Origin of the sequence: Marinobacter mangrovi, assembly GCF_016798325.1 — a bacterium.
Classification (GTDB): domain Bacteria; phylum Pseudomonadota; class Gammaproteobacteria; order Pseudomonadales; family Oleiphilaceae; genus Marinobacter_A; species Marinobacter_A mangrovi.
Genome location: NZ_JAERVO010000004.1, coordinates 344,426 through 385,978, shown reverse-complemented (window position 1 = coordinate 385,978; position 41,553 = coordinate 344,426). Strand labels below are relative to the sequence as shown.

The 41,553-nt window shown below is 55.7% G+C and carries 53 protein-coding genes (1 of these 53 running past the window's edge); 10 read left to right on the top strand and 43 right to left on the bottom strand.

Translation table 11 applies throughout. The annotated features are described in order from the left end of the window. From JL474_RS14855 to JL474_RS14820, 8 genes are all read right to left on the bottom strand, one after another. The coding region (locus tag JL474_RS14855) for a hypothetical protein (protein WP_203142665.1) at positions 1–817 on the bottom strand (817 nt) is incomplete at its 3' end. Between the two features lie 106 nt (positions 818–923). Beyond that, positions 924–1,169 carry a major capsid protein gene (locus JL474_RS14850; protein WP_203142664.1) on the bottom strand — a complete coding sequence of 82 codons (246 nt, stop codon included), beginning with the start codon at positions 1,167–1,169 and terminating at the stop codon, positions 924–926. A gap of 2 nt (positions 1,170–1,171) precedes the next feature. Then, a complete protein-coding gene (locus JL474_RS14845) occupies positions 1,172–1,402 on the bottom strand; it encodes a hypothetical protein (RefSeq protein ID WP_203142663.1) in 231 nt (76 codons plus the stop codon). Beyond that, positions 1,399–1,551 carry a hypothetical protein gene (locus tag JL474_RS14840; RefSeq protein ID WP_203142662.1) on the bottom strand — a complete coding sequence of 51 codons (153 nt, stop codon included), beginning with the start codon at positions 1,549–1,551 and terminating at the stop codon, positions 1,399–1,401. Before JL474_RS14840 ends, JL474_RS14845 begins: the two co-directional genes overlap by 4 nt. 13 nt (positions 1,552–1,564) lie before the next feature. Further along, positions 1,565–1,861 carry a hypothetical protein gene (locus tag JL474_RS14835; protein WP_203142661.1) on the bottom strand — a complete coding sequence of 99 codons (297 nt, stop codon included), beginning with the start codon at positions 1,859–1,861 and terminating at the stop codon, positions 1,565–1,567. Between the two features lie 338 nt (positions 1,862–2,199). Next, a complete protein-coding gene (locus JL474_RS14830) occupies positions 2,200–2,466 on the bottom strand; it encodes a hypothetical protein (RefSeq protein ID WP_203142660.1) in 267 nt (88 codons plus the stop codon). After that, the gene (locus JL474_RS14825) at positions 2,463–3,212 is read right to left on the bottom strand and encodes a hypothetical protein (RefSeq protein ID WP_203142659.1); all 750 of its coding nucleotides are present in this window, start codon (positions 3,210–3,212) and stop codon (positions 2,463–2,465) included. Before JL474_RS14825 ends, JL474_RS14830 begins: the two co-directional genes overlap by 4 nt. Beyond that, the gene (locus JL474_RS14820; protein ID WP_203142658.1) at positions 3,212–3,427 is read right to left on the bottom strand and encodes a hypothetical protein; all 216 of its coding nucleotides are present in this window, start codon (positions 3,425–3,427) and stop codon (positions 3,212–3,214) included. The genes JL474_RS14825 and JL474_RS14820 overlap by 1 nt, the downstream gene beginning before the upstream one ends. A gap of 493 nt (positions 3,428–3,920) precedes the next feature. Here JL474_RS14820 and JL474_RS14815 point away from each other — a divergent pair, with 493 nt between their 5' ends. Together JL474_RS14815 and JL474_RS14810 are read left to right on the top strand one after the other, a co-directional pair. Beyond that, a complete protein-coding gene (locus JL474_RS14815; RefSeq protein ID WP_203142657.1) occupies positions 3,921–5,204 on the top strand; it encodes a hypothetical protein in 1,284 nt (427 codons plus the stop codon). A gap of 326 nt (positions 5,205–5,530) precedes the next feature. Further along, complete coding sequence (locus tag JL474_RS14810; protein WP_203142656.1) at positions 5,531–6,373, top strand: hypothetical protein; 843 nt, start codon at positions 5,531–5,533, stop codon at positions 6,371–6,373. An 18-nt stretch (positions 6,374–6,391) separates the two neighbouring features. Here JL474_RS14810 and JL474_RS14805 read toward each other — a convergent pair whose 3' ends face one another. Together JL474_RS14805 and JL474_RS14800 are read right to left on the bottom strand one after the other, a co-directional pair. After that, the gene (locus JL474_RS14805) at positions 6,392–6,817 is read right to left on the bottom strand and encodes a hypothetical protein (protein ID WP_203142655.1); all 426 of its coding nucleotides are present in this window, start codon (positions 6,815–6,817) and stop codon (positions 6,392–6,394) included. Between the two features lie 160 nt (positions 6,818–6,977). Further along, positions 6,978–7,139, bottom strand: a complete 162-nt coding sequence (locus JL474_RS14800) for a YegP family protein (protein WP_203142654.1) — start codon at positions 7,137–7,139, stop codon at positions 6,978–6,980. Between the two features lie 880 nt (positions 7,140–8,019). On the opposite strand from JL474_RS14800, the gene JL474_RS14795 reads away from it, so the two are divergent. The 3 genes from JL474_RS14795 to JL474_RS14785 are packed head-to-tail and all read left to right on the top strand — an operon-like array spanning position 8,020 to position 8,802. Beyond that, positions 8,020–8,310 (top strand): type II toxin-antitoxin system Phd/YefM family antitoxin, encoded by a 291-nt coding sequence (locus tag JL474_RS14795; RefSeq protein WP_203142653.1) that lies wholly within the window; start codon positions 8,020–8,022, stop codon positions 8,308–8,310. Next, on the top strand, positions 8,255–8,515 hold the full coding sequence (locus JL474_RS14790) for a type II toxin-antitoxin system RelE family toxin (protein WP_203142652.1): 261 nt from the start codon (positions 8,255–8,257) through the stop codon (positions 8,513–8,515). Before JL474_RS14795 ends, JL474_RS14790 begins: the two co-directional genes overlap by 56 nt. 17 nt (positions 8,516–8,532) lie before the next feature. After that, positions 8,533–8,802 (top strand): hypothetical protein, encoded by a 270-nt coding sequence (locus tag JL474_RS14785; RefSeq protein ID WP_203142651.1) that lies wholly within the window; start codon positions 8,533–8,535, stop codon positions 8,800–8,802. Between the two features lie 508 nt (positions 8,803–9,310). Here JL474_RS14785 and JL474_RS14780 read toward each other — a convergent pair. From JL474_RS14780 to JL474_RS14725, 12 genes are all read right to left on the bottom strand, one after another. Then, positions 9,311–9,496: a hypothetical protein gene (locus JL474_RS14780; protein ID WP_203142650.1), complete on the bottom strand. Its 186-nt coding sequence runs from the start codon at positions 9,494–9,496 to the stop codon at positions 9,311–9,313. 218 nt (positions 9,497–9,714) lie between these two features. Next, entirely contained in the window at positions 9,715–9,957 is a 243-nt protein-coding gene (locus tag JL474_RS14775; RefSeq protein ID WP_123634355.1) for a hypothetical protein, read from the bottom strand. 369 nt (positions 9,958–10,326) lie between these two features. Then, complete coding sequence (locus JL474_RS14770; protein ID WP_123636692.1) at positions 10,327–10,566, bottom strand: hypothetical protein; 240 nt, start codon at positions 10,564–10,566, stop codon at positions 10,327–10,329. Between the two features lie 203 nt (positions 10,567–10,769). Next, complete coding sequence (locus tag JL474_RS14765) at positions 10,770–11,594, bottom strand: hypothetical protein (protein ID WP_328797829.1); 825 nt, start codon at positions 11,592–11,594, stop codon at positions 10,770–10,772. 241 nt (positions 11,595–11,835) lie between these two features. Next, a complete protein-coding gene (locus JL474_RS14760; protein ID WP_203142648.1) occupies positions 11,836–12,030 on the bottom strand; it encodes a hypothetical protein in 195 nt (64 codons plus the stop codon). Position 12,031: 1 nt separating this feature from the next. Next, on the bottom strand, positions 12,032–12,538 hold the full coding sequence (locus tag JL474_RS14755; RefSeq protein ID WP_203142647.1) for a Cif family virulence factor: 507 nt from the start codon (positions 12,536–12,538) through the stop codon (positions 12,032–12,034). 37 nt (positions 12,539–12,575) lie between these two features. Continuing rightward, a complete protein-coding gene (locus tag JL474_RS14750) occupies positions 12,576–13,211 on the bottom strand; it encodes a glutathione S-transferase family protein (RefSeq protein ID WP_203142646.1) in 636 nt (211 codons plus the stop codon). Positions 13,212–13,363: 152 nt separating this feature from the next. Further along, the gene (locus JL474_RS14745; RefSeq protein WP_203142645.1) at positions 13,364–14,224 is read right to left on the bottom strand and encodes a PhzF family phenazine biosynthesis protein; all 861 of its coding nucleotides are present in this window, start codon (positions 14,222–14,224) and stop codon (positions 13,364–13,366) included. A 190-nt stretch (positions 14,225–14,414) separates the two neighbouring features. Then, complete coding sequence (locus JL474_RS14740; protein WP_203142644.1) at positions 14,415–15,545, bottom strand: fatty acid desaturase; 1,131 nt, start codon at positions 15,543–15,545, stop codon at positions 14,415–14,417. Between the two features lie 502 nt (positions 15,546–16,047). Further along, the gene (locus tag JL474_RS14735) at positions 16,048–16,191 is read right to left on the bottom strand and encodes a DUF3096 domain-containing protein (RefSeq protein WP_123636685.1); all 144 of its coding nucleotides are present in this window, start codon (positions 16,189–16,191) and stop codon (positions 16,048–16,050) included. Positions 16,192–16,350: 159 nt separating this feature from the next. After that, positions 16,351–17,226, bottom strand: coding sequence for a carbon-nitrogen hydrolase family protein (locus tag JL474_RS14730; protein ID WP_203142643.1), 876 nt, complete (start codon positions 17,224–17,226; stop codon positions 16,351–16,353). 18 nt (positions 17,227–17,244) lie between these two features. Continuing rightward, positions 17,245–18,618 carry an APC family permease gene (locus JL474_RS14725; protein WP_123636684.1) on the bottom strand — a complete coding sequence of 458 codons (1,374 nt, stop codon included), beginning with the start codon at positions 18,616–18,618 and terminating at the stop codon, positions 17,245–17,247. 270 nt (positions 18,619–18,888) lie between these two features. Between JL474_RS14725 and JL474_RS14720 the strand changes: the two genes are divergently transcribed. Beyond that, positions 18,889–19,695, top strand: coding sequence for a helix-turn-helix transcriptional regulator (locus JL474_RS14720; protein ID WP_123636683.1), 807 nt, complete (start codon positions 18,889–18,891; stop codon positions 19,693–19,695). Here the strand turns inward: JL474_RS14720 and JL474_RS14715 are convergent, their stop codons facing one another. Next, complete coding sequence (locus tag JL474_RS14715; protein ID WP_236012270.1) at positions 19,696–20,607, bottom strand: alpha/beta hydrolase; 912 nt, start codon at positions 20,605–20,607, stop codon at positions 19,696–19,698. It lies immediately after the preceding gene. A 168-nt stretch (positions 20,608–20,775) separates the two neighbouring features. Here JL474_RS14715 and JL474_RS14710 point away from each other — a divergent pair, with 168 nt between their 5' ends. Further along, positions 20,776–21,123, top strand: a complete 348-nt coding sequence (locus JL474_RS14710; protein ID WP_203142642.1) for a hypothetical protein — start codon at positions 20,776–20,778, stop codon at positions 21,121–21,123. Positions 21,124–21,157: 34 nt separating this feature from the next. Here the strand turns inward: JL474_RS14710 and JL474_RS14705 are convergent, their stop codons facing one another. The 11 genes from JL474_RS14705 to JL474_RS14655 all read right to left on the bottom strand — a co-directional run bounded on the left by JL474_RS14705 (position 21,158) and on the right by JL474_RS14655 (position 32,230). Further along, entirely contained in the window at positions 21,158–22,489 is a 1,332-nt protein-coding gene (locus tag JL474_RS14705; protein ID WP_203142641.1) for a diguanylate cyclase domain-containing protein, read from the bottom strand. A gap of 241 nt (positions 22,490–22,730) precedes the next feature. After that, the gene (locus JL474_RS14700; protein WP_123636679.1) at positions 22,731–23,594 is read right to left on the bottom strand and encodes an isocitrate lyase/PEP mutase family protein; all 864 of its coding nucleotides are present in this window, start codon (positions 23,592–23,594) and stop codon (positions 22,731–22,733) included. Positions 23,595–23,918: 324 nt separating this feature from the next. Beyond that, positions 23,919–24,314 carry a VOC family protein gene (locus JL474_RS14695; RefSeq protein ID WP_203142640.1) on the bottom strand — a complete coding sequence of 132 codons (396 nt, stop codon included), beginning with the start codon at positions 24,312–24,314 and terminating at the stop codon, positions 23,919–23,921. A 12-nt stretch (positions 24,315–24,326) separates the two neighbouring features. Then, the gene (locus JL474_RS14690) at positions 24,327–25,295 is read right to left on the bottom strand and encodes a hypothetical protein (protein WP_203142639.1); all 969 of its coding nucleotides are present in this window, start codon (positions 25,293–25,295) and stop codon (positions 24,327–24,329) included. A gap of 142 nt (positions 25,296–25,437) precedes the next feature. Beyond that, on the bottom strand, positions 25,438–25,998 hold the full coding sequence (locus JL474_RS14685; RefSeq protein WP_203142638.1) for a VOC family protein: 561 nt from the start codon (positions 25,996–25,998) through the stop codon (positions 25,438–25,440). 96 nt (positions 25,999–26,094) lie between these two features. After that, positions 26,095–26,688, bottom strand: a complete 594-nt coding sequence (locus JL474_RS14680) for a DUF2931 family protein (protein WP_203142637.1) — start codon at positions 26,686–26,688, stop codon at positions 26,095–26,097. Between the two features lie 194 nt (positions 26,689–26,882). Next, positions 26,883–27,482, bottom strand: coding sequence for a DUF2931 family protein (locus JL474_RS14675; RefSeq protein WP_203142636.1), 600 nt, complete (start codon positions 27,480–27,482; stop codon positions 26,883–26,885). A gap of 206 nt (positions 27,483–27,688) precedes the next feature. Continuing rightward, positions 27,689–28,291: a DUF2931 family protein gene (locus JL474_RS14670; protein ID WP_203142635.1), complete on the bottom strand. Its 603-nt coding sequence runs from the start codon at positions 28,289–28,291 to the stop codon at positions 27,689–27,691. Next, entirely contained in the window at positions 28,288–30,321 is a 2,034-nt protein-coding gene (locus tag JL474_RS14665; RefSeq protein ID WP_203142634.1) for a T6SS phospholipase effector Tle1-like catalytic domain-containing protein, read from the bottom strand. Before JL474_RS14665 ends, JL474_RS14670 begins: the two co-directional genes overlap by 4 nt. Positions 30,322–30,501: 180 nt before the next feature. Next, positions 30,502–31,731: an APC family permease gene (locus JL474_RS14660; protein WP_203142633.1), complete on the bottom strand. Its 1,230-nt coding sequence runs from the start codon at positions 31,729–31,731 to the stop codon at positions 30,502–30,504. Between the two features lie 28 nt (positions 31,732–31,759). Continuing rightward, positions 31,760–32,230, bottom strand: coding sequence for a P-loop NTPase family protein (locus tag JL474_RS14655; protein ID WP_203142632.1), 471 nt, complete (start codon positions 32,228–32,230; stop codon positions 31,760–31,762). 679 nt (positions 32,231–32,909) lie between these two features. Between JL474_RS14655 and JL474_RS14650 the strand changes: the two genes are divergently transcribed. Next, on the top strand, positions 32,910–33,242 hold the full coding sequence (locus JL474_RS14650) for a DUF3135 domain-containing protein (RefSeq protein ID WP_203142631.1): 333 nt from the start codon (positions 32,910–32,912) through the stop codon (positions 33,240–33,242). A gap of 43 nt (positions 33,243–33,285) precedes the next feature. On the opposite strand, the gene JL474_RS14645 is transcribed toward JL474_RS14650, so the two are convergent. After that, the gene (locus JL474_RS14645; protein ID WP_203142630.1) at positions 33,286–33,576 is read right to left on the bottom strand and encodes a hypothetical protein; all 291 of its coding nucleotides are present in this window, start codon (positions 33,574–33,576) and stop codon (positions 33,286–33,288) included. 42 nt (positions 33,577–33,618) lie between these two features. Here JL474_RS14645 and JL474_RS14640 point away from each other — a divergent pair, with 42 nt between their 5' ends. Then, a complete protein-coding gene (locus JL474_RS14640; protein ID WP_203142629.1) occupies positions 33,619–33,777 on the top strand; it encodes a hypothetical protein in 159 nt (52 codons plus the stop codon). 217 nt (positions 33,778–33,994) lie between these two features. Here JL474_RS14640 and JL474_RS14635 read toward each other — a convergent pair whose 3' ends face one another. From JL474_RS14635 to JL474_RS14610, 6 genes are all read right to left on the bottom strand, one after another. Beyond that, complete coding sequence (locus tag JL474_RS14635; protein ID WP_203142628.1) at positions 33,995–34,897, bottom strand: hypothetical protein; 903 nt, start codon at positions 34,895–34,897, stop codon at positions 33,995–33,997. Continuing rightward, on the bottom strand, positions 34,887–35,465 hold the full coding sequence (locus JL474_RS14630) for a hypothetical protein (protein ID WP_203142627.1): 579 nt from the start codon (positions 35,463–35,465) through the stop codon (positions 34,887–34,889). Before JL474_RS14630 ends, JL474_RS14635 begins: the two co-directional genes overlap by 11 nt. Further along, a complete protein-coding gene (locus JL474_RS14625) occupies positions 35,458–36,318 on the bottom strand; it encodes a hypothetical protein (RefSeq protein WP_203142626.1) in 861 nt (286 codons plus the stop codon). The genes JL474_RS14630 and JL474_RS14625 overlap by 8 nt, the downstream gene beginning before the upstream one ends. Before the next feature lie 135 nt (positions 36,319–36,453). Further along, positions 36,454–37,095 (bottom strand): GIY-YIG nuclease family protein, encoded by a 642-nt coding sequence (locus JL474_RS14620; protein ID WP_203142625.1) that lies wholly within the window; start codon positions 37,093–37,095, stop codon positions 36,454–36,456. 418 nt (positions 37,096–37,513) lie between these two features. After that, complete coding sequence (locus tag JL474_RS14615) at positions 37,514–38,449, bottom strand: carbohydrate kinase family protein (protein ID WP_203142624.1); 936 nt, start codon at positions 38,447–38,449, stop codon at positions 37,514–37,516. A gap of 278 nt (positions 38,450–38,727) precedes the next feature. Next, a complete protein-coding gene (locus tag JL474_RS14610; RefSeq protein ID WP_328797828.1) occupies positions 38,728–39,546 on the bottom strand; it encodes a hypothetical protein in 819 nt (272 codons plus the stop codon). 229 nt (positions 39,547–39,775) lie between these two features. On the opposite strand from JL474_RS14610, the gene JL474_RS14605 reads away from it, so the two are divergent. Further along, positions 39,776–40,894: a hypothetical protein gene (locus JL474_RS14605; protein ID WP_203142623.1), complete on the top strand. Its 1,119-nt coding sequence runs from the start codon at positions 39,776–39,778 to the stop codon at positions 40,892–40,894. A 21-nt stretch (positions 40,895–40,915) separates the two neighbouring features. On the opposite strand, the gene JL474_RS14600 is transcribed toward JL474_RS14605, so the two are convergent. Both JL474_RS14600 and JL474_RS14595 read right to left on the bottom strand, forming a co-directional pair. Further along, positions 40,916–41,320: a lysozyme inhibitor LprI family protein gene (locus JL474_RS14600; protein WP_203142622.1), complete on the bottom strand. Its 405-nt coding sequence runs from the start codon at positions 41,318–41,320 to the stop codon at positions 40,916–40,918. Between the two features lie 75 nt (positions 41,321–41,395). Next, positions 41,396–41,553, bottom strand: the 3' end of a protein-coding gene (locus JL474_RS14595) for a helix-turn-helix domain-containing protein (protein ID WP_203142621.1). The gene runs 610 nt beyond the window's last position; 158 of the gene's 768 nt are visible here — the last part of the coding sequence; its start codon lies beyond the right edge, outside the window; it ends in the stop codon at positions 41,396–41,398.

Genomic DNA, 41,553 nt, shown 5'->3' with positions numbered 1-41,553 from the left:
TCTGGTCGCTTTTGTAGCAGTACAGGCTGTCTTCGGTGCAGGGCTCTCCGGTCTGGGAGTCGATGCCGGGATAGGTGGTGGTGACGGTGACTTCGCCGGTGTTCTTGTCGGTGGTTTTGGTTGTGACGGCACCGGTCTTGCTGTTGACGGTGCGTTCGATCTTTTGGTCGTCGTCTTCGATGACGCTGGTGGTTTCGGTGTCTTCGTCCTGGGCGTCGTCGGGGGATTCGGGCATGGCGGCGCAGGCGAAGCCGTAGGAGCCATTACCGTTGTCGACAATGTGAGAGGTGCCTTCTTTGCAGGTCGGCGCTTCCGGCAGGTTGGAATTGCAGTAGTACTTGCCGTTGAAGACGCCTTTGTAGTCGTCGCTGTCGGTCGTGCAGTTGTTGCCAGTGTTCGGGTCGCGGGACTCGTTGGGTTCGTCGGGTTCGGTGACGTCGGTCAGGCAGGTGTAGCTGCCGGTCCCGTCCCCGAAGGCGCCGTTGGGGCATTCTTCCAGATCGATGCAGGCATAGGCGTGTCCGTCGTAAGCCAAGCCCAGTTCGTCGCATTCTTCGGGCGTCGCGGGGTCTTCAACGACCCAGACTTGGTAGGTCTTTATGGAAGCCCCACCGCCACAGTTCGCAGGTCCCCGGTTCACAATCGTCGTGGTGCATGAACGTCCACCCGCCAAGCACTCGTGGTATTTGTCTTTCATGATGTCGAGCACGGTGGTTTCGCCGGGTTCCGCGCACTGGTCAGAGGCATCCCAATACAGTCTGTCGGCGTTACAGCAGGAGGCGTACAAAGCCGCGATCACGATGAGGAGGCGTTTCATGATTTCTTCCATTAAAAAGGGGCCGGACGGCCCCTTCAGGTGTTTCCCAGCCTGATACCGGTCAGGAAGCACCAGGCGAGGAGGCCGCCAAAGAGCAGCGACCAGATCAAATTTTCCGCACCATCATGATGATGACGCCCACCACCGCGAAGGCGGCCACAGCGGCGACGACGTAGCCGCCGACGGTGAGGCCCTGACCTTTGGCGGCGTTGATGGAGGTTTCGACGGCGGTGGTGTCGATGCCTCCGGCGTCCTGGGCGGCGGCTTGCAGGCTGATCAGGCCGGTGCCGATGGCGGTGCTGGCTTTGACGAATACGCCTTTGGCGTTTTTGGTCATGTCGATAACGTTCATGGTTACAGTCTCCGTATGAATTTAAGTGCGAAGCCGATTCCGAGTCCGGCGGCGAACAGTAGGAGTGCGCCACCGAAGCCGATTCCCGCGGCTTCCGGCGAGAATCCCCCGGTCAGGAACAGCTGGGCTGCGCCTGACTGGTCGGAGGGAATCAGGTAGGCCGATACCCATTGCTCGGCCTGACAAACGCCGTTGGCGTCGAGGCTGGTGCAGATGAGAACCGGCGTGTTCATGCGTCACTCCGTAGAAACGGGTTGGTGACGTTGGTTATCGGGTCCACCGGTTCAATGCGCCGATCGTCATGGCTGTTTATGCCGATCCAGGCGGTAAGGCCGCTCAGGATCAGGACCAGCAGGACGATGTCGCGGGGTTCCGGTGTCATGGCGCCCTACTCCTCAGGCGCTTTTCTTGAGGGCGTCCTGGGGCTTGAGGTCCAGGGCCTTGAAGGTGATCTTGCCGCCGGCACCGGCTTTCATCTGGGCGTTGACGGTGAACATGGCCGGGAGTTTGTCGGCGTGGTTACGCAGCTGGTCGATGTGTTTCCAGTCGCAGGCGATTTTCATGACTTCGTTGCCGACGCGGTTGTCGTCGTCGGCTTCAGCAGGCGCATAGGCCCAGAGGGAGCCGCCGCGGTTGCCGTCGATGTCGTAGCGGGTGGCGCCGATGACCATGAGGTTCAGGTAGTTTTCCATGGGTGTAGTCCTTTCGATTTTTGGGTTTACCGTTGCTTGGGATGGCATTCGCTGATCGGTTAGGAGTCAGGAAGCCGGTTGGGTTCGGTGGTGTGCGACCCCTTCGGGGCGGGCTCTACTCGCTTCGCTCCTGGCCACTAAGGTGGCCACCCTTACGGGTCACGATCCCTGTCGCCTGCCGCGCTCCGCTTGCCTCTTGTGCTCATGGTTCGGAATCAAGGGGCGGGCGTCCTCCCCCGTCATCCTCACCACTCCTAATGCGCACCGTGGAGCAGTCAGTGACCGCCACAAGGCCAGGGGGCCTGCGGCCCTGGCGCGGGGCGCCAGCCTTGCAGCGCTCACTGCCCACTCCTCTCTTCGTGCGCGAGTGGTGACGATGACGGGGGCGGACTCGGGGACTTGTCAGGGGTTGGGCCCTGGAAGCCAATATCCGGGCAGCCAGCGTCCAGCCACGCGCAGAGGACGGCACCTGAGAGGGTCCAGAGGTCGGTGCCGCGTTGGATGGCTTCCTGCTGCAATTCGAGGTAGCGGGAGGACGGGGCCACGACGTAGAAGCGGCGGTCTTTGTCCTCGATCTTGGTCTGTCTCGGGGGAATGCGGGTCATGCGTGTTGCTCCTTAACGGTGGGAACGTCCAGTTGGCCGGTGTCCCAGGCGTCGCGCAGGGTGATCAGGCGGTCGAAGGCCGGGCTGTGGTAGTGCTGGCGTTCCAGTTCGGTCAGTAAGGCGTCGGTGAAGCTGGCTTTGCTGCGGGCGAGATAGTCGTCCGGCAGGTCGGTCCGCACCTGGGTTAACTGGTCCAGGCGTTGGCTCAGGGTTGTAAAAAGACCTTCCAGGGCCAAAAGCGGCGTAGGGGTTGGGCGGGGGCCCTGGAAGGGGACAGAAACGGGTTTCGGGGTCCGGCGCAGGCGTTCAAGCAGGTCGGCGTGAGCGGCTTCGGCGGACTGGTAAAGGTCGTCGTTGAGGTCGCGGTAGGCGTCGCGCAGGCCTTCGAGCTTGCAGAGGCTATCGAAGGCGGCGTCGGTCTCGCCGTGGGCCAACAGGGTCAGAGCGACGTTGTGGGCGTTGTCGATGGCGGCCTGCTTTGGATTGGCTGGGGTGGCGTCGGCATCCAGTCCTTTAAAGACGCGGCAGGCGACGGCCATGGCGTAAGCGGCGAACGGTATAACTTTGTCGGTGAAGCAGACGTAGCTGACCAGCAGGTTGTGCAGCCGGAAGGCGACGCGCCCTACTCTGGCGTTCGCTTTCATGTTCAGCAGCAGAATGCGATGCGTGCGGTAGGCCGTGAAGTCATGTTCTTCCCAGGCGCTGACCGCAGCCCAGAAAGTGGCCTTAACAGTGGCTTGGTCCATCACAGGTCCTCCGCGTCGATCTGTTCCAGCAGGCGGACGATGTTGACCATGCGGTGACGACCAATCTTGATGGTCGGGATGTAGGCGCGCTTTACCCAACCTTCTACAGCGCCCTGCTCTACCCGGACCCAGTCGGCGAACTCGCGCCATTCCATAATGGGGGGCCAGTTGAGGTCTTTGATGCGCTGGCTTAGCTCGTCGTCTATCATGGGCATAGGTCAAAAACGTCCAAAACCGGTCAAAAAGGTACATTGTGGTAGTACAATAATTTAACTTGAGACCACGATAGCAAACCTTTCGCCTTCGGTAAATAATTTACCCATCGCTCACGCGCGTGTTTTTATACCAATATGGAATCAATTGAAGATCGAGCTAAGCAGTTAATTTCTAAGGCAGGCTTTGATCGTCTTATCAGAGAGAGCGACATCGGCCACGCACGGTGGAAGAGCGTTCGCTACAGAAACATCCGGATAAGCACGAACGAGCTAGAAGTGCTAGAGAAGGTATTTCCTCAGTATGGCTACTGGCTCATTAGCGGAAAGATAGCCCCAGAGATCGGGCAGACCAGCCCTGACTACGACGAAGTGAACTCAAAGTTAGACAGTCGCGCCGAGGGATAGCAGTAACCAGGGAAGTTTTGGAAAGATGGTTCCACGGAAGGCACGATTAGAAAACTAGGAAAGGATACAGAGGATATTAAGGGGTATTATGTTTGTCGACGAAGTATTTGGAATATCGCCAGATCTACGAGAATCCTCCTATATCGATAGAGGCGATCTAGATTCACGATTGAAAAAATCCTTGCGCAGAACGAATCACGTAGCTCTAAGAGGGCCCTCAAAATCCGGTAAATCATGGTTACGACAAAAAGTAATTGATAATCCCATTGTCGTACAGTGCAGGTTAAACAAGTCCTTCATTGATATTTATGTCGATGCTTTGTCACAGCTTGGAATCAAGTTAACGATTAAATCAAGCGAGGAAGGTAAGCTCAAGGGTGCAGTCAAAGCATCTGGGACATTAGGTTCGGCACTTCTTCAAAAGGTCGGATTGGCAGTAGAACTATCAGGAACGAAAGCAGACTCCGCCGAGCATGAGCCAGTAGGTCAAGATATCGATGATCTTAGGTATATCGCAGACATATTAAAAGCATCAGGAAGAAGGCTTGTCATTGAAGACTTTCACTATATGTCAACCGAGGATAGAAGAAACTTTGCCTTTGACCTAAAGGCCCTTTGGGATTATCAGTACTATGTTGTCATAATTGGTGTCTGGTCAGAAACAAATTTACTGCTTCATTTAAATACTGACTTATCTGGGCGTGTACGTGAAATCTCTGTACATTGGTCAGAAAGAGACTTAGAAAGAATCATAGAAAAAGGTTCCAAAAAGCTAAACATCGAAATACAAAGCAACGTAAAAAAATCACTAGTTGAGTTAGCATATACAAATGCAGGCGTTCTTCAAAGCCTCATAGTGTACACATTAGATGAAGCAAATATTGAAGAAAGAAAGATAAAAAAACAATACCTCAAAGACATCCAATTTGTCGAAAGCGCAGCAATGTTCTATGCGGAACAACTAAATCCAATCTATCAACAGTTCTCTAAGCTTGTTTCTAGCGGAATAAGATCTCGCCCAAAATCAACGGGAATCTATGCCTATGCCATGGAAACGATCATGTCAGCATCAGATGAAACACTAATTAGAGGATACAAAGCCAAAGATATTTATGAAGTAGCGCACAGAAAACAGAACAGAATTCAGCTTGGCAACTTAAAGACTATACTTGAAAAAATTCCGAGCCTTCAGGTTGACAAAGATGGAAGGGGATTGATTTTAACTTACAACACGGCCACCGAAGAAGTAAGCGTTGTAGACCGCCAACTTCTACTTTACCGCCGGTTCTTAACAATCAGTTGGCCGTGGGAAGAAATAATCAAAAACGACGAAAACATAGAAGAAGAGCTTGAAGGTGACAGTCAAGAATAAGGGGAATTCAAACCACTTAAAGTTGTTCTATATATGAAGTAAAATTTCATATGATCAAAATTATAAACAGATAACCTAGTGCAAATTTAAACTACTTTTATCTAAATGCAAATTCCTCCAAGAAAGACTCGGACAAATTTATTTGTTGGTAGCTAATGAATACTGAGATCACTTTACAAATTAGGAAGAGGCGTATAGCTCACAGTGACGCAAACTCAAAATTAAATGCCCATACTCTGTGGACAAAAGAGGGACTGGGATGACCAAATTAGGAAAAATATGGCTAATATCAAACAAAATAACTACGCAGCCTAGGAATAAACCAAGTGACCCCCAACATAGAGTTCCTTATCAAAATAGCATCAACTGTATTTTCCACCAAAGCAGTCATCGGCCTACTGAGCCTAGCAACCGGCGTTTTCCTATCCTGGACTGAAATCTACCCCTTTTTAAAAGATAGTATCCCAAAAAATGTAAGCGAATTTATTACAACCACTTTAGGGCTAGCAATTGGCATAACCTTATCGCTATTGATAAATTTTATTATAGAAAAAGGTGAAAAAAAATTCGGCGAGATAAAAAAAGAAAAGGAAGCTAAAGAAGAAAAAATTAAAAATGAAAGAAAGCTCAAGAACGAACGACTAAAGACTAAGGAGCGATTTGAATCAGTATTCGCTCATCTTAGACTTGAACAGAAAGATATACTCCGCCACCTATCGGTTGAACATCAGGTGCTTGACTCAGGCAATGCAGCGGTACATGCTCTTGAAAAGAACAAATACATCATAAAATCCGAACTTATAAAATCCACATACTATGTATACAAAATAAATAGCGTAATCTCCCATTTGGTAGAACAAAACTGGGATAAGGAAAGACAAGAAGAATTGAAAAATTTTCGCATAAAATACGGCACAGATGCTGATTATTTGTTAATGCTATTCAGTATCGAAAATGACTTTGATGAGCCTAAAACTATAGCCAGAGAACTACTAGAGAGAATACCTGAATGTAGGTACAGCTTCGGTTCTCAGATCTGCCGAACATCTTTAGAAGAAGACCCTGTCAAAATAATAATAAACGACAAGCTTTACGATTCAATTAGCCATTTCAAAGGGGATAACTATATAAACGCAATAGAAATATCAAAAGAAGGAATCATCCAATAAAGATAGAAATAGATTTAGTTATTTCGCAGAATTGAGAAACTTCCCCCAACGCATACAGGCGTTATCCATATAGGCTTCGCTCTTAGAGCTATTGTCCTTCCGAAACTCCCCCGCCCAGTACTCACACATTTTCTTCGCTTCCTGGACTAGATGGTTGTGCTCCGATCGCTCCCGACGATCTGCCGCTGCCGCCTGGGAGCTTTGCTGGGCATTCGCCTTGAACTGTTCCAGGGGCTTTCTGAGCGTTTCTGTCACTTGCCGCTCGATGCGGCCACGGGATTCATCCAGGGAATCATGCACGGTTTGGTCGAACCGACCGGAATCGACAAATTCAGCAAAGCTTTTGCCCAGGGCGATCAGGAACAGGATGCCCAGGACCATGAAGGTGACAATCGTCAGAAGGTTGGCGAGGTAAACGGCAAAAACCATTTTCCAGAAACTCACAGTCAGCTCCTTTGACTGGGTACAGATAGGACGGTGACTAGATAGTAGACAATCTATGCAGGGAGCGGCGAGAGGGGAATTGTAAAACTGAGTGAAGAATCCAACTGGGACGAACCCAACACCTCACCCAGAGTTTATGCAGACGAACTAGAAAACGAAATTAGCCCCGGTAGCCGTGGGCTTTTGCATTCGATACACAATCAGCTTTGTTTACGTATCCTTGAGTTGAAGCACCAATGATGTTGCCATTACCTGCTGTTCGGCGCCAACGCCAGAGATCCGCTTTATCTTTATAAATTTCCCATTTCTCGCGACTTGCCATTAGCTTCTCTCCATGAACTGTTATTTTGAGATGTACAGCACGTATACAGGTTAGGCAGAGAAAAGCTACTAAGCAAAGCTCAGAAGATGAAATCAAGACGCCAGATAAAGGAGTGGTGTCAGTCCTCTCCCTGACAAGTCACACCACTGAGCAGGTGTCGCGAAGGACGCCAGCATCCATGCTAGCCACTTATCGCAAGGAACGCAGATAAGTGACGCATATCTTACTGATTCATCAGTCCATTTTTAGGCGCATTCTCTTAGTGGCCTGTAAGACATCGATTACGCGGGCGTGATCGATTCCTAGCGCAGCTTTCCCCGCTGGGGCGGTGGGATCAACACGTCCCTGGCGACGACCCGGAAGTCCCCCTGGTACAGAACCGCGTAGACACCCCCATTAAACAGACAGCCGACCAACGCTTCATCCTTATGCAGTTGCAGCCAACGATGGGCCAAGCCCTTACCGGTTGCGTAAGACGTGCAATAGATCTTCACTGGCTTCGCATCCGGGGTTCGTCGTGCGACTTCTGAATCGATGCCACCCAGCCAGTTGAATGTCCTCAAGGTTCCGTCTTTAAGAAAAATGTATACGAAGCCACCCGGTATGGCCGTGCGCAGGGTCGTTGTCTCCCTGCCGTAGTGGAAATTGAACATCCGCATAAAGACACCAAATTACTGTACATATATACAGTATCAGAGAAACCATTTGCTGCCCACACCCATTCTATAAGCCCGATATTTAGACCTATTTTTAGATCTTTTAATAAGCTATAATCCGTTCAGTGCCGTATTGGATAGAGAGCAAGCCCTGAGTGATAGGTCTGATTGGTGACTAGTGGCAGGGGCAGATGACGAGACTGTGGGCACGGGAGAGAGTAGAGATGAATAGCCTTTTTGCGAGGCTTGCGGCCACGATTTCGGAGCTGAAGGCAAATCCGAATGAAGTGCTCCGGCAGTCCAATGGAGAGCCCATTGTGATCTTGAGTCACAACAAGCCCAAAGCGTATATGGTGCCTGTTGAGACCTACGAACAAATGCAGGAGCAGCTTGAGGATTACCGACTCTTACAGGAGGCTCGCAAGCGTTTGGATGACGAGTCAGTACCGGTGACCATCGATGAGCTACGCGCTGCGATTCAACAAGAAAGCCATGAAGGAATGGAAAAAGCTTAACTCTACCGTCAAGGCGGAGTTTCTGAATATTCTGGAACGCCGCCTGGAGAATCCCCGCATTCCCAAGCATCGCCTTCGAGGCGATCCCGACCTGTATAAAATCAAACTGAGATCAGCAGGATTCCGCTTGGTCTATCATGTAGACGATGGCGTCGTCACAGTGACTGTAATCACTGTCGGACGGCGGGATACCGTCTACAAGTAACGACATAGGGAATCGTCATGGCTCTGGATAGCTACGAAGAAATGGCCGCCTATCGCGAAGGCAAGGAAGCCTATCGGGAGAATCCTAAATCTCCTAACAGCCCTTATGAGAAGGGATCGAAGGAAAACGAGGCTTTCTTGCGCGGTTGGGTCCAGGGGCTTAAAGCGAGTGGACCAGCCCACTCATTTTCAGCGGATGGAAGCTTTAGGTCCGGCGAAAGAACCTTTGCGGAGAGGTATCGAAATATGCCGGACTGGACGAAATACTATGACGATGATGACGACTGAAAGCTGACAAAGCTACAGAAAGCTCGACACCACCGTCGACAACCTACACCTATGTTGTGTGGCACGCATTCGCACACCAAAAACAACCATTTATGCGTTTCCCAGGCCACTTACCACGGGCAAGGTCAACAGCAGTGTGACAAGTCATGTGGTAGCCAAGGTCTATTTGATTTTCGGGATAAGGCATGTTCTGACACGGATAATCAAGATTGTGGACTTCGTGGTCGCCGTTATCCTGCTCATTTCTGTTAATTACAAAGCGCGGCATTCCATGCTCCTTCAACGTTCTTCGCCCTAGTAAAACCTAGTTCTTCAGAAAACATGTCGCAAGAATACGCGGTTGTCCCCTTGCCTACCGCACCGTACTTTTTTGCCTGTTTTCGGACTTTTCGGTTTTGCTAAATGCCGGTTTTGACGGGCTTTGTTCGGTTATGGACCCCACATCTGGGTTTTCGTAATGCTCAGGTCGCAGGTTCGACTCCTGTTCCCGGCACCACTCATTACGCGCTTAAGCCGCCGGCTCGGTCAGCAGCGGATGCAGCAGCATGTCCATGTAGTGCGCGGCCGCATGGAGGCTGTCGAAGCTGTAGAGCGTGCCCTCACCGTCCAGCTCGATCCGGTAGATGGTGTGCTTCGGTGAAAGCTGCTCTTTGACGAGTCTGACGAACGTGTGATCTTGCAGTATGTCCTGCATGGCGCACCTTAATTGACTGAAAAAATCGTACCGTCCATGGCCGTCCAGTGAGGTGCCATCCGGCACCGAATGCAACACGCCCTGACCCACAGGAGGATCGCCAGAGCAGGTGTATTGAATCGCGGTCAGATGACAGCCGTGTGAAAGCCCGTCTTTCTGGTCAGAAAAAGGCAGCGGGCGCGGCGGTGGGCCGCCACGCCGGAGGGTTGCATGGGGCGTCAGAGAATGATGGTTTTGCGATCGACCAGTGAATTATCGCTGTCGTACTGCAGGAAACCGAAAAAGTCGTCCTCGACCTGCCACGCCTTGTAGCTGGTGACGAGGTTGTCGTCTTCGTCTAGGAGCTGGAAGGTTTCCTTGAGACAGGAGGGCGTTCGTTCAGGATCGAGTTCTTCCTGAAGGCGCCTTAGGTGGCAACCATGGGGGATGCTGATGCACTCGCGCAGATGCTGTTCGATCATCTTTGCCTCCGGACATTGAGATGTTTCGTCTGGCGAATCGATTGCTGAGAATAATCCTTTCCGTGTTTTGTGAAAACAGGTAACAACCTGTAACAAGCCGTGTCTACCCGGCACCGACGATGCCACACGCCGGATGAAGCCTGTGTTTTCGCCTGTTGGGCGCCGACAAACCGCTCTTAAATTTTTAATTCATAAAAAAGCCAGGCTGAGCCTGGCTGAAGAATATGGAGTCTCATCCAACGTAGGTTTCCCCAATGCACGTTTTCAGAGTAGTGCCGGCAAAAGTCAGTTTGATGACAGCCGCCCCGCCATCGCGCCCTGAATGGAAACGGGTTAAAAGGGAATCGCGCCGGGCCAATCCGCGCCCGGCTATGCGACGATCCGCGGCATGGCGCGGAGGGGTTCCGAGGAGACTATCCGGTCTCGGCGGGACCGTTGAACGTCCAGGGGATGCAACAGCATGTTGAGGTATTGTACGGCGGTGTGCTGGCTGTCGAAGCTGTACAGCGTGCCCTCACCTTCGACTTCGATGCGGTAAACCGTGTGTTGCGGGGTAATCTCTTCTCTGACCAGCCTGACAAAATCGTGATCTTGCAGTACGTCTTGCATGGGGCACCTTGTTGTTGATGACTGAAAAACCGCACCCTCCGTGGTCTTTCAGTTCGGTGCTGTCCAGCACCAGACCACAGCTTACGGATGGATCAGCGGCAAAACCAGAGGATGAATATTCAGGCCGCTTTTGGCGACACGTCCGGGAGAAAACCGGGAAGCCATGGACGCTCCGCGATCACGCGCACGCGTCCCGACCGACCTCATACCTGCCCCAAGTCACGGTACGTCGACACCCGGTTTAACCAGCCGGCCAGCCATTTCTTGCGCTCGTCCGCATTGGGCGCGTTGTTGGCCCGCTGCTTGAGCACGTCGGCGGCGGCCACGCGGAAACGTTCCAGCGCAGTGCCCTGATCGATGTCGTCCATCCGCAGGAGCACCTGCCGCAAGCCCCAGCCCTGGCCATGATAGGCCTCCCGATCGGACAGCCCTTCGCCCTTGAAGTTGACGTAGTCGATCAGCGCGTAGATGCCACCCAGGGTGCTGCGCAGCTCATCCATGCGCTCGCGCATGGCCGGCCGGTCTTCTTTGGGCGTGGCGTCGAGGATTTCGTCCAGGGAATCCTGGGTGCGCTCGTACATGAAGCGAGCCTGGATGTGCCGGGTTTCGTCCAGGAACCAGCGCAGGAATTCCACCTGGGGGCCGTGCTGGTGCAGCAGGAAGGTCTCCCGGTCCGGCCAGGGCGCATCAATCGGGTTCATATCGGCGAGCCACTCGGGCATGCCGACGGACTCTGACGCCATGTACTGCACCAGTTCCGGAAAGCTCTCGGCGTAGGGCGCTTCGACGCCTTTCGGGTACCATTTGAAATGGCCGATACCGAGGGTCGGGAAATCCTCCTCCTCACTCCAGTGCACCAGGCAATCCACCTTGCCGGCGCATTCGTTCTGGTAGATTTTGCCGGCAATCCAGGACAGCTGCTGGTCAGACAGCTTCAGTTCCACGTCGGGTTTGGTCAGGGCGGCGCCACACACGGTCAAGGCAACCGTTAGCAATAGCAGTGCGATTAGAGAGCGGAAACGTCTCACGATAAGGGTCCACAAGCGCTGATTGAATGGCGCCCAGAATACCCGAGAGACGGTCCGGATTCGGCTTATCGATTTGTCATTATGGGCCGCCGCCGTAGGTCATTGTGCGATCAGAGAAAGCCTTTACCATGACCTGTCCCTGAATGCCGGAACCCTTTGATTCCGGCGAGCCCGGCGGCTTTGGAGACGTGTTTTATTGCGTACGGTTAACAATGGCAGGTCATCGGCGTCGCGGGGATCACTACAGCGATTCCCGCTCCCGCTCGTACTCGTCATAGCTTTTCTCGTAGCGGGCCATGCAACGCTCATAGGCTTCCGGCGGCAGCGTGCCGCACTCCCGCTCACCGCTGCTCTGGATGGACTCGTACATACCTCGGCTGGAGCAGCCGGATAATGCCAGTACCAGTATCGCGGCCAGTGCCGCAAAGCGTGTCATGTCATCGCACCTCATGCAGGTCCGCGTCTTCCAGATGCCAGTGCAATTGGGCCTGGGAGGCGCCGGGCACGTCGTTGATCCGGCGCACCACATAGTGCCCGTCAAACTGCCGGGTTCGGCCGTCCGTGCGCTGGGCGTGGATGCTGACCGGCACCGTGGCGTAGACGGAACCGGCCGCGCCCTCGGGACGCACCGTGCCCGTGACGTCCACCGTCACCCGGGCCGTCTGTGCAAAACCGCTCACGAAATCGTCGTAGGTCTGACCCGGTGGGCCGGATTCGCCCCACTGGGCATAGGCGGTGTCGTAATCGCCGGCGTTTATCGCGGCGTAGTAACGCCGAACGACGTTGATGGCGCCGTTCACACTGCGATCGATCGGCGCCGCGGACATCGCCCCGGACGGCGATTCGCCCGTCGTGCCGTTGCCCGACGTAGCGGGCTCGGTCGGCTGACCGCTGCAGGCCGTCAATGCCATCACGGCCAGTATGCAACATCCCCTTATCAGCATGACGCTTCTCCGATGATTCCGGTGGAACGACGATGCCTCAGGCGGACTCGCCCAGTTTCTCATCGATGGCCGTGGCCGATTTCAACGCCGGCCGGTCGGCCAGACGTGCGCCGTAGGCCTCGAATTCCGGCCGCTTCGGCAACGACCCGAACTGCATGCCCCACATCACCTGGGCGCCGACGTACACATCGGCCGCCGTAAACCGCTCGCCGGCAATGTACGATGACCGGGCCAGCGCCTTCGCCAGGGTGTCGACGGCCAGGTCATAGTCCCCATAGCCGACCATGCGGCGCTGCTCATCGCTGATGGACACCCCCAATACCCGGTTGATCACTGCCGATTCCAGCGGCCCGGCGGCGAAAAACAGCCAGCGATAATAGGCCGCCCGCTCCGCCGGCTGCGGCGCCAGTCCGGCGTCCGGAAACGCCTCGGCCAGGTAGGCGCAGATCGCCGCACACTCGGTCACGACCTGCCCCTGGTGAACGATGGCCGGCACCTTCCCCATCGGATTGATGGCCAGGTACTCGGGCGATTTCATGGTCGTGCCGTATTCAAGCAGTTCCTGCCGGTAAGGCACGCCGGTTTCTTCAAGCATCCAGCGGACGATCCGGGCCCGGGACATGGGGTTGGTGTAGAAGACCAGATCGCAGTCGGGGGATTCGGTGATGGCCATAACAACGCTCCTTGTTGCGGTGTGACAGTGTCGTGGAATGGAAGGCGCACCACGGCTCTTCGTGCGCTCGAGCCGCAAACCTGTATCAAAGCATACAAACCCGGGACCGACCAGTGACATGGCCTTCGTCCAAGGCGCCCCTGACAATCGAGCTAGTAACCGATTTCCTGAACGCGCTCCATCGGCACTGCCGTGCCTGACACCACAATGCCACCCATCTCGGGAATACGCACGGTCAGCCGGCTGGGGCGGCCCATCGCCTCGCCCTGGCGGATATGGAGGGTGTAGGGCACCGGCACGATGCCCGCGTTACGAAGGTAGCCACCGAGGGCGGCGGCCGCGGCGCCGGTGGCCGGGTCTTCCACCACGCCGCCGACGGGGAACGGGTTGCGTGAGACGAACACATCGGCCGCCTCCCGCCAGATCAGTTGCAGCGTGGTCAGGCCGTCCTGCAGCATCAGCGCCTTGAGTCGTTCGAAATCGTAATCCAGTGTGGCCAGCCGCTGTTCATCACGCGCGGCCAGTATCAGATGCCAGGCTCCGGCGTAGGCCCGGACGGGCGGCAACGACGCATCCAGCTCGCCCAGTTGCCAACCGAGCGCGTCCAGGGCGTCACTGATAAGTCCGCTGGGCGCCGGCTCGTATTTGGGCTCGACTGACGTCAGGGCCGCTTCAAGCAGGCCGTCCTGCCTGCGCACTTCGACCGGCACCTTGCCGACCACGGTCACCAGTTGATAAGTGCCCTCGCCTTCCTGTTCGCCCAGCACGACTCCAGCGGCGATTGTCGCGTGGCCGCAGAAAGACACTTCCGCCTCCGGGCTGTAATACCGCACGATCCGATCCGTTCCTGTTGCTGGTGCGATGAAGGCAGTCTCCGAAAAACCGACGTCGGCGGCGATCCGCTGCATGGTTTCAGGGGTTGGCAAGTCCTCGCCGATCCAGACGCCGGCAGGATTGCCGCCTTCGGGGTTATGAGAGAACGCGGTGTAGCGGTAAAGCGAGCCGTCACTCATAAACGGATGCCTCACAGAAGGGAGTCAGGGAGCCCATTTAACCAGTATGGCCTGCCACGTCGTGCCTGTGTATCCGATATCAGGGGAATTTCGCGCGGAGCTCATCCACGATACCGCCCCGAACTGACCGCCAGAGGTCAGTTCGGGGCCTCGCTGCGGGGAATTGAAGAAGGTCCGGGTGTGGCAGGTGTCAGATGGACGTTTCCGGCACGGGTTTCCAGCGTCCGCTTTGCGCTTTTACAGCCGTGTAGGACGTGATCCGGTGGTTGTCCGCATCCCACAGGTTGTTCCGCAGCGCAGCAGGGATGTCGCGCAGGGAGATCCGTTGGACGTCGGCGAAATGGTGCGCGTAAGTGCGGTGGCATTCCGCCAGCCGGTAGTTGGGGATGGACGCCGAGAGGTGATGGATGTGGTGGTAGGCGATGTCGGCGGTGAACCAGTTCAGCCAGCCGGGGAGCACCAGGAAGCTGGTGCCTTCGACAGCGGCCCGGTTGTAATCCCAGTGGTCCTCGTCCGCGGCCCAGGCGTCTTCAAAATTGTGCTGAACGGTGAACAGGATAATCCCGCCGCCGCCCGCCAGGGACAGGCTGATCAGGTAAATCGCGAAGAAGGCCAGCGGGCCGACGGCCAGGCTCATGCCGACCCAGAGGCTGAGCAAGGCCAGGTTGTTGCCGGTGATGTGCCGGTACTCTTTCCCGTTCTTCCAGTAACGCGGCTGGAAGTCCGCCGCGAGGCTGTGCAGGGAGCGACTCGGCTCGCGCCACTTGCCTTTCAGCAGGTGGCTGGCCAGCGCCAGACTGCCCTTGATCCAGGTGAAGCGCGGGTTGAAGATCAGGTACATGAAGCCGCCCACTGGCGCCATCGCAATATGACGGGTGACCCGATAAAGCGTCTGCTGTCGGGGAGACAGCGCATTGAACTCGTCGAGCGAGAGCGTGGCCAGCGGACCGCGGTAGAGGTCCCAGTTGCCGTTGGTGGCGTGATGATAGGCATGATTGCGGGACCACACATACTGGGGCATGCCGCAGATGACACCCAACACAAAGCCGGCCACCTTGTTATAACGGGGCGTGGCGAACAGCGAGTTGTGCCCGCACTCGTGCATCAGGACAAACACCCGCAGCAACAACAGGCAGATCACGGCCGTGCAGGCCGCCGTGAGCCACAGGGACACTGTCAGGCTGGCAATGGCCAGATACCAGGCAGCCAGGTAAGGAATGAGGGTGGACGCCAGTTGGAAGGCGGCGATGGCATTACTTTTGGTGGAAAAACGCGCAACAATCTCTTTCTTTTCGGCGGCCAACGCCGTTGTTTTTGTCATGATGGTCTACAACTTGAAGTACCCCTGAAATTTCCCTTCGAAGGCACGCCGCGCAGACGCGTGCCGGCCACCACCTCCTCCGGCAGCCCGTGATAAGACAGGTCTGGAACGTCCCGCGTGATTGGTTTTTTTGCAGGAACGCAACGGCCTTACCACGTCCACGACACACCGGAACCCTGCCTCTAATTATTCATTTTTCAGGCATTTATAACGGGCGCCAGTGTCGCGCGGAAAGGCCAAGCTAACACTTCAATTGTGAAATAGATATGAAACTCAAAGAGTTTTAGGCAACAAATTGTTTCAAAAAGGCGGGTGAGAAGCAGTCGGACTCAGCCGACTGCTTTGAATATCGTGCGGTTTCAGAACGGTATTCCAGATGTTCTCAACCCATTCGCCGACATTACGGTGAATAAGTCATTCATGCGGGCAGCGTTTTCCAACCCACCCGGACACGAAATGTTCATACAACGTGCAAGCGAGACGGAGACAGCAGCCTCCCCTGTCAGAAGCCGTGCCCCAGCAGACCGAGAATACCCAGCGCGATGAGATAGAACGCCACGATGTAGTTGAGCAGCCGCGGGAAGAACAGAATCGCCAGGCCCGCGCCCAGCGTAATCAGCGGGGCCACTTCAAGATGAATCGTCATACCGGACTCCTTCTGGCAGGTGATGGGAAACCGCCGCGCGACCAGCTCTGTCGCGTCAGGCGATAAGTCGTCTACTTCGATGATCCTAGCAAACGCCGGCGGTTCCCCGGATTAAGATCACCTTGCCATTTGTTCAGCCTGCGCCCGGAAGGAACGGCCTCAGAACGTTTTGGGGTCCAGCCGCCCGCCGTACACCGGTAGCTCGATCACCGGGTCGTCGTCCCGGAATTGAGACCACATCCGGTTCAGTCCCGCCGTGCCGAACTGTCTGACCCGCTCGACTTCGCCGAGATTGAGGACGTCCGTGAGGATACCGGGGGTGGCGCCCGGCATGACCGTGCGCGTGCGCCCTTCCGGATCCACGATGAGGCTCTGCCCCATTCCGGCGGGCTCGGCCATGTTGGCGCTGACCACAAACACCTGGTTGAAGATCGCATTGGCCTGCACCAGGATCTGCTCCTGCGCCCGATCGCAGGTGGTCGTCGCGGCCTGGTTGATGATCACCTCGGCCCCCATCCAGGCCAGCTGGCGCGAGACCTCCGGGAACCAGATGTCATAGCAGACCGCCAGCCCGACCCGGGCCACGCCGGGCACGTCGAACACCACGAATTCCTTGCCCGGCTGGTACGGCTCGAACGGTCGCCACGGAAAGCATTTGCGGTAGGCGGCCACCAGCTCACCGTCCGGCGAGAAGACCGGCGCGGTGTTGTACAGGTGGCCGTCTTCGCCGCGTTCGCAGACGGTGCCCGGCAGCAGCCAGATCCCGAGCTTGCGGGCGATCTCGCCCAGCCGTTGGATGCGCGGGCCGGACATCGGTTCGGCTGCTGCCTCCAGCTGCGCCGTCCGCTCGTCCGGTGTCCCCTCAGCACTGCATAAATGCAGCTCCGGGTAGACCACCATGCGGGCCTGCTTGAAGTCCGGGCCGAAATCGCTCAGGTAGGTGGCGACTTCGTGCTCGAAACCCTCCAGTCCGGGATCGTCACCCGGGCGGCGGGCCGGCGCCTGGACCAGCAAAAGGGGCAGATATCGGGACATGGTTTTCCTCATTCGTCGTTAGACCGGTTCGGCGGCTTGGGTGTGGGTCTCGGCGTCGTCCTCACTGAAATCCACTTCCGGCGGCTGACGCGAGAAGAAGCGGGTCAGGTAGGCCAGATGAACCAGGCCAATCGCCAGCCACACCAGACCCAGCACCACGGCGTGGATATCCAGTTTGGTCATCAGCCACAGGTTCACGGCCGCGCCGATCGCCGGCACCAGGACACCTTTCAGGGCGCTGTATTCACCACGCATCCGCGCGTCCCGGAAGTACATGACGATCACCGAGACGTTGACCATGGTGAAGGCAATAAAGGCCCCGAAGTTGATGAAGGACGCCGCCGACAGCACATCCAGGAACAGTGCCACCACGCCGATCAGCCCCGTCAGCACGATGCTGAACACCGGCGTGTGGAACCGCGGGTGCAGCACGCCGAAGAGCTTGCGCGGCAGCACCGAATCCCGCCCCATGGCGAACAGCAGACGCGAGGCGCTGGCCTGGGCCGCGATGCCGGAAGTGAACTGCGCCAGCACCATGCCGGCCAGGAAGATCGCGCCGAACAGGTCCGCGCCGATAGTCTTGGCGATCTCGAAGGCGGCGGAGTCTGCATCGTTGAACACCGCACCCGGATGCACGAGCTGTGTGGTATAGCCCACCAGGACGTAGATGCCACCACCGATCAGCGCCGTCAGGATGATCGCCCGCGGGATGTTGCGACGGGGATTGATGGTTTCCTCGGTGAGCGTGGTCACCGCATCGAAACCCAGGAAGGAATAGGCCGCGACCGCCGCACCGGCAGCAATGGTGGTAAAGCTGGAATCCGCATTAATAAACGGCGCCAGGCTGAACAACGCATCCGTGCCGCCCTCGGCGAACACATGGCGCAGGGACAGCACCACGAAAAAGACGATCACCAGCACCTGGAACGCCATCAGCAGTGAATTGACCTTCGCCGCCAGCTTGATGCCGTAGACGTTCAGCACCGTGGTGATGCCGATGAAGCCCAGCAGGAACACCCAGCTCGGCACGTCCGGGAAGCGCGCGTGCAGATAGGCGGCACCGATCAGCCAGATGACCATGGGCAGGAAGAAGTAATCCAGCAGCACGCCCCAGCCGACCATGAAGCCGACGCGCGAGTCGATGGTCTTGCGCACGTAGGTGTAGGCCGAGCCGGACACCGGGAAGGCGCGGGACATGATGCCGTAACTGTAGGCCGTGAACAGCATGGCGATGGTGGTGATGATGTAAGCGGTCGGCACCGAGCCGTTGGTGGTACTGGCCACCACGCCAAACGTCCCCAGGACGATCAGCGGCGTCATGTAGGCCAGGCCGAACAAAACGACGGCCCGTAGCGATAAGGTTCTCTCCAGTTTAATGCTGTCTTCTGACATAACCCGTCTCCACAATCGGTCTGGGCGCTCCACCGGACCGAGAGCCGTTCTGGTCCATGCGCCCTTTTTATAGATGACGCACCGGCTGAATGGGAGCTTCACTGGCACGTCTTTTCTCGTTATGAATCCACCGCAAGTCCGCGCATTGCGGCTTCAGCAGAGACACCGCTAGACTGCAATACGTAGTCATCACAGTGTCTTTAAACGGTAACGAGACGACGCGGGGGCGCATATAACCCCAGTGTGGTATGTATTGAAAGGCGGGAGCCAGTGAAAAACAGAGAGACGGATCGTACTCTGGCGCACGCCATCCAGGCGCTGGGAACCCCGGATTTTGCAGGCGCCTACGCGGCCTTGCTGCGCTGCTATTGCACCTTCGACAACCTGATCATCATCGCCTACAACGGCGAAAAGCGCCCTACGGTGCTGTACCGGGAATACACGGATCCGATCGTGTACCAGCCCATGGACAGCGAATACCTGGGCAGCGCGTACCTGCTGGATCCGTTCTATCACCAGCATCGCAAAGGCGACACCCACGGCATCATCCGGTTACGGGATATCGCCCCGGACCACTTCCGCCGCACCCAGTACTACAAAACCTATTACCAGCAGACCACCCTGCTCGACGAAATGGCCGTGTTCGCCACCGTCTCCGAGACGGTCACGCTCACCGCCTGCCTGGGCCGGGACCGTTCCAGCGGCGCGCCGTTCAGCAAGCGGGAAATCCAGGCGCTGCACGATCATGAAGACACCCTGAGCGCCCTGGCCGAAAAGCATTGGCAGGATTTCGAACCCGGGGACAACCGCCCACACACGCCGGCCCCGCTGGGCGACCGGCTGCGGGAGGCGCTGAAGCGACAGCACGACATCAAGCTGAGCCCCCGTCAGGCGGAGGTGGCGCTGTTCATCCTGCGGGGGCATTCGTCCCTGTCGATCGGCCTGCACCTGGACGTCAGCCCGCAAACCGTGAAGGTGTTCCGCCGCCAGCTCTACGCCAAGTGCGGGATCTCCTCGCAGGCGGAACTCTTCGCCCTGCTCATGCCCCTGTTCGCAAGACTGACCGACGAAACCTGATCAGGGATCGGTCTGGGGATTTCCCCAGGCCAATCGCGCATGGACATCGAGGGTGCGATAGAGGAATTGGATGGCATTGTCTTCCACTGCCTGATCCGTCAGGAAGGTGGCGATGTGCCCACGCCAACGCAGGAGCATCATCTCGGTGGGAACACCCGCCGCGGCCAGGTCCGCCTGGAAGTCGGTAGCGTGATCGACGGGCACGAGACTGTCCCAGGTGCCGTGGTACAGAAAGAACGGCGGCGCGTTGGACGTAATGTGGGTCACCGGCGAGGCCGCGGCGTAGCGATCCGGCACCTCGTTCACGGTGCCGCCGAGGAACTGCTCCACCAGCTTTCCCGATCCGAACTTGCGCAGGTCGCTGGGCGTACCGCCGGACACCACGGCTGCCATTTTCGTGGCCGGGCCACCGTAGGGCGTGTCCAGCTCACCGCCCTGGCTGGCCACCAAGGCCAGCAGACTCACCAGATGCGCACCGGACGAATACCCCCAGCCGGCAATCCTGTCGGTATCCACGGACAGCCGGTCGGCGTTGTCATGGAGCCAATGCATGGCCTGCTGCAGATCGTGAAGCTGGGCGGGAAACTCATAGTCCGGGGCGAAGCGGTATGCCACGTTCATGACCACGAATCCGGCTTCGGCCAGCTTCTCGGCGGTGCTCGTCATATCGTCCCGGGAACGCCCCTGCCAGCCACCACCGTGGACGATCAGGACCGCCGGGTGCCGCCGGTCCGACCGCGGCTGATACACATCGGCCGCCAGCGGCTCGGGCCAGTCGGCGGGGGTAAACACCACGCCCTCCTCCACCGTCCAGTCCAGATCCGCCACCGGCACCGTCTGGTCCGGCGCATTCAGGTGCGTCGCGCAACCACCCAGCAAAACACCCAACAGGGACATTATGACTCCTCGCATTCATCCTCCGCGTCCGTGATCGTCCACCGGCAACCGTGCCCGGTCAGCTTGTAATTACGGGCGTTGGCGGGTGATGGATGCGTGAGATCACCGCAACGACGCGTTGCCGCTGACATCAGACGGCAAACGGGCTACATTGCCGTCATTGGTCACACAGGAGCCTCAAGGATGAGAAACCACCGCTACAGCATCACCCCGATTGCATTAGCCGCGGCCCTGGCCGGCTGCCAGACGCCCGGTGCAGACACCATCCGCCAGTCACTGACGCTTCAAAGCCCGACGGGCGAATCCATGGAGGCCGTGCAGGTCCTCGAGCCGAATCCGGATGGCAGCTACACGCTGGTGACGCTGGAGCCTGAAGCGCAGGTCAACGCGTTCTATGACAGGGCGTGTCAGGCGGACCTCGGTCCAACGGCGCACTATGTGAGGCTGGAGAAAGGGACGACGGTGTTGTCGAAGGGGGCGATCACCGCTTACAGCTGTGAAATCAGCGAACCGCTGGCTCCGGATCAGTAACGTCAGGAAACAGGCCCGGGCCTCGTCGGCGGATCTATCCGGCGGACGCCCGCTTCACCACATACATGCTGGCGTCCGCGCCACGCAGCAGCTGGGCGGCGTCGTCGCCGTCGTCGGGGAATACGGCACTGCCAATGCTGGTGGAGATGGTCAGTGTGTCGCCCCCCAGGCGCATCGGCGCCGCCATGGCCGCACAAATCTTGTCGACCTGTGCCTCGACGGCGTTGGCATCGTGGACGCCGGTGAGCAGCACGGTGAACTCGTCACCGCCCATGCGTGCCACCGTGTCCGACTCCCGGGTACAGGCCATCAGGCGACCGGCCACCTCGCACAAAACCTGATCGCCCGCGTCGTGTCCCATTTTGTCATTGATCTGCTTGAACCCGTTCAGGTCCAGGTACAGCAACGCCAGCTTTTCGCCGGAGCGACGGGCCATCCGCAACGCCGTTTCCAGCCGGTCGTAGAACAGTGTGCGATTGGTCAATCCGGTCAGCGGATCGTGATGGGCCAGGAAACGCAGGTTGTCTTCGGCCTGCTTGCGCTCCATGACCGCCGCCATCTGCGTGGCGATGAACTGCAGCAGGTCCAGGTCATCTGTCGAATAGTGCGCCGCGGGCGATTGGCTCTCGATAATCACGATCCCGAACACCTGATCCCGGGAAACCACCGGCACACCCAGCCAGACGCAGTCACCCGACCGCGCAATGCGATTCAGCCCGACGCCGGGGCGAGACCGATCCCGCGTGGCCAACAGGGCCTGACCGCTGGCGAGTGCATCAGTGACCGCCGAATCCTCCGCCAGCGCCATACTGGCCCAGTCGCTGCCATCACGGCTTGCGCGGGGATAGGACAAGGTGCCCTGATCATCGTCGTACAGGGCGACGTAAAGACGGTCCGTGGCGAGGAAATCACTGAGGATGTGGTCAATCGCTTCACACAGGCTTCGGGCATCCTCGGCCGAATGCGCCGCCTGCGACACCCGGTACAGGATGTCCCGCTTCTGGTCGGCCTCACGCAACGAGGTCACGTCCCGGGCAACGGCGATTCGAACCCGCTCGGCCTCGTACCAGCGCGCTGACCACAGGATGTGCACCGCACGCCCATCCTTGTGCAGGTAGCGGTTCTCGAAATCGATGTGGGGCTGCCCCTCCATCACGCGCCCGGCGGCGTTCAGCGTTCGCTCCCGGTCCTCCGGATGAACGTAGCCGGCGATCGGCGTGCCAACCATCTCCTTCGGCGAGTACCCCAGCAACGGCTGACAGGCGTCACTGACAAAGACAATCAGGCCGTCCTCATCAACCACGAAAACCGGGTCCAGCAGCAGGTGGACCAACTTGGGCGACAGCGATGCGAGATCAACGGACATGCGGCGTTTCAACAACCTGACAGCGATACTTCAGTGTTCAGCATAATCTGTCTTTGCCGGAAACGGCAGTCACGCAAGGCAAAATGGTGAAAAAGGTCGTGTGGGCGGGCGCCAACACCAAGGTCCAGGCAGAACCGGGCAAATCTTGGGGAACCTCATTGGTGGAGTGATCCGGCCGTTCCGGAATCGCCCCCCAACGTGGTTCCATTCCCCGGCAGAATTCCGGCGGGGATGCGGAATGTTATTCGTGGACGTCCATGAACCGACGCGCCCACTCGACGTTCTCGTCGACGGTGGAGTAACGCGTGGACAACTCGCTGGCGGTCAGGGTGCCCTCGGCAATGCCGCGCTGCTCGCGCAGGCAGTCGTACGTGGCCTTGATCGCCGCAAAATAAGCGGCGTGGCCGTTGACGACGATGCGCACGCCGTTGTCCACCAGGCGTTCGCGATCGTTCAGCTCGGGGTTGTCGTAGGTGACCAGCATCAGCGGAACATCGACGTGCTGGCTGATCGCTTCCAGATGCGCGAAATCGCGAATGCCCACCATGCAGATGCCGTCGGCGCCTGCCGCCTCGTACGCTTTGACCCGCTCGATGGTCTCTTCGACGCTGAGCTGGGCCGCGTTGGTGCGCGCAAAGATCGCCATGGCCGGATCGATACGGGCTTCCAGCGCCGCTTCGATCTTGCCGACCGCTTCCTCGACCGGCACCAGATCCGTGGACTTACGGCCGTACTTGGGCGGCAGCAGCGTGTCTTCGATGGTCAGCGCGGCGACACCGGCCCGCTCCAGTTCGGTAATGGTGCGAATCACGTTCAGCGCATTGCCGTAGCCGTGGTCCGCGTCCGCGATAATCGGCAATCTTGCCACCCTCCCGATCCGCGTCGCCTGCTCGGTAAATTCACTTAAGGTGATGAGCGCAAAATCCGGTGCGGCCAATACCTGAAGTGACGCCACAGAGCCACCGAGAATCCCGACTTCAAACCCCAGATCCTCGGCAATGCGGGCCGACATGGGATCGAAGGTCGACGCGGTGTAATAGCACTGGTTGCTTTCCAGCAGCGCACGGAAATCCTTGCGGAGATCGTGTTGGGAGGGTGTTGCCATTCATGTACTCCTTGGTCAGGGTCAACAGCGAATGAGAGGCGATAGGCGTTTGCAGCGTCTGTGAAAGACGCCTTGGGCACGGCGACAGCGAGAAACGGACAGCAAGAAACGTTCCCTGCGGTGCCCGGAAGTGCGTCGAAAAACCCTGCATATCGGATCGGTCAGGATAACGCTACGCCTGCGCCAGAGCAGCACGACAATGGTTTGAGAGCAGCACAAGCCACATGGGGAGATGTACGTATCCCGGCGACATTCGACGCCCATCGCAGCGCAGCGGCCGCGGCTCAAATGCATCACCGATGGGCGGAGCCCGGGCAGAAAGCACTACGACCAGGCGCGGTTCTGCAGAACGACGCGATAGCCATCAATGTCCTCAAACGTCCGGCCGGCCACATCCCAGTACGGGTTGTAGGCATCGACCGACACGAAACCGGCTTCCAGCATTCGCTGGCAATTCGACTCCCAAACCGAAGGCTCCGGCACATAGAACACCAGCAGGTTGTCCCGCGTAGGCGCCCGGCCCACGGTCGTGCCCCGGTGATGGGTAAATTCCAGGTGATAGGCGTGCTCGGGATGACCGAGGATCGCGCCGTCGAAGCCGTCATGGTCACGGAACGAGCCCAATAGCTGGAAACCCAAGCCGGCCACATACATATCGGTAATGGCCTGCAACCGATCGGTTGGCCGGGCCACGCGCAAGACCGCTGACCTGGGAATCATCACCGTTGCCCTCTATTGTTCGCCCGTTTCAAACGTGCAGTGCTTGCCATAGGCCACCACCGTCGGGTTCTCCGTCCCCTGCCCTGCCCGATGCAGGGATACGGACTGGCATCGCCCTTTCAGCGAGGGCGTGTTGTTGTCCCCCATCAGCGACACCATATTGCGGATGACCTGATCCGTGCCCAGCATCGCCTGATTCACCGTGACATCGCCGATCTGTGCATTTTCAGCGATGTAGGCCAGGTACTGGGCACCGTTTGAATCCGTCTTGCCCGACGGCATGGGCTGGGCGGCGGCCGCCGTCACAGTGACGTTGGTCAGCTCGGTGACGTCATCGCCCATCGCCTTCTGCATGGCCGCAACATCGGCACCGGATTGCCCGTCTGACGCATCACCCGGCGGTAGCTGAACCGCCGCCTGACTCACCATCTGCCGGATCTGGGCCTCACTCAGCAACCCATCCGCCTTGAGCACACGACCATCCGCAGCTTTGAACACGGTCACCGGCGTGTAGCCGCCCAGGGTGTTGATCCAATACGGACGCAGTTCTTCCTGCAGGGATTTCGCCGGGAAGTCGGCAAACGCCGAAGGCACCGGATAACCGCCTTTGTGCGCCTGATTGTCGTAATGCTCGGCGTTCTCCCGCAACGCGGCCGTCGAGTCCTTCGCTCCCAGAATCGCCATCGCCCGACCGGCGCTGTCCTTGCCCAGGTAGGCAATCGGCACCCAGCGCACCGGTGTGTCCGGCGCCGTCGCTTCCCAGCGCTTGAAGAGTTTGGCGCCGTAGGGCGAGTTGGCATCGAACACCACCTGGATACTGGCCGATACCGTGCCATCGCCGCCCACCTGCACGCCCAGCGCGTCGGAAATCTTCTGCCAGGCGTCGTCCGGCGCCGGCTTGAAAGCATCGGCGGCCTGGGCCGAGAGCGAGAAAGCAAAAAGGGATACACACAGGGCCCAATATCCGTATCGACTGGTCATCGTTGCTGTCCTTGTTGGCGACGCGCGATCGCGCCCGTCAAGCGGCCTGGCCGCGGGGTTGGAATGCTTTATTCAAGATGAGGGTGAGCGGGTTCTCAAGGTTGGGGGTTGAGGTGGGTGAAGTCCCACCTGTGACACCGATTCAACGGTTGTCTTTCCTGTGTGTGCGGGATGGCAGCGTCCGCATCATCGCCTTGGCCGGATGTTCGGTCCATTCCGGGTGCGCCTTACGCAGCTCGCGGACAGCCTTCAGCGTTCTCAACACGTTGCCTGGCGTCGGTATACGGGGCGTAAACGCCAACTCCCAGCGAATGCCATTGGGGTCCAGGAAAAACACGGCAAAATAGCCCGGCGCATAAATGGGATATTCCGCTGGCTGATCGGTGACCTCTACGCCCTCTGGGATCAGAAAATCCTCATAAAACTGCCGCACCTCTTTTCGGCTGCGGGCCCACAGGGCAATGTGGTGGATGCCCACTTGGTGTGCCGTGTGATCCAGCGTCCGGTCCTCGTCGGCCGGCTGTATCCCGATGTAGCTGTGGGGCATCGGGAAACGGGCCATGTAGTAGGTCGAGGTGTAGCCGACGTTCAGCGTCCAGAAACTCTTGTAGCCCAACCAGCCGAACATCCGGTCGTAGAACCGGACCGATGATTCGTAGTTCGGTACTGAAAATTCAACGTGGTGGACGCCTCTGAATCGCATGTCGATGGCCTATTTCATCCAGCGTGACGAAGGAAACCGGACAACCCGGCAATACGGTTTACTCACTTACCCTGCCCCTTCCGGGATGTATGGTAATTACCAGCCTTTTGTCGGGACACCATGTTGCTTGAGGTAGTCGGCATTCTCTTCAAGGTATCGCTTCGTGGCCGCGCGATAATCGTCGGGATCGCCCTCGATTTCGTTCGCCTTCATTCGGGCGACTTCAATCTCGTTGCCGATTTGGTTCTGGATCCAGACGACTATTGTTCCGCCGGGGGCCAGGCCTAAGGTCATGATATCTCTTGGACGTTCAAAAGTGCCCAAACTGGTTTTATAGCTTGCCGGCTCCAGCATCCTGTCTTGAAGATTTTTGGGCAGGGAAAACAAACGCTGGTAGTGCTTTTGTTCTGCCAGGGAAAACCACTGGATGGCGATATAGTCTGGGAATGGCGTTAGCGAACCACCGGGTCCTCGAGGGCCATGGGCTCCTTTCCAGCAGCATCCAACCTTCCGGAGCGGGATTTGCCAGTGGCGCACTCCCGAAGCCTCCAATTCAAAGTTCTCGACCACCACGTCATAGTGTTCCGGGCTGGCGACCGAAACCATGGCATCCAAATCATGCTCAGGCGCTGATGCGCAGCCGGAAAGTAGTGCTATTAAAGTCGTGCATATAATTCGAATGGCTCTCATTGCTAGGCATTCCGGTCGTTGGGATGAATTATGCGCTGGCGATTAGAAGTGGGACGTAACGGAGCAATGGATTCGCTAAATGGCATCTCCATTCTAAAGCTGCTGGAAAAACTTATTGGGTTGTAATTATCCGAGTGGTGAATGAGCAGGAATTATTCAAAAGCTATAGTGATGACAAACGGGGGATATGGTGACTACCAGCCTGTTGTCGAGACACCGTGTTTCTTGAGGTAGTCGCCGTTTGCTTCGAGGTATCGCTTCGTGGCCGCGCGATAATCGTCGGGATCACCTTCGATTTCATTCGCCTGCATGCGGGCGACTTCGATCTCATTGCCGATTTGGTTCTGAATCCACACGACAATTGTTCCGCCGGGGGCCAGGCCTATGGTCAGAATGTCTCTTGGGCCTGAGAACTCCCCCTTACTCGTGATGTATTTAGCCTCTTCCTGCATTTGGCTCTTAAGATCTTCAGGCATCGGAAACGCCTTTTTATAGGCTTTTCCCTCAGCCAGTGAATACCATTGCACGCCAACATACCGTGGTATACGGCTTGCCGGTCCACCTTTGCCTCGCGGCCCCTTGCTCCCTTTCCAGCAGCACCCGACATTGCCCGCGGAAAAATCTTGCGAATACCCTTCTGACGATATGAGCTTAAATTTTTCTACGATAACGTCGTAGTGTTCGGGGGCACCAACCCCAACATGCCAGGTTTCCGGATTTTTGGATTGAGTTGCGCATCCCTCCATTGCAAAGCATGCCGCTAATAAAGCAATCAAGAATGCCTTCGCCTTCATTCCATGTTCTCCGGTTGGTTAGGGTGAACGATCCTGATTCGGTTATCCGCAGGCTTGAAGGGGTACAACGGCAGAAGAAAGGAAATGCTTGTTTTCACCAGCAAACACCTTCTCTCGTAGCTGCTGAGAAACTTCTGCTAGCTCTCCGGATATTTTATGGCCGTCGCGATCTGGAATTGGGCGGTGACTAGCATGGAATATGGTAACTACCAGCCTGTTGTCGGGATACCATGCTTTTTGAGGTAGTCATCATTTTCTTTGAGATAGCTTTGAGTTCTGGTTTTATACCAGGATGCGTCACCCTTAATTGGATTGGCTTGCATCCTGGCAACCTCGATCTCGCTACCGGGCTGGTTCATTATCCAGAGTACGATTTCCCCTCCGGGTGCTAAACCGATGACAAGCTGGTCTCTGGGGCCCATCGAAGTGCCCGTACTGGTTTTTTCCTCAACTTTTCGACTCATTAAATCGGGCAGATTTTCAGGCAATTCGATCAAGCGTTGGTAGAATTTTTGTTCTGCGAATGAAAACCACTGAATGCCAATAATATTTGGGAAAGGTGACATTCTGCCCCCGGTTCCCAGCGGCCCATTCGGTCCTTTCCAGCAACATTCGACATTCCCCATTGGCATACGCCAGTGTCGAGTACCAGACTTCTCAAATTCCAAATGTTCGACCCAAACTTTGTAGTGTTGAGGCGCGACAACTGAGAAATACCAGGACTGATCGTTGTCATGGGAAGGCGTGGCGCAGCCCGTTAATGCCAAAGTGATTGAGAAAAATAATGTTAGAAGTATTCCCCGCCTCATGAGTACTCCGCTTTGTTGGGATGGACTATACGAACACGATCGCTGGTTGGCATAAAGGGCAGGAACATGTCCCAAGGTACTTCAAGATCTGTTGTGATTCCGCCTAGCATGAACTCTACAGTATTAAAATTATCGGAGTGATGGATATAACGTTGCTTTAAAAGAGATAAGTCGCCAGTTTGGAGTGTGGGATTGCTTGTACCTGCTGCCACTTGCTTGGAGACTGATTGATGGATAGCTAAGAGTTCGTTGGGCAGGCTGAAGGCAGGATCTTCGTCATCGATTTCATCAAGCATCACGCCCGCTTCAGAAGCTAAGGCATGCATTAGACGGAGTGGTATTCCTGAATATTCTCCTCGTAGTCGCCTTTTCATCTCCAATTTTAGAGTGACACGGCCATACGGTGCGGGTTCAGAGTCAAATGTCTTGGTGATCTCCAGCGAAGGTAGGTCCTCTCCAGGGCTTTGTATGCTGTTCTCTCCTACCCAGCCACCGTTCTGCGTGTCGTGCAGCAACGCTTCTAGGTTGTCCCAGTCCATTGTTTGCTCGGGATTTTCCGTCCGGCTGTCTGCGATTACCCGTTTTCGTGCGAGTAATACATGCTCATCTTGGACCTTGTGGTAACCGCCTCCAATGTCTGAATGCACACCAGTTAAAGCGATCTCCCGGAAATTGGGAGGTAAGGTGCCGTCAGGATTTGAGAGACTATTAAGAGCGAAGTTTTTCCTGCATTCATCGGCTGCTGTAATGTGGACTGCGCTAGCAACAGAGTCTGGGTCTAGAAACACATTGACGGGATCAGTTTCGTTATTTGCGGCGCTAAAATCGCCTTCTAAAATATTCACGATGCCTGCGACGGTATCGAATAAACCGGCAAAGCGTATCGAGACGCCCTTCGGCCAAACGACGCCTTGCTGTTGAAGTGACTTGGCAAACAAACCATCTTCGCCTTTTGCAATTTCTGAGGCTGCATGTCTGGCTGCAGCAGACCCTCTACTGAAGCCAAATAAGTCTACTGTGAGCTGGCGCAACGGCTTGCCGGAAGCCGTTCTTGCTATTGCTGACGCCGTGTCCTTGAATGCTGCTTTTACCTGCTCCAATATCCCGGACGAACCTAATCCTGTTGCCGAGCTCCATAGTGAGTCGTCTTCACCGTTGGTCGTGCCTACGCCATTTTTATATACCCGAAGGGTGTGGGTAATATGATTAGTAGTCTCTTCTCGTTGGGTTCTGTATAGATCAAACAGCTTTGAAACATTAGTTCTTGCATTTGAATAACTTGCGCCCATTTTTAGGGCGAGGTGATGCCTGCATCTATCAGGATCTAATTTGTCTCGCGTGTCTGTTGATGAACACGCTTTGTTTAGCTTTGACAAGAACTCTTTGACATTGGATGCGTCGTTTAGTGTCCCGTCCAGAAAAATCCCCACCTCAATGTGCAACTCCTTCTGAACTCGCTCATCGTCTGACGTGTCGCCAGCCGCTGCCCCCAAAGGCGCTACACCCGCAGCCGCCCCCACCGGCAACGAAAGATTCTTCTGCGAGTCCCGCTGAACCCGCTCTCGTTCGGCGGCCCGCTGCTCCCGGAGATCACTGTCGAATGAATCCGCCGACAAATGCCCCACGCTACCGGGTCCCAGGCGTTCGACTTGCTCCGGCGTGATCTGCCAGTCGTTCATGCGAGCAACCCAGGAAGCGAGGTTCAGGCCGTGGACGTCTTTCACGACTTTCCAGCGACCCGGCAGAACGCCATCTTGCTCCCAGGCGATTAATGGGCTGAAGGGCGGGGTATCGGTGGTGCCTTTGACCAGGACCAGGGAGCCGTCCCGCAACTTGCCTTTGAGTCGATCCATTCGCTCGCTGTCAGATCGATAGGGGCTACCGATGAAATCGTCAGCCAAGTCGAGCGCCCTGTGCAGGCTGGGGCTGGCAATACCGGTGTCGAGTGGAAGATTGCTCGGGGCAAACGTTGGCGATTCAATACGGAGGAGATCCCTGAGTTCGAGATCCCGGGGGCGTTTAATCTGCATGTCCATTCCCTTGGGTGCTGAGTCAGCGCAAATCCGTTGCGCGAAATCCTGCCTGTACTGGTGAACCGATCCTCGGTCGGGCAGGAATCACGGCAAGGTAATAAAATCGGGAATCGTGTGCAAATGCATTGAATGACGTCGGTCAGCCCGTGTTTATGACCGGTGGAAAGTCCTGTTCACTCACCCTTCCACCGGCATCGCAAACAGCACGATCAGGCACAGAACCAACGCCTGTGCGCCGTACGACATCATCAGAAACTGACGCCGACGCCCCGTGGCCACCTTGGCCGCCAGCACCGCCGCGGAGATGGCCTGCAGCATGTAGTAGAACGCAAAGGCACGGGACGCGAGCGCAACCACTTCAAAGATATTGCTGTTCCAGATCAGTGCCACTGCAAAGATGGCGATCAGGAGGTAGCTGACCCGCGCGGGCAGGCGGCCCCGGGATTCTTCTTCGGCGACGCCGCCGGCTCCAATGGTATCGGCAATGGCCGCACTGAACTGACTCATGGCGGCGGCCACCACCAGCATGAGCGGCAGCACCAGGGTGATATCCCGGGACAGGTCGATGATGGCCGTTTCGTTCGGTGAACCGCCGGCAAACTGCCCCATCAGCGGCATCGACAACGCGACAAACACCACATAGATCACGCCTGCCAGAACCTGCGCGAACAACATGGAGCGGCTGCGCAGCGCCGCCTTGTAGGTGGAGGCCAGATACTTCGAGGTTTCGAATCCCTGCACAATCAGCAGCATGCCGGCTAACTGGCGGAGCGCTTCCCACACGCTGGTTGCCGGTAACGGAAGTTCCGACAGGTCATAACCATGGCTGCCGTCGTTGTAGATCAGCCCCGCCAGCAACGAGGCGATAATGGCCAACTTGATGGTGACCGAATACTCCTCCAACCGTTCCAACCCATGCAGCCCTCGCCGCCAGCCATAGAGCCCGATGAACAGCAGCACGCCCGTCGCCAGCACATCGGCATTGAACGGCGAGTAGACGTCCACTCCCGTCAGCACAAAACCGCACATCAGGCGGATGTAGAAGGTAATCGAGATCACATAGGCAAACGCCAGCGAGATATCGGACAGGCGCTCCAGCATCGGCGCGGTGGTCTTCGCCGATGAGCCGACCGGTTCGTTATGCAGGATGGTGAAGCGCACGGCGCCGCCGATCCACAGGGACAGCAGGACAATCCCGATAATGGCGAAGACGGATAGCGGACCTGTGACGCCTGCCAGCAGTGGCACCACCACGAGGAAGCCACTACCGATGATGGACGCCAATGGCGTGACGGTGGCTCGCCAGAAAGGCGCATCACGGACACTACGCCGAAGCATGATGAAGGCGATGGCCACCGAGAACGCGATCAGGAAGGCGTCCAGGAGGGAAAAGTTTTCTGCAGTCATGAACAAGTCTCAGTGGTGACAAAGCGCGTCATGCGGCCCGGCTCATCCTGCTAACCCATTCGGCAGCGTCTTTATCGGTTCGAATGATGCAGGTGGTAACACCTTCACCCGCGGACGCCAACAGCGCCTCATCCTTTCTTCCAAAGACCGCATCATACTTCCAGGACCAATAGAGCAATGAAAAACGCAGCCCGTCCCGCACGGCGACCCGATAAACCCGGCGCCAGCGTGGCGGCTTCATGAGCACCACTACCGTCGCTCGCCGGGCCCTGTCCGCATAGGTTCTGGAATTACCGCCTTCGATAATCCATTGAGGTTTCAGGGCCCAGGATCGAACGGTGCCATCAATGTCCGGATTGGATCGGAGGGTCCCCGTTTCGTCATGGACGGCGTCGTCAACGCAATATACTGGAATGCCAAGACGTCTCGACAGCCTGAGCGCCAGCCAGGATTTACCGGCGCCAGGACCGCCGACGATCATGATTCGCGTTGCACGCATATTATCCCGTTACGCCGTCCAGTCGGCCAAAAGCAAATGTGGAACCAATTATGAACACCCCACAACGAGAAAAACCGTCTATCTTGGCTTTAATTTTACCGTCGACACTAATATAAAAAACCGTGACGATATCCCCCACTTCATAATCAGGCAGCCTAGAATATACATTCGTTTCTTATGTAATCTTTTTCCCACTCGAAGTTTTAAACTGAATCACTGGCGCTTTCGACATTAGATCTGTGGGATTCGGCCTTAATCGAGCTACCTTTGCTGACGTTTTCTCTGAGTTATCCAGGAACTCCTGAGCATCTATCTTAAAATATGCAGACAAATCAAGCATAACAAAAGCAGCAAACAAAAAATTGCTGGAAACATGTACTTATTTAACAACATCGATATAAGTCCGCCAGCCACCGACATGCTTTATAATTCAAGCCTTTTTTGAACTATCGCTATCGAAAATAAATCTGCCCCTTTTTTCATCTACGTTTGGCTTAGGGGCTCTCAGCTCCAATCGACCAAAAGGTCGTCGCACTGGAGTCAATAATTCCCAGATATTTCTTGTGGCGCCTTGCGCGCTATTTCAGGTAAAAATATAGATGTTCCGGCGTTTGGTCCAGAGACTTTGCTCAGGCCAGATGTTGTGCTGGTTACTTGAATCCGGAAAAGGAGGCACGTTGTGGAACTCCCTTCATTCGATGAACTCAGAGAACTTTCTGAGCGCGATCCGGAAGCCTTTGAGATCTTACGCGCGGATTTGATCGACAACTGCATTCGCCATAGTTCGGAGCGCAATCAACGCCGGTTGCGGGGCCTTCAGTTTGTGATCGAGGCCAGACGCCGCATCGCGCGGAGTCCGATGGCCGCCTTACTGGATCTCCAGGCCATGATGTACGACTCACTTCTCGGCCTGCAACACGCCCTGCTGTTTCAGCAGCCCACCTGTACACCAGTGGCGACAAAGAGCGAGCGTGTACTGCCCTTTCGGCCACCGCGGACGCGTTTGGATTAAGGGTTGAACGCCGCAGTGTTTGACGGGTTGGAGTGAGAACCGGTCAACGCATGTTTTCACTTGCCCGCTTCATCTCGATCATTATCCGTTGAACCGTGGCGGTAAAAGACTGAATCGCATCGCAATCAATGTCATCAAGATCTTGTTCCAATACGCCCTCAGAGGCCTCGATATACTCCAGCAAGAGAGCATCCGGGTCATGCAGGATGACGGTAGATTGCACCCGTAAAGATGACGGAACCAAGTCAAAATTTATGCTGTTAATCCCACATTGCGTGTGAGCCACGCGCAACATGCCGTAGACCCTGGCCCAGCCCCTGAACATGTTTGCCATGTATTCTTCTGACCTTCGATTGTTTTCATCCAGGGTTTCCAAATGCTGCAAAGCCTGCTTTTTGCAGGAGGGGTTGAGATCAGCCGCGCCTTGAGTCGAATTATTGATACAGCGTTCGCTTTTCAGCTCATCGATAAACTCTTCATTCGCAGAAACCAACTGCTGGCTGAAATGATTAATCGTCCGCAGCTCGGCATGTAAACGTTCGTCCAGGCTTTCGGATGCAAAAAGCGCTGAAGGAAGAGCGATGACAGAAAAATGAGGGGGTAAAAATACAGAACGCGCATAATCCTTTGCTCGCTAAATAGACCTCAAAATCAAGGCTTACCGATTGCGCCGTGCTGACCTGTAGAACAAGCCAGCAAAGCGCAAGACTTGACCCTGAGCTTCTGCTCGGACGGAATCGGACACCAATACTTTACATTTCCAAACTACGATCATTCTTATTAATTTTGTATAGATCAGATTTTCTTCTATCAAACAATAAAGTCCTTCCACTACTGTATCCCTCCGGCAGAGAATCCTTGAGATTAGAAATAAAGCGAAATTTTCTAACCTCCTTTAGCCATTTTGAATAATTGTATTGCTTAGTGAACGGATCAATAAATAAATTTAATCCGAGAATATCTTCGATGAAGTTCGGCTTTTTTTTAAGAACTAAAAGAAACAGGGTCATGTGTGTTTCATTTTGATAATCATCATCCCTTAGGAGACTAACAAAGAATTCAGAATTTTTATCGATGCTTATTGCATCTATATCTACCAAATAAATTAGATTGTTAATCATCCATGTAAAAATCACCCTTTCTTCTTTTAGCATTCTTCGAAAAGAGTAGTCTATGAACTCGTCGGAGGTAAAATGATTCAACTCATCCGCGTTTATCTCGCGAGAACGGAAGTATTTATAAAGCCCTTCAATGTTGGACTGCGGTATTATCAGAGGATTATCATATATGACGGCAAGCCCGACACCAATAGACGCCAAATATCCATCTTCCGACGCAAGCAAATTGGAAATATCATCGATAGAATAATGCTGATAGGTTGCCAAATAAGCAGCTATTACATTCTCCTTATCGAGCTCTGCTATCTTTAATTTGTCTTGGATATTACTTTTGCCATCTACCAGATTAATTATTTCTTCGCCTAATGACAGCCTTATCTGATACGGGCTTGCATACCTTGCGGCATCAATACAGGCATCCGTTACATCACCGGTAAAGTTATAGTTATAGTCCGCGCCTTCTCTATATACCTTTCCACTTTCAATTTCAAAAAGGATAGAATCATCGTTCTGAATGTTCACTGATTTATCGCCCATCTTCCTGCTCTCTGATTTCATTGCCGCCCTGAACGCAGAGGTCAGCCAGTTTCATAATTTGTCTTTTAAATGAATTGTTTTCTATCTTAACAATGCAGCTATAGCTCTGGAAGAGCATATTGATGGATGTCCCAAGAGACAAACACGGTGAATTCGTGCTCAAATCTTCAGATATAAAATATCTATCATGTATTGGGATGTTGGCTTTATAAACCCTGAATTCAGAAAATATTCCCTTTTTTTCAATCTGCTTAATAGCCTCCTTGAAATTCGACTCGTGTGTTTGTTTTTGCACGTCGCTCTTGGGGTCGGCAAGTTTGGTTACTACCCTGATTTTTCTTCCGCGAAGCGATGCGAATGTATGAATTATGAAATCTATATCAGAGGGAAGAAAATATTGGTCAATGATAGTTATTCTTTTGCACCCTTGTCGATCAAATTCATTTCTTATTCTTCCTTGCATTACTGTTAAGGCACTGGAACCCCCCTCAATCATAGGGATAGTGGTTAACGGGTCATAGTCTAAGGATGTGCTTAACTGCTTTTTCCGCTCTTTCCAGCTACTCACCATCGCCACCTATTCTAAATGATGAAGAGCTATGCATCGGAACAGCCCCGCTATTTGTCTTTATATTTCCTGAAATCATGTTCATATTGACGTTGATCGACTTAATGAAATGACACTTTTCCTCAAATATAACTTCTTCGCCATCTTTAATGCTCAGCTCCATATAATCTGGGTCAAATCGGAGGCTGATACTTTTTGGTTCATCAGACAGCTTAAAGCTACCTTGTTCTTTTTCTCCCTCGCTGCTTAGAAGGAAAATCACCTCACAATCTCGATAATCCTCGAATATGTCATTTATATAAAACTCAAGTCCTGCTATATGATTTCTCTCATCTCGAATATTTTGAAAAGATGTCTCAATTCTTGTTGGTGTGTATATTGCAAAGGTATTCAGCAAGTGTGGATTCTTGGCTAAAGGAACAATATATTCATCTTCAAGTCTAGATATCGCCTCTTTCTTCTCGCGAAGAAACTCTTCTATGAACTCGCTCTCTATGATTGAGAAGTAATAGGTAGCTTTTGAACACAATGAAATAAATGGCTTGTATTCATTATCGCTAGCGTCATTGATTAAAAAATCGGTATCACTTTGTTCCCAGTCGAAAATCAAGCTGTGTTTCTTCGAGCTTGCATCTATCTCTAAATGCTCACTATTAATTAGTTGGTCGACTGCATCACGGCTTGACAAGTCGACGAAGAATGCGTATATATCGCCTTGAATATTTTTTCTCTTCCATCCATCAATCACATAGTCCAAGTCCGTTAATTTCCAATAAATTGAATGCCCATAAAAGATCTTGTAACTGCCATTAACTTTTTGACAGAAGCAAAGCGTCCTATAAACACTTTCCATTCAAACTGATATCCTTCTACGAGTTTATTTAATTTCCGATTTGGGTCGATTGCGGATGTACAACGTATCGTATAACACCGTGCTCTGCGGCAAATTTGGAGCGCAGCAGAAAATTTGTCCGGCAGCAGCACTTTGTTAGCCACGCTCGTGCCTTTGTGCTATATCAACGCACGCTTCATGCGTAAATAAGTCTGTACAGTGAATCATTGAATATTCATCCAGTTGATGAACAAATAATCTAGCATTGTCTGTTGGATCTCTAGAAATTTGAAACATATCACCATCATCCTCAGCAATGAAGCTCAAGTCGGTCCGCTCAACAATTTCGTCTTTCAAACCCGCGTGACGATATCGAACAGACTCAAGGTACACCACTCCACCGCTGTGTGTAATCTTGATTGAGTGAAAGTCAGGTTTTAGATAGTTTGGATATTTTTTCTTCAGATCAGGAAGAATTTCCACACCTCCGTCAGCTCCGACACGAGGCACAATAAATCCAACAGACTCTTCCATTAAGCCCCGGATGGCTTCTCTAATAGGAATCTGAAAAAACTCTCTGTTTGGTTTATAACGATACTCATCGAATCTTTTGTGAAGCCGCTTTTCAATTAACTCACAATCTGTAAGAAGATCATCGTAAACAACTATAAAATCGTCTGGAACTCCTGTTCCTCTCAACCCCTTTGTACGCTCACCAGATGATTTCTTGGTTAATCCGATTTTTACAAGTCCCTGCATTGCAGGGTTAATCATCACATAAACAAAACCTGTACTCATATTATTCCCTGGCTAACAGCGATTAGACCGCGTTCCGTAATATTGAATATACGAGAATTCTTCATAACAGCAGCGACCAACCGGCCCCGACATCAAATTACTCTATTTAATTCATGCAATTAGAAATCCAGCGCAACGGGCACCTGCAATATCGCGACTTCCACATTTTGTCATCTCAATATAACGGTATAAAAACGCAAAAGCCCAAAATGGCGCTCAGAGGGAAAGGCAACAGGCAGACAATCAAGAAAGGAAAACACCACATTCATCCCTGACCACACCCCCCAGCAACATCCCAGCCACCGGCACACAGACACAAAAACGCCCTGCCAAACGAGTGTAGCGTTCCGGCAGGGCGTTTCTATGCGGTCTTACAAGCTTTTACAAATTGGTCTGGTCGGTGTCATCAAACCCGGATTCAGAGATCCTCTACCGACGGCAACGCATCAAACGCCCCGTACCGGGATACCGCCACCGCTCCACAGCGGCAGGCGTAGGTCAGCGCTTCCTCGAATTTCTGATCATTGACCCAGCTTTCCAACTTGTCCCGGGCGATCCCTTGGGCCGCCATCTGATGCAACAGGCCGGCAACAAAAGCATCGCCGGCGGCGGTGCTGTCGATCATGTCGGCGGCGATGGGGGCGACCTGGGCGTTGCCGCCGGCCCAGTAGGCGTTGAGGGGGTTGCCGCCGTCGGTGATGAGGACGAGTTTGACGCCGGCGTCCAGCAGTTGTTGGACCAGTGTTTTCTCGTCGCCGTAGAGGGCTTCGAGTTCTTCGCGGCTGAGTTTGACCAGGTCGGAGGCGACCATGGCGTCCCAGATGGGTTCGGCCGGGGTGGTGCCATTGGGCCAGAGGTTGTGGCGGTAGTTGACGTCGAAGCTCACCAGGCAGCCGGCCTCGCGGGCCTGTTGCATGAGGTCGAGGGTGGTGTTGAGGATTTCGTCGTCGGTCAGGGTGTTGGAGCCGCAGTGGAAGATGGCGGGGCTGTCGAACACCGTGTCCGGCAGGTACTCCACACGATACAGCAGGTCGGCGCTGCGATTGCGGTAAAACGCGAAGCTGCGCTCGCCGTCGGGGTCGAGGCTGACGAAGGCCAGCGCCGTCATGGCGGCCGGCGTCTGGTGTAGGGCGGACGTATCCACGCCGTAACCGCTCATCGAGCGCACCAGCAGGTCGCCGAACATGTCCTTGCCCACTTGCCCGACAAACATGGCATCGCCACCGAGCTTGGCGACGCCGACCGCGACATTCGCTGGCGCGCCGCCGGGCTGTTCGAGGAACTTGCGTTGGCCAGCTTCGGGCAGGGCCAGCATGTCGATCAGGGCTTCACCGAAGGCGATGACCTTCATCATTATTGTTCTCCTGTTGTCTGCAATCCTTTTCCACGCTCAAGCGATGTTGGCACGGTTGGATGGGGAATCCTGTTGGAGGAAAGTCTAACCGTTGGTAGGGGTTGGGGGATATGGAGGGATGATGGAGATGACGCAGGACGCCAGCCCCCTCTCCCCAAATCCCTCTCCCGCCAGGGGCGAGGGGCTGAAAAGGTACAAACCGGGAGCCTGTTCAGGAGGATCGTGCACACGGCGGGGACTTTCCTGAAGGGTCGTTCAGGACAATGCCTCTTTTGAACTCAATCGAACTCGTGGTAGGTATCCAGTCGCTTCAGCCAGCCGGGCAGCCAGCGTTCCCGTTCGATCTTTTTGGGCGCGTTCTTCGCGCGCAGGGTCAGCACCTCGGCCGCGGCGTTGCGGAATTGGTCGAGGGGTGTGTCGCCGTCCACGCGGCTCATGCGTTCGAGCACCTGCAACAGGCCCCAACCCTGCCCCTGGTAGCGCTCGGACGGTGACAGGCCTTCGCCCTTGAAGTTGACGTAGTCGATCAGCGCGTAAGCGCCGCCCGGCGTCGCACTGAGGTTCTTGATGTGCTGGCTGATGGTGTCACGGCGGGCTTCCGGGGCGGCGTCGACCACACGCGCCAGCGCGGACTGGGCCCGCTTGAACATGAAGGCGGCCTGCACATCCTGGGTACGGTTTAGGAACTGGCGCAGGGATTCGACCCGTTCGCTGTCCTGCTGCGCCAGGTAGGCCTTCCGGTTCGGCCAGGGGGCGTCTTCGGGGTCGCCCTCCGCCAGCCAGTCCGGCAGGGTCACGCCCTGCTCGTCCATGTACTGGACCAGTTGCGGGAAGCTCTCCACAAACAGTCCTTCCACATCCGCCGGGTACCAGATGAAGTGCCCGATCCCCAGGGATGGAAACGCCTCCCCTTCGTTCCAGTGCACCAGGCACTCGACCTTTGCGGCGCATTCATTGCGGAAAATCTGCTGCCCGACCCGCTCGAGCTGGGCATCCGTGAGTTGGAGATCGAAATCCGGGGTGGGCTTGCTGCAGCCGGTGATGAGCAATGTGGCGGTTACGAGCAGGCCGGCGATTTGGGGACGAATGTGGGTCACTGCGCTCTCGGTTAGCGGGTCGGTTGAAAGATGCCGGGAGGATAACGCAATCCGCCCCCTGATTCGCTTGCCGTCTTGTCATACAGACCGCGTCACAAGGCCAAGATGACCTAAGGCATGATCATTTTGCGACCAACCACAGGCTGTGGAATGATCAGCTCAACCGGGCCGCTGCGGCCCTATTCCGGTCCGGAAATGGACCTTCTCTTCCCGACAAGGAGTTCAGGGTATGAAGACCCGCCGTCTGGGGCTGCTGGCAATGACCACCGTCGCCCTCGCTGGTTGTGCATCCACCGATTCCGGTTATCAGCCACCCAAAGTCGACAACACCCCCACCCACACCACCGCCGTCATCCACGCCACGTCCCGCATTGAAGGCAGCATCCTGCCCAATTTCCACGGCACGGAAACCGCCTACACCCGGGCGGACCGGCGCACCATCGACAACGAATCCAAGGTGGATTCCTGGTGGGCCAAGATGATGATGGACGACCTCCACACCGCCGACATGTTCCGCATGGACCAGAACCGCGCGATGAAGGTCAACTACAACAACCAGACTTACTACGAGTGCGGCATCAGCCAGTGCCCGAGCGTGATCAACATGCTCAACGCCGCCAGCAACGAGAGCGCGGACAAGGGAGAAGACACCTACGATCCGGAAGGCTCTGAAGCCTGCCCGCTGCAGTTGGTCGAGCATGAGTTCAATGTGGTGGATACCGGCCAGAGCAAGACACTGCACGGTTACCCGGCGCATCTCTACCAGGCCACCTGGGACCTGATCTACGAGGACGACAACCGCCAGCAGAACACCAACAAGCTGGTGATCGAATTCTGGACCACCCCGCCCACCGGCGAGATGAAGCAGATCTGGGCGATTCACCAGAAGGCGACGGATGCCTATGTCGAGCAGGCCGACCTGGACCACAATCCACTGGCCCGGTTCCTGCCGGAAGACGTCTTCCGCGCTGTGTCGGCCTTTAGTGGCGATACCGACAGCAGTACCCAGCAATGGCACAACGAAGTGACCCGGAAACTGGCCACCATCCAGGGCTACCCGCTGAGTATTGAGCTGGACTGGTCTCTGGAAGCCCATGCCTGCGAGGAGGCCGCGCCGCAAACGGCCTCATCAGACAGTGCCAGCGATCCGCTGGGCGCGCTCAAGGACATGGCCAGCAACGTGGTGGGCGATGCGGTGAAAGATCAGTTCGCCGGCGACGAAGGCGCCCCGATCTTCAGCTACCGCTATGACGTGCAGAGTGCCAGCATCGCGCAGGTGCATGACAGCGTCTTCACCGTGCCCAAGGGCTTCCGCGAGAAGCCGCTGCCGGACTGGGTGCAGAAGTAGGTTCGTACCCTGCCGGGGCCTTTACTGGGGCTCCGGCAGGTCGGGCGAGGTATTGTCGTCGTCGGCCAGGAACGATGTCCAGATTTCATGGGTGCGTGCCTTGGTCAGGCGAAGCTTGCACTCACCGCGCTTTTGCACCCGTATGGTGTCGTCACCCCACCGGCGGAAGACGGTATCGCAGTGCTTGGTGCGATAGGCTTCCCAGGCTTCCTGGGATTCGTTGATCAGGCGGATCGTGGACTCTTCGTCCTTGTTGCGCTGCAGGCTGGCCTCGAGGTACTTGTCCATCTCCCCTTCCGCCTGGTCCACCGCTTTGGCGTTGCACAGTTCGATGTCCATCGTGGAGACCGGGTTCTTGCAGTCGTCGCCGGCGGCCAGCGCAAGGCTGGACGCCCCCAATAGCAGCAGTGTGATCAGAAGTCTCATGGTTTCCTCCCTTTCAGTGCCTGTTCATCAAACCCGCTATGGGAAATGAAATGCCACCCGGATCGCAAGGGCGGATCAGCGTGTGGCATGCCCCGGGTAAACTTTTTCCGCGTCGGGGCGGCGATAGTCGCGGAACACACCAATCTCCCAGGGGCGAATCGCCAACATCAGGCTCATGCCGTAGCGCTCCTCCAGAGGCAACGATAAATCTTCCTGATGACAGTGGCGGAAGT

Excerpts from the sequence above, each read along its gene's own strand:
- JL474_RS14850 (WP_203142664.1), bottom strand. The coding sequence starts at position 1,169 with ATGAACGTTATCGACATGACCAAAAACGCCAAAGGCGTATTCGTCAAA.
- JL474_RS14845 (WP_203142663.1), bottom strand. The coding sequence starts at position 1,402 with ATGAACACGCCGGTTCTCATCTGCACCAGCCTCGACGCCAACGGCGTT.
- JL474_RS14840 (WP_203142662.1), bottom strand. The coding sequence starts at position 1,551 with ATGACACCGGAACCCCGCGACATCGTCCTGCTGGTCCTGATCCTGAGC.
- JL474_RS14835 (WP_203142661.1), bottom strand. The coding sequence starts at position 1,861 with ATGGAAAACTACCTGAACCTCATGGTCATCGGCGCCACCCGCTACGAC.
- JL474_RS14830 (WP_203142660.1), bottom strand. The coding sequence starts at position 2,466 with ATGACCCGCATTCCCCCGAGACAGACCAAGATCGAGGACAAAGACCGC.
- JL474_RS14825 (WP_203142659.1), bottom strand. The coding sequence starts at position 3,212 with ATGGACCAAGCCACTGTTAAGGCCACTTTCTGGGCTGCGGTCAGCGCC.
- JL474_RS14820 (WP_203142658.1), bottom strand. The coding sequence starts at position 3,427 with ATGCCCATGATAGACGACGAGCTAAGCCAGCGCATCAAAGACCTCAAC.
- JL474_RS14815 (WP_203142657.1), top strand. The coding sequence starts at position 3,921 with ATGTTTGTCGACGAAGTATTTGGAATATCGCCAGATCTACGAGAATCC.
- JL474_RS14800 (WP_203142654.1), bottom strand. The coding sequence starts at position 7,139 with ATGGCAAGTCGCGAGAAATGGGAAATTTATAAAGATAAAGCGGATCTC.
- JL474_RS14795 (WP_203142653.1), top strand. The coding sequence starts at position 8,020 with ATGAATAGCCTTTTTGCGAGGCTTGCGGCCACGATTTCGGAGCTGAAG.
- JL474_RS14790 (WP_203142652.1), top strand. The coding sequence starts at position 8,255 with ATGAGCTACGCGCTGCGATTCAACAAGAAAGCCATGAAGGAATGGAAA.
- JL474_RS14785 (WP_203142651.1), top strand. The coding sequence starts at position 8,533 with ATGGCTCTGGATAGCTACGAAGAAATGGCCGCCTATCGCGAAGGCAAG.
- JL474_RS14780 (WP_203142650.1), bottom strand. The coding sequence starts at position 9,496 with ATGCAGGACATACTGCAAGATCACACGTTCGTCAGACTCGTCAAAGAG.
- JL474_RS14775 (WP_123634355.1), bottom strand. The coding sequence starts at position 9,957 with ATGATCGAACAGCATCTGCGCGAGTGCATCAGCATCCCCCATGGTTGC.
- JL474_RS14770 (WP_123636692.1), bottom strand. The coding sequence starts at position 10,566 with ATGCAAGACGTACTGCAAGATCACGATTTTGTCAGGCTGGTCAGAGAA.
- JL474_RS14760 (WP_203142648.1), bottom strand. The coding sequence starts at position 12,030 with ATGACACGCTTTGCGGCACTGGCCGCGATACTGGTACTGGCATTATCC.
- JL474_RS14755 (WP_203142647.1), bottom strand. The coding sequence starts at position 12,538 with ATGCTGATAAGGGGATGTTGCATACTGGCCGTGATGGCATTGACGGCC.
- JL474_RS14750 (WP_203142646.1), bottom strand. The coding sequence starts at position 13,211 with ATGGCCATCACCGAATCCCCCGACTGCGATCTGGTCTTCTACACCAAC.
- JL474_RS14745 (WP_203142645.1), bottom strand. The coding sequence starts at position 14,224 with ATGAGTGACGGCTCGCTTTACCGCTACACCGCGTTCTCTCATAACCCC.
- JL474_RS14740 (WP_203142644.1), bottom strand. The coding sequence starts at position 15,545 with ATGACAAAAACAACGGCGTTGGCCGCCGAAAAGAAAGAGATTGTTGCG.
- JL474_RS14735 (WP_123636685.1), bottom strand. The coding sequence starts at position 16,191 with ATGACGATTCATCTTGAAGTGGCCCCGCTGATTACGCTGGGCGCGGGC.
- JL474_RS14730 (WP_203142643.1), bottom strand. The coding sequence starts at position 17,226 with ATGTCCCGATATCTGCCCCTTTTGCTGGTCCAGGCGCCGGCCCGCCGC.
- JL474_RS14725 (WP_123636684.1), bottom strand. The coding sequence starts at position 18,618 with ATGTCAGAAGACAGCATTAAACTGGAGAGAACCTTATCGCTACGGGCC.
- JL474_RS14715 (WP_236012270.1), bottom strand. The coding sequence starts at position 20,607 with ATGCGAGGAGTCATAATGTCCCTGTTGGGTGTTTTGCTGGGTGGTTGC.
- JL474_RS14710 (WP_203142642.1), top strand. The coding sequence starts at position 20,776 with ATGAGAAACCACCGCTACAGCATCACCCCGATTGCATTAGCCGCGGCC.
- JL474_RS14705 (WP_203142641.1), bottom strand. The coding sequence starts at position 22,489 with ATGTCCGTTGATCTCGCATCGCTGTCGCCCAAGTTGGTCCACCTGCTG.
- JL474_RS14700 (WP_123636679.1), bottom strand. The coding sequence starts at position 23,594 with ATGGCAACACCCTCCCAACACGATCTCCGCAAGGATTTCCGTGCGCTG.
- JL474_RS14695 (WP_203142640.1), bottom strand. The coding sequence starts at position 24,314 with ATGATTCCCAGGTCAGCGGTCTTGCGCGTGGCCCGGCCAACCGATCGG.
- JL474_RS14690 (WP_203142639.1), bottom strand. The coding sequence starts at position 25,295 with ATGACCAGTCGATACGGATATTGGGCCCTGTGTGTATCCCTTTTTGCT.
- JL474_RS14685 (WP_203142638.1), bottom strand. The coding sequence starts at position 25,998 with ATGCGATTCAGAGGCGTCCACCACGTTGAATTTTCAGTACCGAACTAC.
- JL474_RS14680 (WP_203142637.1), bottom strand. The coding sequence starts at position 26,688 with ATGAGAGCCATTCGAATTATATGCACGACTTTAATAGCACTACTTTCC.
- JL474_RS14675 (WP_203142636.1), bottom strand. The coding sequence starts at position 27,482 with ATGAAGGCGAAGGCATTCTTGATTGCTTTATTAGCGGCATGCTTTGCA.
- JL474_RS14670 (WP_203142635.1), bottom strand. The coding sequence starts at position 28,291 with ATGAGGCGGGGAATACTTCTAACATTATTTTTCTCAATCACTTTGGCA.
- JL474_RS14665 (WP_203142634.1), bottom strand. The coding sequence starts at position 30,321 with ATGCAGATTAAACGCCCCCGGGATCTCGAACTCAGGGATCTCCTCCGT.
- JL474_RS14660 (WP_203142633.1), bottom strand. The coding sequence starts at position 31,731 with ATGACTGCAGAAAACTTTTCCCTCCTGGACGCCTTCCTGATCGCGTTC.
- JL474_RS14655 (WP_203142632.1), bottom strand. The coding sequence starts at position 32,230 with ATGCGTGCAACGCGAATCATGATCGTCGGCGGTCCTGGCGCCGGTAAA.
- JL474_RS14645 (WP_203142630.1), bottom strand. The coding sequence starts at position 33,576 with ATGGCAAACATGTTCAGGGGCTGGGCCAGGGTCTACGGCATGTTGCGC.
- JL474_RS14640 (WP_203142629.1), top strand. The coding sequence starts at position 33,619 with ATGCTGCAAAGCCTGCTTTTTGCAGGAGGGGTTGAGATCAGCCGCGCC.
- JL474_RS14635 (WP_203142628.1), bottom strand. The coding sequence starts at position 34,897 with ATGGGCGATAAATCAGTGAACATTCAGAACGATGATTCTATCCTTTTT.
- JL474_RS14625 (WP_203142626.1), bottom strand. The coding sequence starts at position 36,318 with ATGGAAAGTGTTTATAGGACGCTTTGCTTCTGTCAAAAAGTTAATGGC.
- JL474_RS14620 (WP_203142625.1), bottom strand. The coding sequence starts at position 37,095 with ATGAGTACAGGTTTTGTTTATGTGATGATTAACCCTGCAATGCAGGGA.
- JL474_RS14615 (WP_203142624.1), bottom strand. The coding sequence starts at position 38,449 with ATGATGAAGGTCATCGCCTTCGGTGAAGCCCTGATCGACATGCTGGCC.
- JL474_RS14605 (WP_203142623.1), top strand. The coding sequence starts at position 39,776 with ATGAAGACCCGCCGTCTGGGGCTGCTGGCAATGACCACCGTCGCCCTC.
- JL474_RS14600 (WP_203142622.1), bottom strand. The coding sequence starts at position 41,320 with ATGAGACTTCTGATCACACTGCTGCTATTGGGGGCGTCCAGCCTTGCG.